This is a genomic window from Methyloceanibacter sp. (assembly GCF_049590335.1).
In the GTDB taxonomy this organism is placed as follows: Bacteria; Pseudomonadota; Alphaproteobacteria; order Rhizobiales; family Methyloligellaceae; genus Methyloceanibacter.
In genome coordinates, this window is record NZ_JBAWCQ010000088.1 from 1 (window position 1) to 40,920 (window position 40,920).

At 63.2% G+C, this 40,920-nt stretch carries 37 protein-coding genes and 1 pseudogene; 16 read left to right on the forward strand and 22 right to left on the reverse strand.

The features are described from left to right. From WBQ77_RS07055 to lpxK, 3 genes and pseudogenes are all read left to right on the forward strand, one after another. Window positions 1-333, forward strand: a pseudogene (locus tag WBQ77_RS07055) (ABC transporter permease); the annotation flags it as partial. Between the two features lie 12 nt (window positions 334-345). Beyond that, window positions 346-2,355, forward strand: coding sequence for a glycosyltransferase N-terminal domain-containing protein (locus tag WBQ77_RS07060; protein ID WP_424059538.1), 2,010 nt, complete (start codon window positions 346-348; stop codon window positions 2,353-2,355). Beyond that, entirely contained in the window at window positions 2,345-3,394 is a 1,050-nt protein-coding gene (gene lpxK, locus WBQ77_RS07065; RefSeq protein WP_424059540.1) for a tetraacyldisaccharide 4'-kinase, read from the forward strand. The genes WBQ77_RS07060 and lpxK overlap by 11 nt, the downstream gene beginning before the upstream one ends. Here the strand turns inward: lpxK and WBQ77_RS07070 are convergent. Next, a complete protein-coding gene (locus WBQ77_RS07070) occupies window positions 3,391-3,624 on the reverse strand; it encodes a DUF2093 domain-containing protein (RefSeq protein WP_424044504.1) in 234 nt (77 codons plus the stop codon). The two genes, lpxK and WBQ77_RS07070, sit on opposite strands and share 4 nt — an antisense overlap. A gap of 64 nt (window positions 3,625-3,688) precedes the next feature. Then, entirely contained in the window at window positions 3,689-5,137 is a 1,449-nt protein-coding gene (gene xseA, locus WBQ77_RS07075) for an exodeoxyribonuclease VII large subunit (protein WP_424059542.1), read from the reverse strand. 125 nt (window positions 5,138-5,262) lie between these two features. Here xseA and purD point away from each other — a divergent pair, with 125 nt between their 5' ends. Together purD and WBQ77_RS07085 are read left to right on the forward strand one after the other, a co-directional pair. Then, complete coding sequence (gene purD, locus WBQ77_RS07080) at window positions 5,263-6,537, forward strand: phosphoribosylamine--glycine ligase (RefSeq protein ID WP_424041322.1); 1,275 nt, start codon at window positions 5,263-5,265, stop codon at window positions 6,535-6,537. A gap of 168 nt (window positions 6,538-6,705) precedes the next feature. Further along, the gene (locus WBQ77_RS07085; protein WP_424041324.1) at window positions 6,706-7,065 is read left to right on the forward strand and encodes a hypothetical protein; all 360 of its coding nucleotides are present in this window, start codon (window positions 6,706-6,708) and stop codon (window positions 7,063-7,065) included. A gap of 80 nt (window positions 7,066-7,145) precedes the next feature. On the opposite strand, the gene WBQ77_RS07090 is transcribed toward WBQ77_RS07085, so the two are convergent. Further along, a complete protein-coding gene (locus WBQ77_RS07090) occupies window positions 7,146-7,646 on the reverse strand; it encodes a nucleoside deaminase (protein ID WP_424059544.1) in 501 nt (166 codons plus the stop codon). Between WBQ77_RS07090 and WBQ77_RS07095 the strand changes: the two genes are divergently transcribed. From WBQ77_RS07095 to WBQ77_RS07105, 3 genes are read left to right on the forward strand one after another with little or no spacing between them, the layout of a single operon-like run. Further along, on the forward strand, window positions 7,645-8,475 hold the full coding sequence (locus tag WBQ77_RS07095) for a pseudouridine synthase (protein WP_424041327.1): 831 nt from the start codon (window positions 7,645-7,647) through the stop codon (window positions 8,473-8,475). The two genes, WBQ77_RS07090 and WBQ77_RS07095, sit on opposite strands and share 2 nt — an antisense overlap. Further along, complete coding sequence (gene rsmD / locus WBQ77_RS07100) at window positions 8,475-9,035, forward strand: 16S rRNA (guanine(966)-N(2))-methyltransferase RsmD (RefSeq protein WP_424059546.1); 561 nt, start codon at window positions 8,475-8,477, stop codon at window positions 9,033-9,035. The genes WBQ77_RS07095 and rsmD overlap by 1 nt, the downstream gene beginning before the upstream one ends. Before the next feature lie 11 nt (window positions 9,036-9,046). Beyond that, window positions 9,047-9,541 carry an antitoxin family protein gene (locus WBQ77_RS07105; protein WP_424041330.1) on the forward strand — a complete coding sequence of 165 codons (495 nt, stop codon included), beginning with the start codon at window positions 9,047-9,049 and terminating at the stop codon, window positions 9,539-9,541. 6 nt (window positions 9,542-9,547) lie between these two features. On the opposite strand, the gene mutL is transcribed toward WBQ77_RS07105, so the two are convergent. From mutL to WBQ77_RS07145, 8 genes are all read right to left on the reverse strand, one after another. After that, window positions 9,548-11,425 (reverse strand): DNA mismatch repair endonuclease MutL, encoded by a 1,878-nt coding sequence (gene mutL, locus WBQ77_RS07110; protein WP_424041331.1) that lies wholly within the window; start codon window positions 11,423-11,425, stop codon window positions 9,548-9,550. 119 nt (window positions 11,426-11,544) lie between these two features. After that, complete coding sequence (locus WBQ77_RS07115) at window positions 11,545-12,954, reverse strand: M16 family metallopeptidase (RefSeq protein ID WP_424043105.1); 1,410 nt, start codon at window positions 12,952-12,954, stop codon at window positions 11,545-11,547. 7 nt (window positions 12,955-12,961) lie between these two features. Then, window positions 12,962-14,350, reverse strand: coding sequence for a M16 family metallopeptidase (locus WBQ77_RS07120; RefSeq protein ID WP_424059547.1), 1,389 nt, complete (start codon window positions 14,348-14,350; stop codon window positions 12,962-12,964). Window positions 14,351-14,668: 318 nt separating this feature from the next. After that, window positions 14,669-15,274, reverse strand: coding sequence for a hypothetical protein (locus WBQ77_RS07125; RefSeq protein ID WP_424043108.1), 606 nt, complete (start codon window positions 15,272-15,274; stop codon window positions 14,669-14,671). Window positions 15,275-15,309: 35 nt separating this feature from the next. Continuing rightward, window positions 15,310-15,825, reverse strand: coding sequence for a signal peptidase II (gene lspA, locus WBQ77_RS07130; RefSeq protein WP_424043110.1), 516 nt, complete (start codon window positions 15,823-15,825; stop codon window positions 15,310-15,312). A gap of 4 nt (window positions 15,826-15,829) precedes the next feature. Beyond that, window positions 15,830-18,841, reverse strand: coding sequence for an isoleucine--tRNA ligase (ileS, locus tag WBQ77_RS07135; protein WP_424043128.1), 3,012 nt, complete (start codon window positions 18,839-18,841; stop codon window positions 15,830-15,832). A 597-nt stretch (window positions 18,842-19,438) separates the two neighbouring features. Continuing rightward, window positions 19,439-20,449 (reverse strand): bifunctional riboflavin kinase/FAD synthetase, encoded by a 1,011-nt coding sequence (locus tag WBQ77_RS07140; RefSeq protein ID WP_424043112.1) that lies wholly within the window; start codon window positions 20,447-20,449, stop codon window positions 19,439-19,441. A gap of 25 nt (window positions 20,450-20,474) precedes the next feature. Further along, window positions 20,475-20,912, reverse strand: a complete 438-nt coding sequence (locus tag WBQ77_RS07145; protein ID WP_424059549.1) for a MaoC family dehydratase — start codon at window positions 20,910-20,912, stop codon at window positions 20,475-20,477. Window positions 20,913-21,092: 180 nt separating this feature from the next. Between WBQ77_RS07145 and WBQ77_RS07150 the strand changes: the two genes are divergently transcribed. Beyond that, on the forward strand, window positions 21,093-21,482 hold the full coding sequence (locus WBQ77_RS07150) for a response regulator (protein WP_424043116.1): 390 nt from the start codon (window positions 21,093-21,095) through the stop codon (window positions 21,480-21,482). 5 nt (window positions 21,483-21,487) lie between these two features. Here WBQ77_RS07150 and WBQ77_RS07155 read toward each other — a convergent pair whose 3' ends face one another. Further along, window positions 21,488-22,366 (reverse strand): TIGR01459 family HAD-type hydrolase, encoded by an 879-nt coding sequence (locus tag WBQ77_RS07155; RefSeq protein ID WP_424059551.1) that lies wholly within the window; start codon window positions 22,364-22,366, stop codon window positions 21,488-21,490. A gap of 241 nt (window positions 22,367-22,607) precedes the next feature. Here WBQ77_RS07155 and WBQ77_RS07160 point away from each other — a divergent pair, with 241 nt between their 5' ends. Then, window positions 22,608-22,787 carry a hypothetical protein gene (locus tag WBQ77_RS07160; RefSeq protein ID WP_424059552.1) on the forward strand — a complete coding sequence of 60 codons (180 nt, stop codon included), beginning with the start codon at window positions 22,608-22,610 and terminating at the stop codon, window positions 22,785-22,787. A gap of 69 nt (window positions 22,788-22,856) precedes the next feature. Here WBQ77_RS07160 and WBQ77_RS07165 read toward each other — a convergent pair whose 3' ends face one another. Then, window positions 22,857-24,605, reverse strand: coding sequence for an EAL domain-containing protein (locus WBQ77_RS07165; RefSeq protein ID WP_424059554.1), 1,749 nt, complete (start codon window positions 24,603-24,605; stop codon window positions 22,857-22,859). A 47-nt stretch (window positions 24,606-24,652) separates the two neighbouring features. Here WBQ77_RS07165 and WBQ77_RS07170 point away from each other — a divergent pair, with 47 nt between their 5' ends. From WBQ77_RS07170 to groL, 3 genes are all read left to right on the forward strand, one after another. Next, the gene (locus tag WBQ77_RS07170; protein WP_424059556.1) at window positions 24,653-24,841 is read left to right on the forward strand and encodes a hypothetical protein; all 189 of its coding nucleotides are present in this window, start codon (window positions 24,653-24,655) and stop codon (window positions 24,839-24,841) included. A gap of 227 nt (window positions 24,842-25,068) precedes the next feature. Further along, the gene (locus tag WBQ77_RS07175; protein ID WP_424041947.1) at window positions 25,069-25,356 is read left to right on the forward strand and encodes a co-chaperone GroES; all 288 of its coding nucleotides are present in this window, start codon (window positions 25,069-25,071) and stop codon (window positions 25,354-25,356) included. A 97-nt stretch (window positions 25,357-25,453) separates the two neighbouring features. Continuing rightward, entirely contained in the window at window positions 25,454-27,088 is a 1,635-nt protein-coding gene (gene groL, locus WBQ77_RS07180; protein ID WP_424059557.1) for a chaperonin GroEL, read from the forward strand. Window positions 27,089-27,178: 90 nt separating this feature from the next. Here groL and WBQ77_RS07185 read toward each other — a convergent pair whose 3' ends face one another. The 9 genes from WBQ77_RS07185 to WBQ77_RS07225 form a co-directional block, all read right to left on the reverse strand. Continuing rightward, window positions 27,179-27,886 carry a hypothetical protein gene (locus WBQ77_RS07185; RefSeq protein ID WP_424059558.1) on the reverse strand — a complete coding sequence of 236 codons (708 nt, stop codon included), beginning with the start codon at window positions 27,884-27,886 and terminating at the stop codon, window positions 27,179-27,181. A gap of 33 nt (window positions 27,887-27,919) precedes the next feature. After that, entirely contained in the window at window positions 27,920-28,366 is a 447-nt protein-coding gene (locus WBQ77_RS07190; RefSeq protein ID WP_424041944.1) for an SRPBCC family protein, read from the reverse strand. Between the two features lie 59 nt (window positions 28,367-28,425). Then, a complete protein-coding gene (gene hisG, locus WBQ77_RS07195; RefSeq protein WP_424059560.1) occupies window positions 28,426-29,127 on the reverse strand; it encodes an ATP phosphoribosyltransferase in 702 nt (233 codons plus the stop codon). Beyond that, window positions 29,124-30,302, reverse strand: a complete 1,179-nt coding sequence (locus WBQ77_RS07200; protein ID WP_424059562.1) for an ATP phosphoribosyltransferase regulatory subunit — start codon at window positions 30,300-30,302, stop codon at window positions 29,124-29,126. The genes hisG and WBQ77_RS07200 overlap by 4 nt, the downstream gene beginning before the upstream one ends. Before the next feature lie 4 nt (window positions 30,303-30,306). Then, window positions 30,307-31,848, reverse strand: a complete 1,542-nt coding sequence (hisS, locus tag WBQ77_RS07205; protein WP_424041939.1) for a histidine--tRNA ligase — start codon at window positions 31,846-31,848, stop codon at window positions 30,307-30,309. A 79-nt stretch (window positions 31,849-31,927) separates the two neighbouring features. Further along, on the reverse strand, window positions 31,928-33,304 hold the full coding sequence (glcF, locus tag WBQ77_RS07210) for a glycolate oxidase subunit GlcF (RefSeq protein WP_424059564.1): 1,377 nt from the start codon (window positions 33,302-33,304) through the stop codon (window positions 31,928-31,930). A gap of 6 nt (window positions 33,305-33,310) precedes the next feature. After that, a complete protein-coding gene (glcE, locus tag WBQ77_RS07215; RefSeq protein WP_424059566.1) occupies window positions 33,311-34,546 on the reverse strand; it encodes a glycolate oxidase subunit GlcE in 1,236 nt (411 codons plus the stop codon). Beyond that, a complete protein-coding gene (locus WBQ77_RS07220; protein ID WP_424059568.1) occupies window positions 34,543-36,084 on the reverse strand; it encodes an FAD-linked oxidase C-terminal domain-containing protein in 1,542 nt (513 codons plus the stop codon). The genes glcE and WBQ77_RS07220 overlap by 4 nt, the downstream gene beginning before the upstream one ends. Continuing rightward, window positions 36,072-37,370 carry a TRAP transporter substrate-binding protein gene (locus tag WBQ77_RS07225; protein WP_424059570.1) on the reverse strand — a complete coding sequence of 433 codons (1,299 nt, stop codon included), beginning with the start codon at window positions 37,368-37,370 and terminating at the stop codon, window positions 36,072-36,074. Before WBQ77_RS07225 ends, WBQ77_RS07220 begins: the two co-directional genes overlap by 13 nt. A 172-nt stretch (window positions 37,371-37,542) precedes the next feature. On the opposite strand from WBQ77_RS07225, the gene WBQ77_RS07230 reads away from it, so the two are divergent. The 3 genes from WBQ77_RS07230 to WBQ77_RS07240 form a co-directional block, all read left to right on the forward strand. After that, entirely contained in the window at window positions 37,543-39,507 is a 1,965-nt protein-coding gene (locus tag WBQ77_RS07230; RefSeq protein ID WP_424041931.1) for a polysaccharide biosynthesis protein, read from the forward strand. A gap of 20 nt (window positions 39,508-39,527) precedes the next feature. Continuing rightward, window positions 39,528-40,535 carry a glycosyl transferase gene (locus WBQ77_RS07235; RefSeq protein ID WP_424041929.1) on the forward strand — a complete coding sequence of 336 codons (1,008 nt, stop codon included), beginning with the start codon at window positions 39,528-39,530 and terminating at the stop codon, window positions 40,533-40,535. Between the two features lie 6 nt (window positions 40,536-40,541). Continuing rightward, window positions 40,542-40,920, forward strand: a 379-nt coding sequence (locus WBQ77_RS07240; protein WP_424059572.1) for an NAD-dependent epimerase/dehydratase family protein, incomplete at its 3' end; no start/stop codon positions are given.

Here is a 40,920-nt window from a genome sequence, read left to right on the forward strand (position 1 = left end):
CGCGCGATCTACAAGGACGCACCAATCCTCATGCTGGACGAGCCGACAAGCTCGCTGGACTCCGAGTCTGAAGCCAAGGTTCAGGCGGCGCTCGAAAAGCTCATGCAAGGCCGGTCCGTGCTAATGATCGCGCATCGCCTCTCCACGGTGAAGAAGGCCGACCTGATCTGCGTGCTCGACAATGGCCGCATTGTCGAGATCGGACGTCACGACGAACTTGTGTCGAAAGGCGGGCTCTATACAAGACTGCACCGCAATCAGTTCGGCATTTCCGGTGGCTTGGAGCCGGCTTCCTCCGATGAGGAGCGCGCCGTCGCCGTTCCCGGTGAATAGCGGCACGGCCCGATGTTAAAGCGTCTCCTAGGACCGCAGCCAGGCACCGCCTTTCTCAGCAAGCTCGCAGCCGGCTATATCCGGCTTGTCTATGCCACGAGCAAACACGTAAGCGAACCTGAAGACACGGACTCCAAACTCTACAGCCAGCACCCTCAGCTCGTCTCGATCTGGCATGGCCAGTTCATGCTGATGCCGACCATCCAGCCGAAACGACGGGCCGAGGTGAAGGCCATGGTCTCACGGCACGGCGATGCCGAATTGCTCGGCGAGGTGCTCCGGCGCTTCGGCACAGAGCTGATCCGGGGCGCAGGCGCAGGCAAACGCAAACGAAATCGCGGCGGCGCGACCGCCATGCGCGAGACCCTGCGGGCGCTCGAGTCGGGTGCGAGCGTTGTTATGACGGCTGACGTTCCGCCCGGCCCGGCGAGAAGGGCCGGCATCGGCATCGTTACGATCGCCGCGAGGTCCAGACGTCCGGTCGTCGCTAGTGCCATCGCCACGAGCCGCTATGTGAAGCTTTCGACCTGGAGCGCTTTCACGATCAATCTGCCTTTCTCGAAGATGGCCCATGTCGTCGGCGAGCCGATCTTTGTGCCAGACACCGAGGACCCGGACGAGCTCGAGAAAGCACGGCAAGCCATCGAACGCGCACTCGCCGAGGCCACCGCGCGGGCCTATGAGTTGGCGGGCGCGACCGACCCGTTGAGCGAAGAAGAAGCGAGCAAGCCTGGCCTGTCGCTCAAGACCTACCGACTGGCCACCCTGCTTGCGGCACCGGTCGCCCCGTTGCTGCTCGCCTGGCGGACCCGCAAAGGCAAAGAGGAGCGTGACCGTCGCCCCGAACGCTATGGCATCGCAGGCGAGCCGCGACCTGAGGGCTTTCTCGTCTGGCTTCACGCGGCCTCTGTCGGCGAAGCCACCGCCGCGCTGCCCCTGATCGAGCACATCGCAACGACGCGGCCGGACGTCCGCATCCTGCTGACAACCGCCACGGTGACATCGGCACGCCTCGCGCACGCACGCTTGCCCGAGGGCGCGATCCACCAATATGTACCTCTAGACCGGACCAGCTATATCGAGTGCTTCCTGGACCACTGGCGTCCCGACCTTGCCGTTCTGGTGGAATCGGAGATCTGGCCGAACCTGGTGATCGAGACGAAGGCGAAAGGCGTTCCGCTCCTACTGATCAACGCCCGGATGTCGGGCCCGTCGTATAAGAGGTGGCGGCGGCGGCCGGGCATGAGCCGGCCCATATTCTCCGCCTTCGATCTCGTGCTGGCCCAAAACGACCGCCTCGCCGAGCAATTCGCACAGCTTGGCGCGCCCAAATTTCTCTCCGTGGGCAACCTAAAAGCGGATGCGCCGCCGCCGCCCGTGGATTCTGCGGGCAAGGCGGACCTCTCCGTCGCCCTTTTGGGGCGCCCTGTTTGGCTCGCGGCCAGCACCCATCCTGGCGAGGATGAAATTATCGGCGCGGCCCACGCAAAGATCAAAGAAGCCCTGCCGGACATCGCCACGATCATCGTGCCGCGGCACCCGGAGCGCGGAACGGACATCGCCGAGATACTGCGCGGCCAGGGCTTGAAGGTTGCCTTGCGGTCCCAAGGCGGTCGCATCGAAGCCGGCACGGACGTCTATGTGGGCGATACGATCGGGGAACTGGGACTCTTCTATGCACTCACGCCGGTCGCCTATATCGGCGGCTCTTTGGTGAAGCATGGGGGGCAGAACCCTGTAGAGGCTATCAAGCTTGGCGCTGCCGTGCTGGCGGGGCCCCACGTGCACAATTTCCGCGAAATGTATTTGGACCTCTTGAAGGCCGGTGGCGCTCTTACGGTCGACGATGCGGACAGTCTTGCGAGCGCGGTGCTCGACTTGCTGCAGAACGACGTGGCCCGCAAGGAAGCCTATGCCAGGGCCGAGGCCTGCATCGCCGCGATGAGCGGCGCCTTGCCGAAAACGCTGGACGCGATCGACGCCTACTTCCCGGAAAAGGAGCCGCTGCAACATGCCTCTTGAGACGCCGTCTTGGTGGTACAGCAAGCGCGGACGGCTCGCGAAGATCATGCCTGCCCTGCTCTCTCCCATCGCAGCGCTCTATGGTCGGACCGCCGCGTCGCGCTTGGCGCGAGATCCTGAATACCGGTCCCGCCTGCCGGTGATCTGCATCGGCAATTTCACCTCCGGCGGCAGCGGCAAGACGCCGACAGCGATTGCCGTCGCGGGCCTCATCAAAGCCATGGGCAAAACGCCCGCCTTCCTCACGCGCGGCTATGGCGGCAGCGCCACCGATGTTGTCGAAGTTGCCGGGCACGATGCGGCAGAGGTTGGCGACGAGCCGCTTGTTCTGGCCGAGACCGCACCGACTTTCGTGTCCGCGGATAGAGCGGCCGGCGCCAAGACCATCGAGCAGACGAATGCCGATGTCATCGTCATGGATGACGGCTTTCAAAATCCAGGCCTTGCGAAAGACCTTGCCCTGCTAGTCGCCGACGGGGTCTCGGGGCTCGGCAATGGGCGTGTGATTCCGGCCGGCCCGTTGCGCGCACCGCTTGAGGTACAGTTGCCGCGCGCGGATGCGCTGCTCGTCATCGGCGAGGGCAAGAAGGGCGATGCGCTCATCAAGCGGTTCGATGCCACCGGCAAACCGGCCTTGCGCGCGACGATCGAACCCGACTGCGATCCGCGCTGGCTGACCGTGCTGCCGACGATCGGCTTCGCCGGCATTGCGCGTCCGTCCAAATTCTTCGCAACGCTGAAGTCGAATGGTGCGCGCCTCGTCTCCAGCCACGGCTTTGGCGATCATCACCGCTTCACCGAGAAGGAGGCGAAACGTCTTTTGGACGAGGCAGAGGCCAAGAATGCCATGCTGGTGACGACCGAGAAGGACTGGGCACGCCTGACAGACGAGGATGATGACGAAGAGGACAGCGCAGTCGCCGAGCTGAAGAAACGCTCGCGGCCGTTTCCCATCTTCCTGACGTTCGAAGACGAGGACGCGGTGAAAGCGTTGCTGAAGTATGCGCTGGGCGGCGCGTGCCCGGACGACGCCGGTTAGGTGTTTTCGGCTTTTCCGGCGGTCTCGCGTACACGCTTCAGCGACGCCGCCGCATCCACATAGGGTTCTTGTAGCGCGACGCTCCAATATCGCAACTCGTCAAGCGGGATGGGCTGGCCGGTCACAGCACAGCGTACGAATTCGCCCGGCGTGACCACCTGCACTTCGCCATCCAGGTAGCGAAGTTTGGCCTCGCCTTTGAGGCCGAAATTACGATCGAAACGGTTCATTACAGTCGTCAGCCTCTCTCGTTAGCAGGGTCAGCTTAGCGTCCCAGCATACTACTTGCCAGCGCTAGAGCAGGCTTCCCTGATCGCCGTCGGGTGCAGGCTTCGGCTTCTTCGGCCGTTTCGGCTTAGGTGGCGCTGGTTCGGTGCTCGTGCCTTGAAGAACCTCGACTTCGATATGGCCATCCGCGAACTGAATATCGAGTACCTCACCCGGGCGAACCGCGCCGGCGCTTCGCGCCATCGCACCATCGGCATCGCGAACAAGTGCAAACCCGCGTGCGAGGACGTTGTGATAGCCGAGCGTGCCTAAAAGCTTCACCTGCGCATCGAGACGTTGCCGAGCGCGCTCAACCCGGGCCGTGATCGCCCGGGCGCGATCCCGGTCAAGCCGTACCAGCAGTTCGCGCGCCGTGACCACTCGCCGCACGACAAGGCCTGGGCGCAACGCCTCCGCCTCGCGGGCCAGCACTGCCCGATGGCTCTGCGTGTTTGCCCTCAAGGACTGGAGAAGACGCCTGCTCGCCGTATCGAGCCGTTGGCGTGGCAGGCCCAGAATGGCTTCGCGGCGAGGCAGCCCGCGCGCCGATGCGGTGACGCGGCTGCGCCAATGTTCCAGCGCCCGGCGCATGGTGCCGGCCATGCGGACTCCGCTTGTACGCACCGTGTTCAGCAATTCGGAGCGAACCGGCACCGCGCGCTCGGCCGCTGCCGTCGGGGTCGGCGCCCGGTAGTCTGCCACGAGATCGATCAAGGTCCAGTCCGTTTCGTGACCCACGGCGGAAATGAGAGGTATCGCGCTCGCCGCCGCGGCCCTCACCACAGTCTCTTCGTTGAAGCCCCACAGATCTTCCAGGCTGCCGCCGCCGCGCGCCACGATGATCAGGTCCGGAAGGATCCCGTCGGCGGTCGCACCTACATTGAAGCCGGCAATCGCGGCAGCCACTTCCGCTGCGGAAGTCTCGCCTTGCACGCGCACCGGCCACACGATCACGTGCGAGGGAAAGCGATCGCTCAGGCGATGTAGAATGTCGCGAATGACGGCGCCGGTAGGCGAGGTCACCACGCCGATGACCCCCGGCAGGAAGGGAAGCTCCTGTTTGTGCTCCTCGTCGAACAGGCCTTCGGCGGCGAGCTGCTTCTTGCGCTGCTCCAGAAGCGCCATCAGCGCGCCGGCGCCCGCGGGCTCCAGTTCCTCGATCACGATCTGATACTTCGAGCCACCGGGAAATGTGGTGATCTTGCCCTTGGCGACGATCTCCAACCCCTCTTCGGGCTGGAACTTCAGCCGGCCGAACACGCCACGCCACACAACCGCCTCGATGACCGCCTTCTCGTCCTTGAGTTTGAAATAGCAATGACCCGAGGAATGCGGCCCGCGATAACCCGAGACCTCGCCGCGCAGGCGTATAAGGCCGTAAGCGTCCTCCACCGTCCGCTTGAGCTCGAAGGCCAGCTCCGACACCGAGTACTCAGTGATATTGGTCGGCTCGGGCTGTGGATTTCGGGGTGCCATCGCTTTCGTCTCGTTTTTTGAAATGGTCGTTCTCGTGCTAAGAGCGCGGCTCTCGTCTCAGGCGTACCATATCTAGAAGGGCATGCAGCTCCGAGATTTGCAGAACCAGCAGGGGCATCATTGACGTGAACGTACTTCTCATCGGCGGCGGCGGGCGCGAACATGCGCTGGCCTGGAAACTGACGCAGAGCCCTCTCCTCGGCAAGTTGTATTGCGCGCCGGGGAATGCCGGCATTGCCGAGGCCGCCGAGCTCGTCGCGCTCGATGTAAGCGACCACGGCGCTGCAGCCGCCTTTTGCAGGGACAAGCAGATCGGGCTTGTCGTCGTCGGTCCCGAGGCGCCGCTGGTGGCCGGGCTCTCCGACGACCTGGAGGCGCAAGGCATCCTTGTGTTTGGCCCCTCCAAGGCGGCATCGGCACTCGAGGGTTCCAAGGGCTTCACCAAAGATCTTTGCACCGAGTACGGCATCCCCACCGCCGCCTATGGACGCTTCACGGACGCCGCATCCGCCAACGACTATCTCGCGCGTCAGACCCTGCCCATCGTTATCAAGGCGGATGGCCTTGCGGCGGGCAAGGGCGTGGTGATCGCGCAGACACAGCAAGAAGCAGACGCGGCTGTCGAGGCTTGCTTCGAGGGTGCGTTTGGCGAGGCCGGCGCGGAAGTGGTGATCGAGGCGTTTCTGAGCGGCGAAGAGGCGAGCTTCTTCGCATTGGTCGATGGCGAGACCGCCCTGCCTCTCGCCACGGCGCAGGATCACAAGCGCGTCCATGATGGCGACCAAGGGCCCAACACGGGCGGCATGGGCGCCTATTCGCCCGCACCGATCATGACCGAGGCCGTGTGTACCCGCACCATGGACGAGATCATCCTGCCGACGGTCTCGGCCATGAAGGCGCAGGGCACGCCGTTTAGAGGCGTGCTCTATGCGGGGCTGATGATCGAGGACGGCGCGCCTCAGCTCATCGAATACAATGTGCGCTTCGGCGACCCAGAGACGCAGCCCCTGATGATGCGGCTGAAGTCCGATCTTCTGCCGGTACTCCTCGCGACGGCGCAAGGTCGGCTCGGCGGCATGAGCCTCGAGTGGCAGACGGACGCCGCGCTATGTGTCGTGATGGCGGCGAATGGCTATCCCGGCGCTTACGAGAAGGGCACCGAGATCAAAGAGCTCGACGCGGCGTCCGCCGATCCTAAAGCCGCGATTTTTCATGCCGGGACGGCCCGCGACGGGAGGCGGGTCCTCGCCAGCGGCGGCCGCGTGCTCGGCGTCACAGCGCTTGGAACGGACATCGCGCAGGCGCAAGCCCGCGCCTATACCGCAGTGGATGCGATCGATTGGCCTGGCGGATTCTGCCGGCGGGATATTGGTTGGCGCGCGCTGAAACGCGGCGCCTAAACGATCGTCCGTCGGCGCCGCATTAGGGAGAAATTCACTCTAGCGCCCTATGAAGGACGCGAGATACCGGTTTGCCCTGCTTTCGTCACGGGATAATGTTGTCTTTTAACGATGGCGACACTATCTGATCGTCATGTGGATTTGATTCCAGCCTGCGAGATTCGAAAGATGACTTTTGACCTGCCCGTTTCGAAGAAGACCATGTCCGGCGTGGTGGGTGTCGTTGCGATTCTTTTCTATCTGTGGCTGCTGACGTGGTCAGCGCCAGCCCGGGCGATGAGCGGTACGATAGCTCAGCCCGAGGGCGTGGCGACGGACGTTCATCAGGCCAAGATCTTCAAGCGCGGCCGCACCCCGGTCTACCCCTATTCGGCCAAGGGCCCCGGCCCAAATGGCTGGTCCTCCTATCTTGGTTTGGTACCCTATAGCTGGGGCAATGTGGAGAATGAGGCCGTTCAGCGGGCCCAGTATCCTATGCGCTATTGGCCGCACAATCCAAACGCGCCTATCCCCAAGCCTTATCGTTAGTCGGTTTCCGCTCACCTTCTGCTTCTAAGTTTTTACCGGTCGTCTCCTGGCCGGCGCGCGCGCGTTCCGCCCCGCGACCGCTAACGGCGCGCGGCGAAGAACTTTTGCAGCAGTGATGCCGCCGCGCTTTCGCCGATGCCGCCGTAAATTTCCGGGGCATGATGGCAGGTGGGCTGGCTGAAGAAGCGCGGCCCGTGCTCTACAGCGCCACCCTTGGGATCGCTCGCGCCGAAATACAGGCGCCGGATGCGGGCGAAGGAGATGGCGCCTGCGCACATCGCACAGGGCTCCAGGGTCACGTAGAGATCGCATTCGATGAGCCGCTCGCTGCCAAGCACGGCCGCGGCCGTGCGCAGGACCAACACCTCCGCATGGGCCGTGGGGTCGCGCAGCTCCAACGTGCGATTGCCCGCCTGAGCCAGGACCGTGCCCTTGGCATCGACAACGACCGCCCCGACCGGCACCTCGCCGCGTGCCGCCGATACACGCGCTTCCTCGAGCGCCACATCCATTGGTTTTACGTCAGGCCGCGCAAGGGAGCGCTTGCCGGAACCGCCGTCATCTGCAAGCTTCGCCGTCATGACAGCCAAGGTGAACGAGCCGAAGACCCGCGGTCAAGCGCCGCGGAAGCAGGGACGCACACGCCCCACCCCACCCAAGCGGGACTTGGAGCCCATGCGCATCGCCAAGGCGATGGCGCAAGCCGGCCTGTGTTCAAGGCGCGATGCGGAGAAGTGGATCGAGGCGGGCCGTGTCGCCGTGAATGGCACGGTCCTGACGACCCCGGCCCATGTGGTCAGCAGCGCAGACACGATCCTGGTGGACGGAGAACCGCTTCCTGCCGCCCGCGCGCCGCGCCTCTGGCGCTACAACAAGCCGAAAGGTCTCGTGACCAGCCACAAGGACCCGGAAGGACGCCCGACCGTGTTCGGCGCCCTGCCCGACACCCTGCCGCGCGTCGTTTCCGTCGGCCGACTGGACATCAACACAGAGGGCCTGCTGCTCCTCACCACGGATGGGGCCTTGGCGCGTCATCTCGAACTGCCCAGCACGGGCTGGGTCAGGCGTTATCGCGTTCGCGCGCATGGGCGCGTGAGCCAGGGGGCGCTCGATGCTCTGAAGCGCGGCATCACCATCGACGGCATACGCTATGGGCCTATCGAGGCCACGATCGAACGGACCCAAGGCAGCAACGTATGGTTGGTCGTCGGTTTACGCGAGGGCAAGAACCGCGAAGTGAAGCGCATCGCCACCCATCTCGGGCTGAGTGTGAACCGGTTGATCCGCACCTCATTCGGTCCCTTTGCCTTGGGCGACCTTGCCTTCGGAGCGGCGGACGAGGTCAAACGCAAGGTGATCGCGGAGCAGCTCGGCGCCGACGTTGCGCGCACCCTGGACGTGAAGAGCTGATGCGCATTGTCGCCGGACGCTTCAAAGGCAAAGCAGTTGACGCGCCAAAGGGCCTCGGCACACGGCCGACCTCGGACCGTGTCCGAGAAGCGCTCTTCAACACACTGACCCATGGTGCGCCGGAGATCGAATTTGAAGGGATCCGCGTCCTCGACCTGTTCGCGGGCTCAGGCGCGCTGGGGCTGGAAGCGGTGTCGCGCGGCGCCCGCTATTGTCTTTTCATCGAGGAGGACGCGGGCGCTCGTGGTACGATCCGCCGCAATGTGGAAAGACTGGGCCTGACCGGCATCACGAAGATCTGGCGGCGCGATGCGAACCGGCTGGGCCCTGCGGGCAACCTTCCCCCGTTCAGCCTCGTGTTCTGCGACCCGCCCTATGGCACGGGTTTGGGTGCGCAGGCGCTGCAGGCCGCGGCGGATGGCGGCTGGCTGGGCCCGGGCGCCATTGCCGTCTTGGAACAGCAGGCGGGTGAGCCGCCGGACTGGCCTGAAAGGTTGGCGGAGATCGACCGGCGCCGCTACGGCGGCACCGAAATCGGTATCGCCCGTTTCGGCGACTAAAGGAGTTTGAAATGCGATTATGGGCGCTCACATGGCTGGGCTTGGTTCTTGCCGCCACCTCACCCGAAGCGGATACGTTTCAATCCGGAGACTGGAAGGGCCGCGCCAATTTCAACGGCGAAGGAACCTTCACGGATTGTACCGTCTTGCTGCCCGATCCTGCGCACACCACGCTGGGCTTCGTCATGACACCGGAGGCAGACATTGGCATGTTTGTCGCCGACTCCGCGCTTCGGCTGAAACCGGGCGAACAGAAGCCCGTGCTGGTCCTCATGGAAGGCCAACACCCCTTCGCGGCAATCGCCGACATCGTCGCTGAGAACGGCGTCCTTATTCCGCTCAAGAAGGGCGATCCGGTCTTTGATGCCATCGCCGAGGGCAGCAAGTTTCGCGTCAGCGTCAGAGAGAAAGAATTCGCTCTCGAGCCCGAGGGAACTGCCGAAGCTCTGGAGGCTCTCAAGGCCTGCGTCGAGAGCCATCGAGGGAAGAACCGCGTCGAGCTGTAAGGCCTCTTAGCGTCGCTGAAATAGTTTCTCGATGTCGGTCAGCTTCAGTTCCACATAGGTGGGGCGCCCATGATTGCACTGGCCGGAAAACGGCGTCTTCTCCATGTCCCGTAGCAGCGCGTTCATTTCCTGGGGCGTGAGGCGCCGTCCAGCGCGGACGCTGCCATGGCAGGCCATAGTGGACAGAACGTGATCGAGCCTGTCGCGTAACGCCCGCGCGCCGCTTCCGTCCTCAGCTTCCAGCAGAATACCGGCGAGATCAGTGAGAAGCGTCCGAGTATCGCAGGTGCCCAGCAGCGACGGCACTTCCCGCACCGCGACCGCCTGCGGCCCGAAGCTCTCGATCACGAGCCCGAACTGTTCCAGCTCGCCCAAAGCACCGAGCAGGCTGTCGATGGCCTCGGGCGCAAGCTCGACGATGTCTGGGATCAACAGCAACTGGCGGGCCACACCGCCATTTTCGAGACCGCTCTTCAAGCGCTCGTAAACCAGCCGCTCATGGGCCGCGTGCTGATCGACGATGACGAGCGCATCGCTCGTCTGCGCGATGATGAAGGTGTCCTGCACCTGTGCCCGCGCAGCGCCGAGCGGATAAGTCTCGGGCGCCTCCTCCGACGCGGCGCCGCCGCGCATATCGGCCGATGGGACAGCGACACCCTTGAGCGGGGCTTGAGCCCGATCGCTGAAGGTCGCACTGCCCGGCGGTCTGTAGGCCGATCTTTGGGACCCCACATAGGAGCGCACCTGGCTTTGGTAGAAAGGCGCCCGGCTCTCTCCGGCCGGTGCCTCTCCCGGCGCCGGGGCGTAGGCTGGATGGGGCGGCGCCTCTCCCGGCGGACGCATGTGCTGCAAGGCCTTCTGCGCCAGGCTCGCCGTCGCCCGGTGTCCCGCCGCAGCCAGCGCCTCGCGTACCGCACCGATAAGAAGAGAGCGCACGCCATTGGCGTCGCGGAATCGGAGCTCCGTCTTGGCCGGGTGCACGTTCACGTCCACCTCATCGGGAGGAATATCCACGAAGAGCGTCACCAAGGGATAGCGCCCGCGCGGAACAAGGTCCCCGTAGGCGGCACGAACCGTACCAGCGATCAGACGGTCACGCACCGGGCGGCCGTTGACGACGAGGTAGATGCTGAGCCCGTTCGGCCGGTGCAGCGTCGGCAAGCCGGCGTACCCCTCGACCCGAACGGGGCCCCGGGTGGCGGAGACGGGCATCGCATCCTCCACGAACTCCGAACCCAGGATGCGTCCGAGACGGGTCAGGGCATGGTCGAGAAGCCCGGGCGGGCACGCATCGAGCCGTAGCGTCATACGCTCGCCATTGGAAAGGGAAAACGCCACCTCCGGATGGGCCAGAGCCAGGCGCTTCACCACATCGCTGATAGCTGCGGTCTCGGCCCGTTCCGACTTCATGAATTTCAACCGAGCGGGCGTGGCGTAGAAGAGATCGCGTACCTCGACATCCGTGCCGGCAGCCCGGGCGGCCGGCTTCGATGTCGACTGGCGGCCGCCATCGACGTCGATCCGATAAGCCTCGGCTTCATCGTGTGCGCGGCTGGTGATGGCGAGCCGCGCCACGGCGCCGATGGAGGGCAAGGCTTCGCCCCGAAAGCCGAGTGTCAGGATATGGGAGAGATCCTCGCCGTCGAGCTTCGACGTCGCATGGCGTTCGACGGCAAGTTCCAGATCGCGCGCGCTCATGCCCGCACCGTCGTCGGACACACGAATGAGCTGGAGGCCGCCGCCCCGCACGATCACGTCAATACGGGATGCGCCCGCGTCGAGCGCGTTTTCCACCAGTTCTTTGACGACGCTTGCGGGCCGCTCGACCACCTCACCCGCGGCAATGCGATTTATGAGGTTCGGCGGCAGCTGACGAATGGCCATACCTTGACCCTCATGCCTTGGAGCCTGATGCCCCGTCTTCGTGCGCCGAGGGGTACACTTTGCCGGGCGCGGGCCTTACCTTTACCAAGTCTGGGGCGCAGGGGCCTAGCCCCGTGTGCCTAGCCCGGTGCACCTGCCGGCGCGGGCTCCTCGATGGGCTGGCCGACAATGGTGGTTATGAGCTTATCGGGCGCGAGCAAACGGCCCGCGACGCGCTTCACGTCCTCAAGTGTCACCGCCTCGATCAGCGCATTGCGCTTGGTGACATAGTCTATTCCCAGATCCTCGATCTGAATCCACAAGAGCTGATTGGCGATGCTCGAGGAGGAATCGAAGCGCAACGCATAGGCGCCGGTGAGATAGGCTTTGGCGGCGTTGAGCTGATCGGGGGTCAGCCCATTCTCGCCAACGTTTTCGAGTTCGGTTTTGATCACCTGCAGTGACTGGCCCACAGCCTCGTTCTTTGTCGCGACATTGCCCACGAAGACGGAGCCATGCCGATAGGGAAGGAGATTGGACGTGACCGAATAGGCCAGTCCGCGCTTCTCGCGGACCTCCTCCATCAGTCGCGAAGAAAAACCGCCGCCGCCGATGACGTAGTTCAGGATATAGGCCGGGATGAAATCGTCGTCGCGCCGCGGGATCCCGCGGAAACCGAATTTGGCGACGGACTGCGGCACATCCATTTTGATGACTTCGCGCGTGGGCCCGAGCGGCGGCTCGGCGTCCACGACCTCACGCAAGTCCGATTTCTCGGGCAGATCGCCGAACAGCGTATCTAACGCCTTGCCGAGTTCTTCGGGCGTGATATCGCCAACCGCCGACACGACGAGCTTGTCGCGGGCATAGACGCGGCGGACATAGTCGCGGAGGTCGTCTGTCGTCATGGCGGCGACGGACTCGCGTGTTCCCTTGATCGGGCGACCATAGGGATGGCCCTCGAAGGCCAAGCGATCCCAGGCTTGCGATGCGACCGTCGAGGGGTCGTTCTCGTCATATTTGAGCCCGGCCAGAATCTGGGCCCTGACGCGCGCCATCGCGCTTTCCTCGAAGCGCGGCTCCGCCATGGCGACACGGGCCAGCTCGAACACTTCGTCCTTATTCTCGGTCAGCGTCTGTAGCGAGCCCAGCATCACATCGCGGCCGGCATCGAAGTCCAGGCGCATCGCCAGAGACTGCGCGCGCTCCTGGAACGCGGTGGCGTCGAGATTGCCCGCCCCTTCGTCCATCATCGAGGTCACGAAATAGGCCTGCCCGTCCTTGCCCTGCCCGTCCTGGGCGGCGCCGCCCAAAAAGGCGAAGCGAATCGCGATCAGCGGATTGACATGGCTTTCCACGAGCCATGCCTTGATGCCGCCCGGGCTCGTGACTTCCTGGATATTCATCGTTTTTCCTTGAGCGGTCTCTTTGGCCGATGGCTCGACCACGTCCTGCAGCGCCTTTTGCGCCACGGCGGACGGGGCGAGAAAGACCTGCGCAGCGACGGCCAAACCCAATCCGATCGCCATCAGCGACGTGGGCACTGTCATCGGCATTCTAAGATTTGTCCTTGCCGGCGACCGGGACCGGCTTCTTCTGCACGCGGCTCGTGTGCTTGGGTTCCGGCTTGAGGATGCCCGTAACCGATTTCTCGTCCACGAGGTATTCCTGCGCGACCTTGCGGACATCGTCCACGGTCACGGCCTTGATACGGTTCGGCCAGTCCTCCACATCCTCAATGCTCAGCCCGGCCGCCAGGCGCCAGCCATATTGGCGGGCCACGCGCGAGATTGAATCGGACGAATACACATACTCGGCGAGGAGCCCGGCGCGGGCGCGGTCCAGCTCGTCTTGGGTCACGCCGTTTTCGCGGATGTCTGCAATCACCGCGTCGACCGCGGCTTCCATCTGTTCGGGCGTATTCTTCTCGCCGGCGATCGCGTAGAAACCCATCCGCCCTGAGTCGAGGCCCGAGTCAGAGTACCAGCCGCCCGCGGACGCGGCCACTTTCTCCTTCATGACAAGGTGCTTGTAGACCCGGCCTGTGGTGCCATGGACCATGACACGTGCAAGGAGGTCGAGCGCTTCGGCTTCGCCAGGCTTCGCGGACGCGTAGCTCGGCGCGATGTAGTAACGCTCCACGGTGGTGCGCCCGGCACGGGGATCCTCGAGCGTTACGGTGACGGAGCCGTCGTGCTCCGGTTCCGTGGGACGCGTGCGCTCGATGGCTTCGCCATGTCTTGGAATCTTGCCGAAGGTCTCCTCGGCCAACACCAGCACGTCGTCCGGCTCCACATCGCCAGCGACGATGAGAATGGCGTTCTCCGGCGCGTAGAAGCGGTCGTAGAAGGAAAGCGCGTCCTCGCGATCGAGCTGCTTCATCTCATGTTCCCAGCCGATGACGGGAATGCCATAGGGATGATTGCGGTAGAGCGCGGCCATCATCTGCTCTTGCAGGAGGCTGGCCGGATCGTTGTCGACCCGGGACCGGCGCTCTTCAAGGATCACATCGCGCTCGGTGTTCACATCCGTCTCCGACAGACGCAGATTCGCCATTCGGTCCGCCTCCATCTCCATCACGGAGGCCAAACGATCCTTGGCGACCCGCTGGAAATAGGCGGTGACGTCTTGATTGGTAAAGGCGTTGTCGTCGCCGCCTTTCCGCGCGATCATCTTGGAGAACTGGCCCGCCGGAATGTTTTCCGTCCCCTTGAACATCAGATGTTCGAGGAAGTGGGCGATGCCCGAAACGCCGGGTGGCTCGTCGGCAGCGCCGGCCTTGTACCAGACCATCTGCGTCACAATTGGCGCACGGTGGTCCGGAATCACGACTACGTCGAGGCCGTTCTCAAGGGTGAACTCAATGGCCTTCTTCGCGGATTTTTCCGGGGAGGCAGTAAGCACGGGGGCGCTGTCGGCCTCGGCAGCAATGGCGGCAACTGGCATCGATAGACTCACCAAGGTTGTGACCAAACCGGCCCTTAAGCGGGACGCGGCGATCCAGTGTTCGAACATTCATCGCACCTTTGGCGGAACGCCAGAGCAAGTGGAGGCAAGCAAACGCCACAGCGGCCTTAACGTTTCAGGGATCGTACCCTACCCTAGATGTTGGACGTCCGATCAGTTGTTTCAAGAAAATGTAGCCTTCAATTCGCGGCGGCCAAACTTACAGATTCGAAAGGTTGAAGGGCGTCGCACGCCTTTTCGCCGCGACCCAAGAGCCCTGCAGGCCCAACGGGTGCGCCGCCGGCCAAACAAGCTGGCCTAAAACGTGTTCCTCCGGGAGTCCGAACCGCTCTTGTAGCTGTCGGGTACGGCAGGATTGAAGGCTTCCTTATTCCGACTCGGGAGCGGCGCTTCCGCTTGATGCGGCGTGATCGCCTGCTTGCGCGTTGCAACAGCTGAACCTGGCACGGCGTCGGACGAATCCGGCTCCGGCACATCGGCCACCGGCTCCTCGACCGTCTTATTCCCCTTGAACAGCTTGTCGAGTAGCGTTTCCTTGCCCGCGTAGGCATTGAGCGGATCGTTGGCCTTGGCCACCTCTGCGTCCACAGCCTCCTGCTCCTTGACCTCCCGGACCCGCACTTTCTCGGGGTCCTCCGGCCAATCTTGGCGGTTGGCGGCTACGGACCGGGCTTCAGTGGGCGTCGGCAGTCGCTGAAGGTTGGGCGGCACGATAAGCGGCGCCCGCGACGACATCGTCGGATCAGGCTTCTTGGCGGTGCTGCCGGAAAGCCCGGCATAGTCAAAGATCTTGCCTTCGAGTTCGACACCACCTCCGCAACCGCTTAGGAGTGTCGCGCAGAGAAGCGCCGCCGCGATCCGTCCGAGCCGATTTCCGGCGCTTATGATGGTGATGTGCCCCAAGAAGTCCCCTCAAATCCGGTAGAACCTGGATTTATTCACATATTAGAGGGGTTTCCGGCCTTTTTATGACCCCCGAACAAGGAGTCATACAGAAGTCCGACAACCCCGGCAACTATGGCGACATCGGCAACATTGAAGATGTACCACTGAAATCCGAAGGCGTGAAATGAGTAGAAATCAGCCACTGCGCCATGGACGGCCCGGTCAATGGCGTTGCCGACGGCCCCGCCGACAATGAGCCCAATGGCAATCGCTGTCAGGGCCGTCGTGATCCGGGCCAGCCAAATGATCAGAGCAAGGCTCACAAAAACCGCGAAAGCGACGAGCGCCAAACGCCCCATAAGGCCGTCTTGCTGGAACAGCCCGTAGCTGATGCCTTTGTTCCACACCAGGATGAGGTCGAAGAACGGGGTGACCGCCACAGGCTGCTTGCTGCCGATGTCGAAGACATAGAGCATCCAGAGCTTGTTCCCCTGGTCGGCAAGAGCGACCAACCCTGCCACAATCAACCCAAGCGGCGAATAGGGTCCCCAAAACCAGCGACGGATCATGGCACTACCCCGCCCGTCCCGCGCGCCGGTCGAACTGGCGCACGGCTTCGGCGTCGCGGGGCGACAATGTCGGGAACTCGGGGTCGCCCCCCACTTCGGCAAGGATTTTCCAGGACCTTGCGCACTTTTGGCCTTCCGCACGGGCGAAGACGACCGCTACGGTAGGCACATCCTCCAGCCGGAAGGCATCCGCCGGTCCTTCGCCTGCGACAAGGCTTGCCCCGCTAGTGATCGCGATCTCGGCGAGATCTAGACCCTCAAGCGCGCTGCGGAGATCGTCATCCGCCACGTGGACCAGCGGCGATGCTTCCAGGCTCGAGCCGATGCGCCGTTCGCGCCGTTCGATTTCCAGCGCGCCGGTCACGACACGTCGGATCTGCCGCACCTTGTGCCACTTGTCCCGCAGTGCCGCGTCGTCCCACGCGTCCGGCACATCCGGGAAGTCGCGCAAGTGCACCGATCCCTTGTCGTTGGGGAAGCGCGTCAGCCACGCCTCTTCCATGGTGAAGCACAGCATGGGCGCGAGCCACGCGCTGAGCGTGGCGAAGAGCCGGTCCATGACCGTGAGCGCCGCGCGCCGCGTAAGGCTGTCGTGCGGATCGCAATAGAGCGCATCTTTGCGGATATCCAAATAGAACGCCGACAGATCGTTCACGCAGAAATTCAGGAGCATATGGAAGATGCGCTTGAAGTCGTAGACGATGTACCCCTCTCGCACCAACGCATCGAGCTCGGCGATCCGCGCCAGCATGTAGCGCTCGAGCTCTGGCATCTCGTCGTAGCCGACCGTGAGATCGTCGCGGTAATGGGTGAGATTGCCGAGCAGGAAGCGCAGCGTGTTCCGCAGGCGGCGATAAGAGTCCACGTTGGCCTTGACGATATCGGGCCCGATCCGCAAATCGTCAGCATAGTCGGAACTCATTGCCCAGAGACGCAAGATCTCGGCGCCCGACTGGCGGATCACGTCTTGCGGTGACACCACATTGCCGAGCGACTTCGACATTTTGCGCCCATCCTCGTCATTCACGAAGCCATGGGTGAGGACCTCGTCGAAAGGTGCGCGGCCGCGCGTTCCGCAACCTGCGAGCAACGAGGATTGGAACCAGCCGCGATGCTGGTCAGAACCTTCCAGATAGAGCGAGGCCGGCCATTTCAGATCGGGGCGCTGCTCCAGGACGAAGGCGTGGGTTGAGCCTGAGTCGAACCAGACATCCAGAATGTCCCCGACCTTTTCCCAGGCAGCCGGGTCGTCCACGAGCCCATCCAGAAAACGCTCCGTCGCACCGTCCACGAACCAAGCGTCCGCGCCCTCCGCCTCGAAGGCTGTGACGATGCGGTCGATCAATTCGCCCGAAGCGTTGAAATCGCCGCGTGGAATAACCTCGCCCGTCTCCTTGTGCACGAACACGGTAATCGGCACGCCCCAAGCCCGTTGGCGCGAGACCACCCAGTCGGGGCGCGTCTCAACCATGCCCTTAATGCGCTTCTCGCCTTGCGGCGGCACGAAGCGCGTCGTGTCGATGGCGTCGAGCGCGCGGGCCCGCAAGCTCTCGCCATTGTCGAAGTCCTCGTCCATTGCAATGAACCATTGCGGCGTCGCCCGAAAAATGATCGGCTTCTTGGACCGCCAGGAATGCGGATAGTCGTGTTTGTAGCGGGCGCGTGCCAACAGCGCCTTCGCTTCGACCAGCGCCCGAATGACGGTCTCGTTGGCGTCGCCGAACTTGCCCTTGTCGTTGACCACGCGGCGCCCCTCGAAGCGCGGCGCATCCTTCGTGAAGAAGCCTGCCTCGCCGACCGTGAAGGGGATCGCCTTGTCGATATGACGATCGCGCAATAGCGCCTCGCTCGCCGACCAGACCTCGAAATCGTCCGCGCCATGACCGGGGGCTGTGTGCACGAAGCCGGTACCGGCTTCGTCCGTGACGTGGTCGCCCGCGAGCAGCGGTACCTTGAACCGGTACGCGTCCTCATCTCGCAAGGGGTGAGCGCACATCGATTGGCCAAGCATGCCGGTGGTCACATTGCCGATCCGGCTCCAGCCCTCAATGCGGGCTGCGGTCTTGACCGTCTCGGCCAGCGCGTCCGCCAGGATCAGCCGCTCGCCGACCTTGGCCCAATTCTCTTCCGGCGCCTGCGTCACCTCGTAAAGGCCATAGGCGATCGAGGGCGAATAGGAGACAGCGCGGTTGCCCGGAATTGTCCAGGGCGTAGTCGTCCAGATCACGACCGAGGCATGCTGCAAAAACGCCGGGTCCGGATTGTCGTCGGCAGCGAACATGACCGGGAACTTCACATAGATCGCCGGGCTTTCGATCTCCTGGTACTCGACTTCGGCCTCGGCCAGGGCGGTGCGCTCCACCACGGACCACATCACGGGCTTAGACCCGCGATAGAGCAGCCCATTCATCGCGAACTTCATCAGCTCTCGTGCGATGGTGGATTCGGCCTTGTAGTTCATCGTGGTGTACGGATGGTCCCAATCGCCTTCGATGCCCAGACGCTTGAACTCTTCGCGCTGCACGTCGAGCCAGTGTGCCGCATAGGCACGGCACTCGCGGCGGAACGCGACGATCGCGTCCGAATCCGCGAAGTCTGGCTTGGACAGGCCCTTAGCCCGGTACTTTTCTTCCTCGACCTTCCATTCGATGGGAAGGCCGTGGCAGTCCCAGCCCGGCACGTAGTTGGCGTCCTTTCCCATCATGGACTGCGACCGGCAGATCACATCTTTCAGGATTTTGTTGAGCGCGTGCCCGATATGAAGATGGCCGTTCGCGTAGGGCGGCCCATCGTGCAGCACGAACTTGTCTTGGGTCCGACCTTTCTCGCGCAAACGCTCATAGAGGCCGAGCTCGGCCCAGCGCTGCAGCAGTTCCGGTTCGCGCTTTGGCAAGCCCGCCTTCATCGGAAAGTCGGTCTTGGGCAGGAACAGAGTCTCGCTCCAAACGCGCTCCGTTTGCGGCTGAACCGGCTTCGGCTCCGGCGGGGGTGGAACGCGCGTCGTGTTATCCGTCATCTCAGTCTTTTTCGTAATGGTCTTGTTCGTCGTGGGCTTGGGCGCTGCGGGTTTTCGGGACGCCGTTTTCTTCTTCACGACGGCCTTCGTCTTCTTGCTCGTGACGGCCTTCGTCTTGGGCGCACGCACCGATTTCGGTGCCGCGGGTTTGGCCGCAACGCGGGTCTTGGTCGCGGACTTCTTCGCCGCGCTCGTCTTTACAGGTTTTTCGGGCGTCGTTTTTCTAACAACTGTCTTTTTGGCGACCTTCTTCGGTGCAGCCTTCTTAGCTACGACCCTCTCAGCGGCAGTCTTCTTCGCGGCCTTCTTAGCTAGAAACTTTTTGGCAGAGGCCTTTTTGACCAACTTCTTCGACGCATGTTTCTTGGCCGTAGCCTTCTCGACGGCTGGCTTCCTCACCGCCGATTTCCGCGCCGCCGTGACTGACGTTTTCGCCTTGGCTGCCGTGTTCTTTGTCTTGCTCGACGTCTTCTTCGTATTGCGCGCAGGGCTGGCGGCGGATTTGCCGCTCTTCGACTTGGTGACCATGATTTCTATGTCCGCCCGGGTTCGGCCTTCGGTTTGTCCACCTGGCCGCGATTCGATTTGCGAGGCGTTCTAGCAACCGGGCTGGCCACAATCCAGTGTTCGCGTCGCGAGCGCGGCGCCCAGCGGAAATCGCCGCATGGGATCGTCGGCCGCGACGCCGGCCAAAACGGCCCGTGCGGCCTCGCAGTCTTTGTCCATTTGTGCCGCGAGCGCCTCCGCGGAGGCAAAGGTCTCGTCTGGGCGAATGAAATCGATGAACTCGACTTCGATGGTCTGATCGTAGAGTTCGCCGGAGAAGTCGAACAGAAAGGCCTCGAGCGCCGGTTCGCCGGCGCCGAATGTCGGACGAGGCCCCACATAACCCGCCGCATCGTGACGGCCTCCCGCGTGGTGGACACGCATGGCGTAGATGCCATGGCACACATCCTGGCCCGGCAGCAGCGCGAAATTGACTGTCGGAAAGCCGAGGCCCTGCCCCCTCCCCGCCCCATGGGCAACAGCCCCCCGGACTCGCCACCAATAGCCGAGCTGTTCAGCGGCATCGCGCACACGGCCCTTGAATAGGTGATCCCGGATCGCGCTGGAGGCGAAGACCATCTCACCCCCGAGCCGGACCGGTTCAACCACGTCGACCCCGTATCCCTGGGTCTCGCCCGACGCCGCAAGATGCGCGACCGTACCGGCGCGCCCTTTGCCGTAGGTGAAATCGTAGCCCACCACCACATGGCGCGCGCCGAACGCCTCGCCCAAGACATCCGCGGCGAAGGCATCGGCCGATAGATCGGCAAGGGCTTTGTCGAAAGGCAGGACGAAAGCGACGTCGAGGCCGAGCGCCTCAAGCAGTTCCAGCTTCACCGGCAGAGGCGTCAGCCGAAAAAAGGGGCTGCCAGGCGCAAAGAACTCACGCGGATGCGGTTCGAAGATTACGGCGCCGGCCTTTCGGCCTTCGGCCGCTGCAATCGCCTTGGCCACGCCGAGAACGGCCTGGTGCCCGCGATGGACGCCGTCGAAGTTTCCGATGGCCAGGACCGCACCTTTCAGGTCTGGCGGCGTCTCCCGCCAGGAGCGGACGATGTCCATCTGAAATCCTTCGGGTTTGTCCGGACTAGTCGCCGGAGGGCCGGCGTGAAACCATCATAAGCGCTTCACCGGTCAGGACGGGTTTGTCGTTCACTGCGCAGACGCAATCGAACGACACGCGCCCCTTCTCCAGATCGACATTGCTCACGGTGCAGGTCGCGACAAGCTCGTCGCCGATAAAAACCGGACCTTTGAACTTCATGGTCTGGGATAGGTATACGCAGCCTGGTCCCGGCAGCTTGGTCCCCAGCACCGTGGAGAAAAGCGAACCCGTCAGGAAGCCATGCGCAATACGCTTCTTGAAGATCGTTCCGGCCGCGAACTCTTCGTTCAGGTGCACGGGATTGATGTCGCCAGACAGCTCGGCAAACGCGGTGATGTCCTCGTTCGTCACGGTCTTGGAGACGCTGGCCTCCATTCCGGGCGACAAATCTTCCAGATAGTAGCCGTGATCGAGGCTCATTCGTTGTTCTCCCTACGGTGTTGGTGCTCTCAAGAGTGGCGCAAAATAGCGAAGGCCTTGCCGCGCCGCAACAGAACTCGACCGCCTGCACTTTTCGCAGAAAAACCTATATAGAACAGTTGTTTAAGACTTCGTTCACCAATTCTCCATAGCCTTGAGTGAGGCAGACGGAGGATGGCCATGGCAATCGATTTCAATATGCCGGTGCTCGTCGTCGACGATTACAGGACGATGGTCCGGATCATTCGCAACTTTCTGAGACAGCTTGGCTTTGAAGATGTGGACGGCGCCAGCGACGGCAGCGTGGCACTTGAGATGATGCACGAGAAAGACTATGGGCTCGTCATCTCCGATTGGAACATGGCGCCGATGACAGGCTACGACCTGCTGCGTGAGGTGCGTAAGGACTACGACCTCTCCCGCACCCCGTTCATCATGGTCACGGCGGACGGTACGTCCGAGAACCAGGTTGCGGCGAAGCGGGCCGGCGTTAGCGACTACCTCCAGAAACCGTTCAACGCGGCCACGCTGCGGTCGAAAATCGAGACGGCATTCGACGACCACTCGTAAGGGCGCTACCAGCGGAGCCTGCGCGTGGCGGCAATCGGCGGACTCGGCTCCTCGGCAAAGAGCGCCGATAAGTGCTCGGCGTCCAACAGCCCGACGTTCTCATCCGGGGCATGCAGCCGGCTTGCGACAAACACGGACGGCACGCCAAACACGCCGGCACCGACAATGTCGGTCTTAGCGCCATCGCCAATGGCGAGGACATCGGACTTTGCAACGGTTTCGCCGCGCGCCGCTGCGATTCCCGCGGCGGTTTCGAAGGCCAATTGGTAGACCGGCAGGTGCGGCTTGCCGGCATAGAAGGTCTTGCCGCCGAGCGTCTCATAGGCCGCAGCCAGCGCCCCGGCACAGTAGAGCAACTGGTGGCCGCGCTCGACCTTGTGGTCGGGGTTGGCGCAGATCATCAGCAGCTCGCGCGCTGCCAGACTCGACAATTGATCGACATAGTCCTCCGGCGTCTCGACCTCGTCGTCGAACAGGCCTGAGCAGACGATCAGCTCGGCGTCATCCGGGCCCGTCAGGGTGACCTCGGCGTTCTCGAAGATGGGCAGGTCGCGCGCGGGCCCCAAATGGAACACGCGGGCTCCCTTGTGCTTGGCGAGCTCGTGGCGCGTGAGATCGCCCGACGACACGGTGGCGTCGTAGGCGTCATCCGGCACCCTGATGAGGCGAAGCTGGTCCTGGAGATCGGGGCTCGGCCGTGGCGAATTGGACAACAGCACGACCACGCCACCCGCGTCCCGGAAGGCGCGCGTCGCCGCCGAGGCATCCGGAAAGGCATCGCGACCATTATGCATGACGCCCCAGATATCGACGAACCAGACATGTCGGCAGCCGCCGATTTCGCGGATGGAGTCGATCACGGGAATTTTGGGGGAAGCTTCCATGGCGCTCGGTTAGAGGCTCCCGCGCCGCCGGTCAAGACGGGTCGCTGCGGCCTGTCGAAGCGCTACGAGCAAATGCGGAGCGATGATAGGCTGTGGCAGGGCTGAAATTGCACAGCATCGCTAGGAGGCGACTATGCGCCGTTTTAATGGAATGGTTTGGATTGCAGGAATTGCAGCTATCGCGTTAGCCGGAGGCCCGGCTGCGGCCCTGACCCCGCACAGCTTGGAGTCAGGCGCGTCGATGGTCCGGCCTGTGATGGACCAGGAAAATCTCTCCGTCGAGGAAGATATGGAGCCCGGTAAGGTCCCCGGCGCCATGAAGGACTCCGGCGAGAAATCGATGCCCGCCCCTGATCGGCGAGGAGCTGCGGGCGACATGGAGGACGACGCCGTCAAGAAAGACCTGGACACAGGGGAGTAACAGGCGCAGCCCCGTCTCTGATTGGCGGCTTTGCGCGGGCTCAGCGCAGAGCGCGCCATGCGGAGGACCTTACGAGGCGCCGACGTTGGACAGCTCACGCGACAACGCGGTGTTCATCGGCTCGGCCGCGGCGAAGAGATGGCCTTGCGCCAGCTCAATGCCGTGGTCGATGAGGCGCGCGATGTCGCCTTCTTTCTCGACGTTCTCGACGATGAGCTGAATACCAGCCGCATCCAGGCGCCGCTTGAGATCGGCCGCGTTGCGGCCAGGTCCACCCAGGAACTCCGCCGCGCCAACCTTGGCGAAGCGGAAATTGCGGTCGCTCAACCCATCGAACCCGGTTTCCAGATCGACCACATTGTCGAGACAGTACCCGAAGCCCAGGCCCCCCAACGTTTCTAGGCAGCCGAGTTCGGATTCATTCAGCCCTTGCATCTCGGCCTGACTGATCTCGAAGATCAACCGCTCGCTGAGACTGGCGTTCTCCTCCATGAATTCGATTAACTCCGGAAAATAGTCGGGATCGAGCATGGAATGCATGGAGATATTGGCAAAGACGCCCTCAATCGGCGCATCGGGTCCGAGGCGCCGCAGCACCTGGACGGCGCGAACGACCAGGACGTTGTCGATCAGCGGCATAAGCGCAGAGCGCTTGGCCACGGGCATGTAATCACCCGGCATGACGATCTCGCCGTCGCCCTTCCGAAGGCGGGTAAGCCCTTCGAAGTAACGGACCTTGCGGCCGGGCAAGGTCACGGTCGGCTGCAGATAAAGGTCCACGCGACCCTGCTCGATGCCCTCGCGAATGATCTCGAGCATCGCGTCGTCGTCATCGTCCGGAAGGTCGTCATAGGCCAGTTCCTCATAAACCTCCTCCGGTTCGGGCTCCGGCTCCGGCTCAGGTTCCGGCTGCGCCGCGGCCAGCGCGGCAGCCAAAATGGCCTCTTCCCGGCCAAGCTCCTCGTCCTCGGTGCCGGCGTCCTCTTCAGCATCGGCCGGCTCGGGTTCCGGCTCGATCCACGCCTCCGGCTCTATTTCGTCAGTCGACGGCGACTCCGGTTCAGGCTCAAGAACCAGCTCCGGCTCGGGTTCCGGCTCGACAACGACTTCCGGCTCGACAATGACTTCCGGCTCCGCAATAACTTCGGGCTCGGGCTCGACAATGGGTTTGGGTTCTGGCTCCGACTCCATAGTGAGCTCGGGCTCTTCGATCGGCTCCGGGTCCAACTGGTGCTCGGATTTGAGCTCGATTTCGCCCTGTTCGTCCGCGGCACCGACCGCCGCCATACCGGTCAGCGCGGTACTAGCGGAGGCCGAGGTGCCCGAAAGCTGCCCTGCCATCCGGGCGATCAGCCCCTCGAGGGCACCCAGATCGTTGATGATCTTTTGGCGTTGCGCGCGGCTCTCATTGACGACCTCGGTGCGGACGGTTTCGATCCGCGCGTAGACATTTTCGAGGTCGGCGGACAGGCCCTCGGCGCTCGCGGGTCCGACCGCGCCACTCGCCAATTGCTGATCGAGCCGCTCCACCTTGTCATGGAGCGTGTGGAGCCGGGCCATGCCGTCTTCCACACGATCAAGCCGCTGCAAATCGATATCGATTACTTCGAGCGCTTGTTCAAGATCGTCGACGCGGTCTCCGCCGCCACCACCGCCGCCGACTCGGCCGATCCTGAAAAAAGTGGCCGCCATGACCAAGAACAGCGCGATAGCGCCGATGAGCACTGGCAAAAGCGGCAACCCGGCCTGCAAGTTCAAGCCGACGCCGAAGGCAGCCGCCGTCAGCGCCATGGCCACGAGAACGATCACGTCAAGCATTGCGAGCCCTCCTGACGCGGCACCAGATACCGTCAAGACCTGCCCAAATGAACGGCGCTCCCATGAAGGCATGGCATTGCCGTATCGATTGGTCCTGGCTGATCGCGCCGCCCCTCGCTTTGGAAATCATGGGCGACAGGCTATTGCAAAGCAACATCAAATTGGCAGCGAAGCGTCTTCGGAACGGCGCGCAGGCGTTTGAGCCGGTGCTCCGCGCGCTGGAAGCGCCGGCGTAGTTCAGTCCCGGGGCCGCGAGCACTTGTGCCTTGAAGCTCGCGTGCCCAATTTCCGGTCGCCGAACCGCGACGCTGCGACGAGGGCGTCGCGCCTCGTCAACCCTTTGGACTCCTCGGCATTTGCATGTCTTGACGCACGTGCAACGCGTGCGTACAAGCGGCATTGCTAGCACTCGGGAGATCTGAGTGCCAATCGACAGAGTTCCAGCAAATAGGAGCGCACATTCATGAAATTCCGTCCCCTGCATGACCGTGTCGTGGTCAAACGGCTCGAGGAAGAGCAGAAGACCAAAGGCGGGATCATCATTCCGGACACTGCGGCTGAGAAGCCGCAGACAGGCAAGATCGTCTCCGTGGGCCCTGGCGTCCGCGGCGAGGATGGCAAGATTCAGGCGCTTGGCGTGAAGGTCGGCGATAAAGTTTTGTTCGGCAAGTGGTCCGGCACCGAAGTGAAGCTCGATGGCGGCGACCTCCTCATAATGAAGGAGTCCGACATCATGGGTGTTCTCGGCTAACCGCCGAGCCCTTCGATCATCGAAACTCGATTTCCTAGTGCGGCCGCACCGATAAGCGGGCGCATTGGAGCGTCGATCCAAAACGGAGAGTAATTCAATGGCAGCAAAAGAAGTAGTGTTCGCCGCCCAGGCCCGTGAGCGCATGCTCAAGGGTGTCGACGTGCTTGCGAACGCTGTGAAAGTGACGCTCGGTCCCAAAGGCCGCAACGTCATTATCGACAAGTCGTTCGGTGCACCGCGCACCACGAAGGACGGCGTCACCGTGGCCAAGGAGATCGAGCTTGAAGACAAGTTCGAGAACATGGGCGCGCAGATGCTCAAAGAGGTCGCGTCCAAGACCAATGAGACCGCGGGCGACGGCACCACGACGGCGACCGTCCTGGCACAAGCTATCGTGCGCGAGGGCCTAAAGGCCGTGGCCGCCGGCATGAACCCGATGGACCTCAAGCGTGGCATCGACAAGGCCGTGGCCGAGGTCGTCAGCACCATCAAGAAGCAGTCCAAAGAAGTCTCGGGTTCGTCCGAGATCGCTCAGGTCGGCACGATCTCCGCCAATGGCGAGAAGGCTATCGGCGACATGATCGCTCAGGCCATGAAGAAGGTCGGCACTGAGGGTGTCATTACAGTCGAAGAAGCAAAGAGCCTCGATTCGGAGCTCGAAGTGGTCGAGGGCATGCAGTTCGATCGCGGCTACATCTCGCCCTACTTCGTCACCAATGCAGAGAAGATGACGACCGAGCTCGAAGACCCCTACATCCTGATTTACGAAAAGAAGTTATCGGGACTGCAGGCCATGCTGCCGCTGCTTGAGTCGGTTGTGCAGTCGGGCCGTCCGCTGCTCATTATCGCCGAGGACGTCGAGGGCGAGGCACTGGCCACGCTCGTGGTCAACAAGCTGCGCGGAGGCTTGAAGGTCGCGGCCGTGAAGGCGCCGGGGTTCGGCGATCGTCGCAAGGCCATGCTGCAGGACATTGCTGTCCTGACAGGCGGCGAGATGGTCTCCGAGGATCTCGGAATCAAGCTCGAGAACGTGACCGTGCAGATGCTCGGCAAGGCCAAGCGCGTCAACATCACCAAGGACGACACCACCATCGTTCGCGGTGGCGGCAAGAAGGACGAGATCGATGCGCGCGTCGCGCAGATCCGTCAGCAGATCGAGGACACGACGTCCGACTACGACCGTGAAAAGCTGCAGGAGCGTTTGGCGAAGCTCGCCGGCGGTGTTGCGGTGGTCAAGGTCGGCGGAGCCACCGAGATCGAGGTGAAGGAGAAGAAGGATCGCGTCGACGATGCGTTGAACGCTACCCGCGCGGCCGTCGAAGAAGGCATCGTGCCTGGTGGCGGCGTGGCGCTGCTTCATGCGGCCAAGGCTCTGAAGGTCAAGGGCGACAACGACGATCAGGAAGCCGGCGTGAATATCGTTCGCCGTGCGCTCCAGGCGCCGATCCGCCAGATCTCTGAGAATGCCGGTGTGGAAGGCTCCATTGTCGTCGGCAAGGTCATGGACCAGAAGTCGCCGACTTTTGGCTACGATGCCCAGAACGACACCTATGTCGATCTTATCGCCAAGGGCATCATCGACCCGGCAAAGGTCGTCCGCACGGCGCTGCAGGATGCAGCCTCCGTCGCCGGACTTCTCGTCACCACCGAGGCGGGAGTGGCCGAGACGCCGAAGAAGGACGATCCCATGCCGATGCCTCCGGGCGGCATGGACGGCATGGGCATGATGTAGCCCACGTCACTTCAGGCTAAGAACGACAAGGGCCGTCCTTTTCGGGGCGGCCCTTTTTGTTTGTCCCGTTGTTTACTGCGGGGAGAGCCGCTAGGGGGCGACCTGGCAGCCGCTCACCTTATCAAGCCCACTCAGTTTGCCCCAGTCGTTGGCCGGTACCTTGGGGAAGGACTTGCCGAAGTCCTGTTTTACCATCTCGAATTTGAGCGGTACGTTCGAGTTCTCCGGAAAATTGACGATCCAGAAATAATCATGGTTTCGGTCCGGCCATTCGCGCGGCACCCCCGGCAGAATGTCGAGGTGGAACAGCTGACGGAGCGTCACCGCAGCCTCGCGTTCAAATTTTTTGTCGAGTACGGGGTCGGCTATATGCCTGCGATCCCAAACCATGACGACCGTCTTTCCCCTCAGCGCCGGGTTGTTGAGAATGTTACCAGCCGCTTCGCGCGTGCGTTCATGCAGGGCCTCCTCCATCTTCTTTGCATCGTCCTGTGGCAACACTGAGTAGTGGATGATGGGCTTCCGCCAGCTCAACGAGGCGGGCGTCGCCGTGGCGACCGTGAGCGGGTCGATGGCGAAGAAGAAGGCGGGCGGCTCTTCCTCGCTGAAAAATGTCTTCGCGGCTTTGGCGCCAAGATAGTTGTAGCGCAAGCCTTGCGCCCGCTGGCTCCCCACCTCGCAGAGCTGCCAGGCATCCGCCGCCTCGGCGCTGGTGAGGATCACGATGCGCGCCGGCGCGGCCGCGGCCATGGCCGTCGTCAAGATGAGAAAAACACTCGCAGCAAAGGGGCGAAGCATCGGCAAACCACCTTTCGGGATGTTGTAGGACTTTCAGTGCGCGGCCTCCTCGGCGACGCGCTTCAGATTGGCCATGTGACGCTTGAGAATGCTGATCGTCAGTGGCTTGAACAGGACACCGAGGATCCGGGCGAGGCGCGATTGCAGAACCAGATCGGCCGCGTAGTCGAGACGGGTGGCATGCCCGGACGGCGGCAGCGCATAACGCACATCGACGCCGAACCGGCCGTCCGTCAGGCTCACGCCCAACAGCCGCTCCGGCTCGTAGGCCGTGACCAGCCCATCATAGGTTTTCTCGCGGCCGCCCTCATTGAGCGTCTGGCGGAAGGCCGTACCCACTGGGTCCTCGCGGTTTTGGCCGTCCGGGTAGCTGATATCGACCACTTCGGGCATCCACAGCGGGAGCTTGTTGTCGTCGTCCAGGAAGGACCAGACGACAGGCACGGGCGCGGCGATCTCGTTCTCGAAGATGATCCGCATGACCGCCGGAGGGTAGCTTTCTGTACCGCGCCCTGCCAGGGAACCCAACGAAAACGTGATCAGGCCGACAGCGCGCCCAGGATCGTCGCCTTGAGTTCGTTCGCGCGCGCATCCCAGCAGACACCCTTCGCCGCCAGGAGCTGGGCTTGCGATCTCAGGATCAGCCCGTCCTCAAGCACTTTCAGGTGGTTCGCCTTGAGCGTCGTACCCGTGCTCGTGATGTCCACGATCAACTCGGACGTACCCATGGCGGGTGTCGCCTCCGTAGCGCCGACGCTCTCCACGATCCGGTATCCGGTGACGCCCTTCTGCGCGAAGAACCGCCGGGTGAGGTTCGTGTATTTAGTGGCGACACGAAGCCCCCGGCCGTGACTGCGCGCAAACTGCTCGGCCACGTCTTCCAAATCCGCCATACGCGAGACATCGAGCCAGCACTTGGGCACGGCCACGACCACATCCGCATGGCCGAAACCAAGCGGCGCCAAAAAGTCGATCCGGCCGTCCACGTCGTGCACGGTCTCCCGCACCAGGTCTTCGCCCGTGATCCCGAGATGCACTCGGCCCGCACGCAATTGATGCACGATCTCGGCGGCGGAGGTGTACTCCACCGCGACATCGGGCAGCCCAACGAGTTCGCCGCGATAGCCGCGCTCGTGTCCCCTGACGCGTAAGGTGTAGCCCGCCGCTTCGAACAGCGCGGCGGCTTTCTCTTTGAGACGCCCCTTGGAGGGCACGGCGATGACGAGCGATGGCGTACTCATGACGACGCCCTCCCGACAGCAGCCAACAGGCGTTCGGTGTGAATGGCCGAACCCACGGCGGGCACAGCACACGGCGCACCGAGCGCTGTGAGGAGATTGTCGTAGCGCCCGCCGCCCGCAACAGGCTCCGTCTCACCCATCCCCGGCGCCTCGATCTGAAACACGAAGCCGGAATAGTATTCCAGCTTGCGGCCGAACTCCGTAGAGAGAGTCGCGGCGGCGAGATCGACTCCGGCCCCTTCGAGGAGGTCGCAGCGGCGCGCGAATACAACAATGGCGTCGTCGATGTCGAGGCCGGCGCCACGCGCGATCATCGCGATTTGCTCCACGGCTTCGCGCGGTTGGGCCGAAACCGCCAGATAATAGTCGATGACGGTGGCCACCTCCTTGGGCAGCGTGTCCGCATAAAGATCCGCCGTCTGATCGAGCAGACGGGCGGCGATCTCGCGCAGCGTTCGATTGCCCGCGACCGGAATGCCTTCGGCCTGGAGATAGGTTGAGACGACGTCTTCAGCCTCCGCCTGGCTCTTCCCGGCAAGCGTCTCGCAAAGCGCCGTCACGAGACCGTTCGGCGCGATGCGCTCGCCCTTCGCGAGCTTGTCGAGAAGGGCGTGGAAGCTCGGCGGACGCCAGAAATAGTGGCGCAGCTTGAGTCGCCAGCGCTCCGGCAGGTTCAGCGCATCGATCAACGCGTAGAACAGTGCGATATCGCCGAAGCAAAGACGGAAGTCGGACAGGCCTGCGCTCCGCACCGCCTCCGCGGCGAGGAGCAGTACCTCCACGTCGGCGGCGGCTTTGTCGGAAGCACCGAAACACTCCACGCCTGCCTGACGGAATTCGCGCGGGTGCATGGTGCTCGGCCCGAGTGGCTGAAAGCGGAAGGCAGGCCCGTTATAGCAATAGCGGGCTTCCTCACCCGCCCGCGGGTGGCGTTCGAGATAGAGGCGGGAGACAGGCACGGTGAGATCGGGACGCAGGCACAATTCCTCGCCCGCGAGATCGCTGAAGACGTAGGAGCGTGCACGCACCTGTTCGCCGATCTGATCGAGGAAGACGCCGGCAGGCTGTAGAATCGCGGGCGCGACGAACTCGTACCCGGCGCGCCCGAACAGGGCGACGAGATCGCGCGCCTGGCCTTCGAGGGCCTCGAACGCTTTGGCTGATTCGGCGGTCATGGTGTTACGCCTTGTAGCGCTTGAGGACCTGTTGCACGCCCTCGACGAGTTCGGCTTCCGGCCAGGGAAATTGCGCCTCGGCCTGCTTCTTCAAGTATTCTTCGCGGTCCTCGATCTTGGAGAGCGTGGCGCCCAGCGCAAGATCCTTGATCTGAACTTCGGCGCGTTCCTTTTCATCGCCGCCCTGAATGATGGCGCAAGGGCTGCCGCGCTTGTCGGCATACTTCATCTGCGCCTTCATGCCGGACGAGCCGAGATAAAGTTCGGCGCGAAGACCCGCCTCGCGCAAGGTCTGCACCATGCGCTGGTAGTCCCTCAAGCGATCCCTGTCGAACACCAACACGACCACGGGGCCTTGGACGTCGTCGCCCTTGTACTTGCCGAGTAGCTGAAGGCCGAACAGAAGCCGCGATACACCGACCGAGATTCCGGTGGCGGGGACGCGTTCGCCCGTGAAGCGTGCCACGAGCCCGTCGTAGCGCCCGCCACTAATCACCGAGCCGAGCCGGATCGTCTGTCCGCGGCTGTCCTTGATGGCTGGCGTCAGCTCCGTCTCGAATACAGGGCCGGTGTAATATTCGAGGCCCCGGACGATGGAGGGGTCAAGCCAGATGCGGTCGGGACCATAGCCTGCAGTCCGGATCAACCCCTCAAGTTCGGTCATCTCATTCAGCGCGTCCTCATAAGGCAGGTGCGCCAATCCACCGTGTTCGTCGGGAACGCCGCCCGTGTTCACAGTAACCTGGTCAAGAATTGGTCGAAGCGACCCGAAGTCTTTGGCCTCAAGGACCGCAACAATGGCGCTGATCTGTTTTTCGGTTAAGTGTGCACCCTCTGTGAAATCACCACTGTCATCCTTTCGACCTGGCCCAAGTAGCTCCCGAACTCCGTACATTCCCAGCCGGTCGAGCTTGTCGATCGCTCTGAATGCGACCAACCGTTTTGTGATGTTCGTATCGCCTAGAAGCCCAAGGGCCTCCATAACGCCATCCAGAACCTTCCGGCTGTTGACCTTTACCACATAGTCGCCGCGCGGCACCCCCAATGCCTCCATGGTGTCGGCGGCGAGCATGCACATCTCCGCGTCCGCCGCGACAGAGGGCGCGCCGACCGTATCCGCGTCGAATTGCATGAATTGGCGGAACCGGCCCGGGCCCGGCTTCTCGTTGCGCCAGACAGTGCCCGTCTGGTAGCGGCGGAAGGGCTTGGGCAGGGTTTGATAGTTCTCGGCCACGTTGCGGGCGAGCGGCGCCGTCAGGTCGTAGCGCAGCGAGAGCCATTGCTCGTCATTGTCCTGGAAGGAGAACACGCCCGCGTTGGGCCGATCCTCATCGGGCAGGAATTTACCGAGCGCATCGGTGTACTCGATGGCAGGCGTGGCCAGCGGCTCGAACCCGTACAGCTCGAACACGGACTTGATCGTGGCCAGCATCGCCTCGGTCGCACGGATTTCTTGCGCCGAAGAGTCCAGCAGCCCTTTGGGTAGGCGCGCTTTGGGGCGAGAGTTATCGGGCCCTTGGCCGGGCTTATCGTCGTTTTTGCTCATGAGGGATGCGGCCGTTTGTCAAAATGCTCAAGCCGCCGCGTTCTAGCCCATCGCTCCCCGGCCAGCAAGCAACCGGGCCCTAATCGGCGAGCGCCTTTTCCTTGGCCGAGACCTTGGCCATCTCGACCAGCGCCTCGATGGGATGGGCGCGGCCCCGCATCTTGGACAGCGCGGGCGGGCACGGACCGCCCGTCGCCCAATCCAAAAGCTCCACCGTGTGGACGATGGGGATATTCGTGCCGATCTTGAGCTGGGTGATGCAGCCGATATTGCCCGTCACGATGACGTCCGGGGCGATCGATTCGATGTTCTTGACCTTGCGGTCCCGGAGCTCGCCGGACAGTTCCGGCTCGACGATGTTGTAGGTGCCGGCCGACCCGCAACACAAATGCCCTTCCGGAATCTCGGTCAGCGTGTAACCAGCCTGTTCTAGGAGCTGCCGGGGCAGGTCATCGAGCTTCTGCCCGTGACCCAGAGAACAGGCCGAATGATAGGCGACCTTGAGGCCGGTCCACATCACGGGCGGATTGAGCTCGATCTCGCTCAGGAACTCGGTCGCATCGCGCGCAAGCCCCCCCACATATTCCGCACGCTCCGCGTAGCCATGATCGCGCGCGAGCAGATTGCCGTAGTCTTTCAGCATGGTGCCGCAGCCGCTGGCCGTGGGAATGATCGCGTCCAGAAGCCGTTCGCGCATGACGGCGGTCAGCGCATCGATATTCCGCCGCGCATGGCTGCGCGCTTCGTCCTCGCGCCCCAAATGGTGGGAAAGCGCGCCGCAGCAGCCCTCGTCTTTGACCACCATCACATCCACGCCGTGACGGCGCAGCAGGCGGATGGCAGCCCTGTTGATCTGGGGCGACAGCACCTCCTGAACGCAACCCAGCATAATGGCGACCCGTTTGGGCTGCGGCGCCCGCGGATTGTAGGCGGATCGGGGGCGCAAGATTTTGAGCTTCAGCGCGTCTTTCGGAACCAGCTCCAGCGCCGCCGCAATGCGTTTCATGCCCAGCTTGCCGATCATCTCGCGGAATGGCCGGGCGAACCAGCCAAGGATCAACATCGCCTTGAAGCGGCTCGGATAGGGCAGGACCCGGCTCAAGAACATACGCATCGTCTTGTTGTTCGGGCTGCGATGCCCACGCTGCTCGATACGCACGCGGGCGAGATCAACCAGGTGCATATAGTCGACGCCACTCGGGCAGGCCGTCATGCAGCCGAGACAGGAGAGGCAGCGATCGACGTGAAAGACCGTCGTCGCCGGCACATCGCGTGTCTCGAACATCTGCTTCATCAGGTAGATGCGCCCGCGCGGGCTATCCCGCTCGTCGCCCGTCAGAACATAAGTCGGACAGGTCGCCGTGCAGAGGCCGCAATGGACACAGCGGCGCAGAATCTCGTCCGCCCGCGCGATCGTCGCGTCTCCCATCTGCAAAGCGTTGAAATTAGTTTCCATGGTGCCTTAACGGTCCCGATACAACCGGCCGGGGTTGAACAGGCCAAGCGGGTCGAACGCATGCTTCAGCTTGGCCGTCAGGACGTCATGCGGCGGCTCCAGCGGCTGGAACACGTCAGTCCCGTTACGGATTGTACTATCCGCGCGAATCAGCGTGGCATGCCCCCCAAACTCGGCGAGTTGACGGCGAATATCCACCGCGGCCGCATCCGCCAAGGCGGGCGTCTCTATCCAAATGAGACCGCCGGACCAGTCATAGGCCGCACGGACATCGATCTTGCGCGCAAGATTGCCGATGAGGCTCGCGGCCCGGCTCGGAATCGTGGAGACGCGCCAGAGCGGATTTCTCACGTCCTTGAACATCTTCAGCGACTGCACGTCGCGCCAGAAGACCTGACTGCGATTGGAATCCAGCTCAAGTTCCGGCCCGTAGGCTAGCAGGGCCTCGCGCAGACGGCTCGCGCGGTATCTGGCCGACGCAGGAAAACTCTCCACGCGGATCGCGGTCACGGCGGCGCCATTCCCCGCGAGGTCTTCATCGGTCAGGCGCGCGGCGAGTTCGGCATGAAGGTGAAGCGTGCCCGACACCTCATAGGGCGTTCCCATGGCTATACACAGCGCTTCGATGGCGGCGTAGTCGGTGAGCCCGAAGAAAATTAGCGTGCGCGACTCACGGTGCACGGGCAGCACTTTCAGCGCGACCTCGCTCATGACAGCCAGCGTGCCCCACGAGCCGGCCAGCATGCGGGCCAAATCGTAGCCCGTCACGTTCTTCATGACGCGCCCGCCCGACTTGATGATCTCGCCCCGCCCGTTGACCGCGCGGATACCCAGAACATGATCCCGCACCGCGCCTTTGAGAATGCGGCGACTGCCGGAGATGTTAGTGGCCACAAGACCGCCGACCGTGCCCTCGCCCGGGCCGTAGCCCATGACCGGCGCGATATCGACCGGTTCGCAGGCGAGCTCCTGATCGTTTTCGGCAAGCGCCGCCTCGATCTCCGCAAGCGGCGTTCCCGTCTTGGCGACCATCACGAGTTCGGTGGGTTCGTAGAGCGTGATGCCCCTCATATTCTCGGTACTGACGACCGCCCCCGCCCGGACCGCGTGGCCCAGCTCGCGCTTGGTTCCCTTGCCCATGACCTCAAGCGGCGTGCGGGACTCCGCCGCCTCGAGGACGAGCTGCGACAGCTCCTCTTCGGTCTCCGGAGTGTGGAAGCCAAGGCGCATATGGGCCGTCACAACGTCTCCTCGCCTTCGATATACGCGGCTTCATCCACGAGTTCGCCCTCGCGCGTCGCGTCGCCCCGGCCGGCCTCGAGCCGGGTCAGGTCGATGGTCAACTTTAGCGCATCGCGGCCGAGAATCGGGAACACCTTGCCCGGATTGAGAAGCCAGGCCGGGTCCAGCTCTTCCTTGATCCGGACCTGTTGGTCGATGTCTTCGTCCGTGAACTGCTCATACATCAGCTCGCGCTTCTCGATGCCCACGCCATGCTCGCCGGTCAGGCAGCCGCCAAGTTCGACGCAAAGTTTCAAGATTTCGGCCCCGCAAAGCTCTACACGTTCGAGCTGCCCGGGATCGTTGGCGTCGTAAAGTACCAGCGGGTGCAAATTGCCGTCGCCAGCATGGAAGATGTTGGCCACGTCGAAGCGATATTTGCGGCAGATCTGGCTGACGCCTTCCAGCGCCGCGGACAAGGCCGACAGCGGAATGACGCCGTCCATGCACATGTAATCCGAAACTTGACCAATCGCGCCGAAGGCTGCCTTGCGCCCCTTCCAGATCAGCGCGCTCTCCTCCGCGCTCTGGCTGCGCCGGGTGCTAATCGGATTGTAATCCTGGGCGATGTCCTCGATCTTCTCCAAGAGGTACTCGATCTCGTCCTCGGAGCCCTCGACCTCGACGATCAGCGCCGCCTCGGCGTCGAGCGGATAACCGGCCGGAACGAAATGCTCGCAGACATGGATTGCCGGGCGGTCCATGAACTCGATCGCCACGGGGACGATCCCGGAGGCGATGATCGCGGCGACGCAGGAGGCCGCCGCCTGCGCTGAGTCGAAGCCGATCAGGACTGGGCGCGCACCTTCCGGGGCTGCAAGCAGCCGGACGCTCGCCTCAGTCACGACACCGAGCTGGCCTTCGGAGCCCGTGATCAAAGGCAGGAAATCGTAATTCGGCGAATCGAGGTGGCTGCCGCCGAAATCGACGATCTCGCCATCTATCATTACCAAGCGCACGGCCAAGAGGTTGTTGACCGTCACCCCGTATTTGAGGCAATGCGCCCCGCCGGAATTGGTGGCGATGTTCCCGCCGACGGTACAGGCGACCTGACTCGACGGGTCAGGGGCGTAGAAGAAGCCTTGGGCTGAAGCTGCCTGGGTGATCGAAATGTTTGTGCTGCCCGCCTCTACCCGCGCAACCCGGTTCGCGGCATCGATCTCCAGAATCTTGTTCATCCGCGATAGGCACAGAACGATCGAATCCTCCAGCGGCGTCGCCCCACCACAGAGCGACGTCCCCGCCCCGCGCGGCACCACTTTGACGTGGTTCTCGTTGCAAAATCGCAAAATGGCCGAGACTTCCTCCGTACTCGCCGGAAGTACCACCGCAAGCGGCAACCGCCGATAGGCGGCAAGCGCATCGGATTCGAATGTACGCCGCCCCTCGAGATCGGCGATCATCACCGCCTGCGGCGCCAGCTTCTTGAGCTGCTTCACCACTTCGTTCCGGCGCGCCAATACGGCACGGTCGGGATCTGGAAGCGTCACAGTGGACATGCAAGCAGGCTCCAAGCCGCCCAAAAGGCCATTAGGATAAAGGATGCTGACCCCTCATCGCATTTTCGAGGGGCGATGGGCAACATGCGCTTACACTCTATCAAGGCGCGCGCGGAAAACGAACCGCACAGAACAACAGGTCCAGTCCGGCATTTTGGCTCACGGACCCACCGGCGTGGCGTCACCCGGGGGGGGGGTGGTGGCGGCATGGGCTCCTCCGTTTTTGCCTCGGCGTCCTTGACGTCCTCGTCCTTTGCCTCGCCCCCGGACCGAAAGGTCTCGATATCCTCGAGCACCTCCTTGAAGAGATAGTCCCGGACGCCTTCTTCCCGCGCGATCTCGCGCCACGCCTCCCGTAGAGCCGCCTGAACGTCGTCTGGGAAGCCGAGAATCTCGACGCCGTCTTCATTGGCGAAGGCTGTCAGCACCGCGGCCTGCAGAACGGCGCTCTCGGCGAGCGTGCGTTGAAGCATCTCGCCGCAGGCGCTCTCGATCAGAGATTGGTGTTCGGGCCCGAGCGCCGCCCAACGATCCTGATTGATCAAGAGTTCGAACACGGTGGCAGGCTGATTCCAGCCCGGCTGATACAGGGTCTTGACCGCGTCCTGAAGACCGTTGGCGCGATCCACCGCCGGCGTATAGGCCTCCGCAGCTCCGATCTCGCCACCCTCGAAGGCCTTCGCGATTTGGCTCCCCGGGACGAGAACCGGGACCACGCCAAGACGCATCATCACCCGCGCGCCAAGCCCGAAAATACGCATGCGCAGGCCGTCCAGATCGTCCTTGGAGCCGATTTCCTTGGCAAACCAGCCGCCTGCCTCCGCGCCGCCGAAGGCACAGGGGATCACATGGACCTCGATCTTGGCCTGATCGTACATCTCCTGATACAGCGCGCGCCCGTGGCCCCGGTTGAACCAGTCCATGTACTCTTTGGCGTTGGGGCCGAACGGGAATCCGCCGAACAGGCTGGCGGCGGGCAGTTTTGCGGCCCAGTACCCAGCCGTCGCATAGCCCGCATCAACCTTGCCGTCGGAGACCTTGTCCAGTATCTCGTAAGGGGCCGTGCCGTCGCCGGGCTCCTTCAAATCCAGTTGCAGGGTGCCGTCCGAGCGCTCCTTCAGGAGCTTGGCAAGTTCGCGCGCAGGTGTCCCAAGGCCCGGGACATGGGTTCCGAAAGCCAGCGGAGTGACCAGGGTGACGACCTCGGCCACGGCGGCCCCTGCCGCCGAAAATGCGGCCAGAAGCGTCCCGCCCGCCACAAATGCTTTGAAAGAGATCAACCTCATCGCGAATCGCCGCCTGTAAGGCTCAGATACGCGCCGAGCTTGACGGGAAGATCACAAGACCTCAACCCGTTGCTTCCGTTTGGATAAGGCTTCGGCTATGGTTCGACCAACTTTCCGACGCGCATCAGGTTGTTAGGCTGGGCTTGGTATGGTCTGGCGCGGGACGGTCTCAATGAATTTCGCCGTTTGGCTCATCGAACGCCCCCGCTGGCTTAAGCGGACTGTGCTTATCGCGAACGACTTCGTGATGCTCGGTATCGCGTTGTGGGCGGCTTATTCCTTGCGCCTGAGCCGTATCTACATTCCCGAGACTTGGCAGACTCTGCTGCTTCTGTTGGTCGCGCCGGCCGTCGGCGTCTTCGTCTTCTATTGGCGTGGCCTCTACAAGCTCGTCACGCGCTTTATCGGTCCCTCCGGCACCACACAGATTTACATCGCCGTGATTATAGCCGCGGTCCTGTGGGCCCTCGTGGTCTATATGAGCGGCGTCAAGAATCACCCGCGGTCGGTCGTCGTCATCTACGTCCTGATCGCGGCGATTCTGATCCGATTGAGCCGTCAATGGGCGGCGTCGATGCTGCTCAAAGCCGCACCGCAATATGAGCCGATCCGCTCCGACGTATGCAAGAACGTCATCATTTATGGCGCGGGCCCGGCAGGCATTCAGCTGTTGCGCGCGCTGAACGAGGCCGGCACCTATCGCATGGTCGCCTTCATCGACTCCAACCCTTCGTTGGCCGGACAGGTGGTGCACGGGGTCAAGGTCATTCGCCCCGAGAAGATCGGCAAGGTCATCGCCGACGAGAAGGTTGACGAGGTGCTCCTCGCCGCGCCGTCGGCACTCCGCAGCGAGCGCCGGGTTGCCCTCAAGGTCCTCGAGAAATATCCCGTGGAGGTGAAGACCCTGCCCGCGCTGGAGGAGATCGCGGCGGGCCGCGTCGAAATCAGCGATCTTCGTCCCATCGAAGTCGAGGATCTCTTGGGCCGCGATCCTGTCTCGCCCGACTTGGACCTGCTTTCGTCGCAGGTCCGAGACAAGTCGGTTCTGATCACCGGCGCCGGCGGTTCGATCGGCTCCGAACTCGCGCGCCAGCTCTTACAGCTTGGACCGAAGACGCTTGTGCTCTTGGACGTATCGGAGCACGCGCTCTACGAAATCTCGTTCGAAATCGCCGAATTACAGCGCGCCATGCGTGTTGACGTCCCCAATGCGCGACCCGAGACGAACGTGGTCCAAGTTCTCGGGTCGGTGCTGGACCGCAGGCTGATCGACCGAACCCTGGCGCAGCACGACGTCGACGTCATCTACCACGCGGCCGCCTACAAACATGTACCGATCGTCGAGGTGAACCCCTGTGTCGGCCTGCAGAACAACACGTTCGGAACGCAGGTGGTCGCGGACGCAGCCCGGGATGCAGGCGTCGCGCGTTTCGTGCTCATCTCGAGTGACAAGGCGGTGCGGCCGACGAATGTCATGGGGGCCAGCAAGCGCCTGGCCGAACTGGTTCTGCAGGCCTTGGCGGAGGATCCGCACCAGACGACCTTCACGATGGTGCGCTTCGGCAACGTTCTGGACTCCTCCGGCTCGGTCGTCCGCCTCTTCCGCAAGCAAATCAAGGAGGGCGGGCCCGTCACCGTCACCCATCCTGAAGTGATCCGCTACTTCATGTCGATCCCGGAAGCCGCCCAACTCGTCATCCAGGCTGGGGCCATGGCGGAGGGCGGCGAGGTCTTCGTCCTGGAAATGGGAACGCCGGTCAAAATCGACGACTTGGCGCGCACGATGGTCAGGTTGTCGGGCCTTGAAGTGCGCGACGAGGCCCATCCCGAAGGAGACGTCGCGGTCGAATATGTGGGCTTGCGCCCCGGTGAGAAACTTTTCGAGGAATTGCTGATCGGCGAGGACGCGACGGGCACCAGCCACCCGCGCATCTTCAAAACGTCCGAGCCGGTATTGGCCTATGGGGAGCTCATCACCGCGCTCGCGCGGTTCGAGACGGCAATCTCGAAGAATGACCTGGCAGAACTGCAGGAGATGTTGCACGCCACTGTCGAGGGCTATGCACCGTCTGGCGCCGCGGCGAACGTGGCGCCTGGAACGGATGAGTGGGTGCCCCACTCGCAGACCCTGCACTGATCTCATGTTGCGCTGATCCAATGACCGAGGCCGACTTCTTTCCCAGTGCCGCCGTGGTCGGCGTGAGCGCAGCCTTGAGCGCGGCTCTGATCTTTGTCCTCCGGCCGCTGCTCGTCCGCCATTTGATGGCACATCCCAACGAGCGCTCCTCCCACGTCCAAGCCACGCCAGAGGGTGCAGGCCTGGGTGTCATGGTTGCGATCCTCGCGGTCTGTGGCGCGCTTCTCGTTTGGAAGCTCGTGCCGGAGCCTAACCTCATCCCGATTCTGCTCGGAGCGGCTGCGCTCACTATTCTTGGCGGACTGGACGACGCGTGGCCGTTGCCGATCGCTTGGCGGCTCCTGGCCCAGGGCGTCGTTGCGCTGGGTATCGTCCTGACCTTGCCGCCGGACTTCCGGGTCCTGCCCGCCGTTCTGCCCGCCGGCGCCGAACGGGCGCTGCTCGTGTTCGGGGTGGTTTGCTTCGTGAACGTCGTCAATTTTCTGGACGGCCTCGACTGGATGACCGTGGCCCAGGTGGTTCCCATGGCGCTTGGTGTGGCGATCCTATGGTGGTTGGACGTCGTCCCGCCGGGCATCGGCCTTCTGGCGCTCGTGCTACTCGGCGCCATGCTTGGCTTTGCTGTCTTCAACAAACACCCAGCCAGCATCTTTCTGGGCGACTCGGGCAGCCTGCCCATCGGCTTGATCCTGGCTTACATGCTGATTTGGGTCGCGGAGGCCCACTTCGTCTCGGCGCTCCTGCTAGCCCTCTACACGATTGCCGATAGCGCGCTGACTTTCGTCCGGCGTCTGCGGAATGGTGAGAAAGTGACGGCAGCGCACCGGATCCATTACTATCAAAGGGCTATTGCGAACGGCTTCCAGGTCCCGGAGGTCACGACGCGTGTTTTCCTTCTCTGCGGCTGGCTGGCGATCCTGGCCATCGTGGCCGCACTCGCGGCATCGCCAACGGCCGATGCGGCGGCCCTGGCGCTGGGAATAGCCGGCGTCGCCTTCGTCCTATCCAGCTTCGCGCGGGGGCGCTAAGACGCGATGCGCATCCTTGTCACCGGCGCCTCCGGTTTCATCGGTCAAAGCCTGGTCCCGGCTCTGGCGAAACGCGGCTTCTCCGTACGGGCCGCCGCCCGCGACCCCGTGCGCATCACACAAGCGCCCAACATCGAGCCAATCGCGATGCCGGATCTGGCATATCCCGCCGATTGGTCCGCAGCGCTCGACGATGTCAGCCATGTCGTGCATCTGGCCGGCATCGCCCACGCGCCCGGTAGGCTCCCCGACGACGATTATGCGCGAATCAACACCGAGGCGGTGGCCGAGCTCGCCGGCCAGGCCAAAGGCCGGATCGAGCGTTTCGTCTTGATGTCGTCCGTGCGCGCCCAGGCCGGCTTGTCGTCGCCCACGACGATCACCG

Bases quoted from the DNA above. Each gene is read 5' to 3' on its own strand.
- WBQ77_RS07060 (WP_424059538.1), top strand. From the start codon at position 346: ATGTTAAAGCGTCTCCTAGGACCGCAGCCAGGCACCGCCTTTCTCAGC.
- lpxK (WP_424059540.1), top strand. From the start codon at position 2,345: ATGCCTCTTGAGACGCCGTCTTGGTGGTACAGCAAGCGCGGACGGCTC.
- WBQ77_RS07070 (WP_424044504.1), bottom strand. From the start codon at position 3,624: ATGAACCGTTTCGATCGTAATTTCGGCCTCAAAGGCGAGGCCAAACTT.
- xseA (WP_424059542.1), bottom strand. From the start codon at position 5,137: ATGGCACCCCGAAATCCACAGCCCGAGCCGACCAATATCACTGAGTAC.
- WBQ77_RS07085 (WP_424041324.1), top strand. From the start codon at position 6,706: ATGACTTTTGACCTGCCCGTTTCGAAGAAGACCATGTCCGGCGTGGTG.
- WBQ77_RS07095 (WP_424041327.1), top strand. From the start codon at position 7,645: ATGACAGCCAAGGTGAACGAGCCGAAGACCCGCGGTCAAGCGCCGCGG.
- WBQ77_RS07090 (WP_424059544.1), bottom strand. From the start codon at position 7,646: ATGACGGCGAAGCTTGCAGATGACGGCGGTTCCGGCAAGCGCTCCCTT.
- rsmD (WP_424059546.1), top strand. From the start codon at position 8,475: ATGCGCATTGTCGCCGGACGCTTCAAAGGCAAAGCAGTTGACGCGCCA.
- WBQ77_RS07105 (WP_424041330.1), top strand. From the start codon at position 9,047: ATGCGATTATGGGCGCTCACATGGCTGGGCTTGGTTCTTGCCGCCACC.
- mutL (WP_424041331.1), bottom strand. From the start codon at position 11,425: ATGGCCATTCGTCAGCTGCCGCCGAACCTCATAAATCGCATTGCCGCG.
- WBQ77_RS07115 (WP_424043105.1), bottom strand. From the start codon at position 12,954: ATGACAGTGCCCACGTCGCTGATGGCGATCGGATTGGGTTTGGCCGTC.
- WBQ77_RS07120 (WP_424059547.1), bottom strand. From the start codon at position 14,350: ATGCCAGTTGCCGCCATTGCTGCCGAGGCCGACAGCGCCCCCGTGCTT.
- lspA (WP_424043110.1), bottom strand. From the start codon at position 15,825: ATGATCCGTCGCTGGTTTTGGGGACCCTATTCGCCGCTTGGGTTGATT.
- ileS (WP_424043128.1), bottom strand. From the start codon at position 18,841: ATGACGGATAACACGACGCGCGTTCCACCCCCGCCGGAGCCGAAGCCG.
- WBQ77_RS07140 (WP_424043112.1), bottom strand. From the start codon at position 20,449: ATGGACATCGTCCGCTCCTGGCGGGAGACGCCGCCAGACCTGAAAGGT.
- WBQ77_RS07145 (WP_424059549.1), bottom strand. From the start codon at position 20,912: ATGAGCCTCGATCACGGCTACTATCTGGAAGATTTGTCGCCCGGAATG.
- WBQ77_RS07150 (WP_424043116.1), top strand. From the start codon at position 21,093: ATGGCAATCGATTTCAATATGCCGGTGCTCGTCGTCGACGATTACAGG.
- WBQ77_RS07155 (WP_424059551.1), bottom strand. From the start codon at position 22,366: ATGGAAGCTTCCCCCAAAATTCCCGTGATCGACTCCATCCGCGAAATC.
- WBQ77_RS07160 (WP_424059552.1), top strand. From the start codon at position 22,608: ATGGTCCGGCCTGTGATGGACCAGGAAAATCTCTCCGTCGAGGAAGAT.
- WBQ77_RS07165 (WP_424059554.1), bottom strand. From the start codon at position 24,605: ATGCTTGACGTGATCGTTCTCGTGGCCATGGCGCTGACGGCGGCTGCC.
- WBQ77_RS07170 (WP_424059556.1), top strand. From the start codon at position 24,653: ATGAACGGCGCTCCCATGAAGGCATGGCATTGCCGTATCGATTGGTCC.
- WBQ77_RS07175 (WP_424041947.1), top strand. From the start codon at position 25,069: ATGAAATTCCGTCCCCTGCATGACCGTGTCGTGGTCAAACGGCTCGAG.
- groL (WP_424059557.1), top strand. From the start codon at position 25,454: ATGGCAGCAAAAGAAGTAGTGTTCGCCGCCCAGGCCCGTGAGCGCATG.
- WBQ77_RS07185 (WP_424059558.1), bottom strand. From the start codon at position 27,886: ATGCTTCGCCCCTTTGCTGCGAGTGTTTTTCTCATCTTGACGACGGCC.
- WBQ77_RS07190 (WP_424041944.1), bottom strand. From the start codon at position 28,366: ATGCGGATCATCTTCGAGAACGAGATCGCCGCGCCCGTGCCTGTCGTC.
- hisG (WP_424059560.1), bottom strand. From the start codon at position 29,127: ATGAGTACGCCATCGCTCGTCATCGCCGTGCCCTCCAAGGGGCGTCTC.
- WBQ77_RS07200 (WP_424059562.1), bottom strand. From the start codon at position 30,302: ATGACCGCCGAATCAGCCAAAGCGTTCGAGGCCCTCGAAGGCCAGGCG.
- hisS (WP_424041939.1), bottom strand. From the start codon at position 31,848: ATGAGCAAAAACGACGATAAGCCCGGCCAAGGGCCCGATAACTCTCGC.
- glcF (WP_424059564.1), bottom strand. From the start codon at position 33,304: ATGGAAACTAATTTCAACGCTTTGCAGATGGGAGACGCGACGATCGCG.
- WBQ77_RS07220 (WP_424059568.1), bottom strand. From the start codon at position 36,084: ATGTCCACTGTGACGCTTCCAGATCCCGACCGTGCCGTATTGGCGCGC.
- WBQ77_RS07225 (WP_424059570.1), bottom strand. From the start codon at position 37,370: ATGAGGTTGATCTCTTTCAAAGCATTTGTGGCGGGCGGGACGCTTCTG.
- WBQ77_RS07230 (WP_424041931.1), top strand. From the start codon at position 37,543: ATGAATTTCGCCGTTTGGCTCATCGAACGCCCCCGCTGGCTTAAGCGG.
- WBQ77_RS07235 (WP_424041929.1), top strand. From the start codon at position 39,528: ATGACCGAGGCCGACTTCTTTCCCAGTGCCGCCGTGGTCGGCGTGAGC.